Genomic DNA, 56,687 nt, shown 5'->3' with positions numbered 1-56,687 from the left:
TCAGTATCGCACCCCGTTCGACGTCATAAAACCGCAAAAGCAGCTTGACTAGGGTCGACTTACCGGCACCCGAGCGCCCGATCAGGCCGATCTTTTCACCCGGCTGGATGGTCAGGCTGACATGATCCAGCCCACCGGTTTCGCGGCCATAATGGTGCGACAGGTCGCGGATTTCGATCTGGCCTTTCTCCAACCGCAGGGGTTTTGCATCCGCATCATCCAGCAAGCCAACCGGCTGCGCGATGGTCTGCATCCCTTCGGCAACGATCCCCAGTTCACGAAAGAAACTGGTCAGCGCCCACATGATCCAGCCGGTCATCGAGTTCAGCCGCAGCGTCAACGCCGTGGCCGCCGCAACCACGCCAACCGAGGCGCTACCCTGCATCCACAGTGCAATGGCCCAGCCGCATACGCCGACGATCAGGAACCCGTTCAGTGTGACCAGCGCCGCATCCATGATGGTGAAAATCCGCATCTCGATCTGAAAGGTGCGGCGCGTTTCCTCGATCGCCTCACGCGCATAATCCATCTCCTGCGTATCATGCGCGAACATCTTGACCGAGTGGATGTTGGTATAGCTGTCCACCACCCGTCCCGTCACGGTCGAGCGTGCATCGGACGCCGCCTGCGAAGCCGGGCCGACGCGATTGACCGTCCACGCGACCAGCGCGCCATAGAATACGAACCAGATCAGTAAAGGCAGCAGCAGCCGCGCATCCGCTGCAATCAGCAGAATCGCCGCACCGATCATGTAGGCCAGCGCAAAGGAAATGGCGTCGAACACCTGAAACACCACCTCGCCAGCGGCGGGCGGCGTTTGCATGATGCGGTTGGCGATACGCCCTGCGAAATCGTTCTCGAACCAGCCAACCGATTGACGCAGAACGTGTTTATGCGCTCGCCAACGGATCAATGTGCCAAAGTTGGGCAGGATCGCGTTGTTCAGCAACAGCACATCAACCACGTGCAACAGCGGCCTGAGGAACAGGACAAACAGCGCAATCAGCACCAGTTCAGTCCCGTGCGCCTGCCACAGTTCCGCAGGTGAGCCGTTCAGCAGATCGACGATGCGGCCCATATAGTAGATCAGCCCAAGTTCAACCGCCGCAACGATGACCGAGATCAGCGCGGTCCAGGCGAAGACGCGAAAAAATGGCCGTGAATATTCCAGCATGAAGGGCCACAGCCGCGTCGGCGGCGTGTCAACTTCATCATAGGCGACAAAAGGGTCTACAAGATTTTCGAAATAGCGAAACATAGAGGGTGCTCCGATTGAGCAGATAATAGGTCATGCGAAGAAAGATGGCGTCTGAACACCACCCCTACGGGTCAAGTGTTCAGCCTTAGCTGTCCCAGATCCCGTAATACATTCGCAGTCCTCCCTCGTGTTTGAGTCAGGCGCACCCTGCCAAAACTTGCGGGATTTGTCATCCCCTTTTGAGACTTCGTTTTAATCCGCCAGCAAATCTTCGCGGTTCAGCGCGAAATCCGAGGCGATCCAGCGCGCCTCAAGCTCAGCCAGTTTTGCGCCCAGCGCGGGGCCTGAAAAGGCGGGGATCAGATCGGCAGCCTTGATCGGAAAACTGGCCGCGGCCCCTTGTTCCAGGGCGCGGGCAAGGTCGTTTGACCATGGCTGTTCCAGAAACGCACACCGCAACAGGGTTTCGTGTAAACCGCCTTCGGACCCATAGCGATAGCCGAGTTCCGCGACGCTGGTGGTCGCCATTGCCTCGTCTCGCATCCGGGTCAAACGCTGCAGCTGAGCCTTGCTGAGCCGCAGGGTCTTGGCGACCTCCGGCGGGGCGATCGCGGCCAGACGACGAATCGGTTCAGGTGCGGCGTGGGCGTCCTGTTCCAGCTGGATCAGAATGGCCAGCGCCCGGTCATCTGTACCCGGTAGCAGCTGCGCCAGAACCCCGGTGCTGCGCATCGCCGCCACCGAGGGCGCGGGATCAGGGGCCGCCAACAGTTTCAGCATCTCGGACCCGACGCGTTCGCGAGAAAGTGTCTCTAAACCGTCCAGATTTGCCGCAATCGCAGCCAGCGCATCGGGGTCGAACCCGTCCTCGGCATCGCCGTACCACGCGTGAAACCGGAAATAGCGCAGGGACCGCAAGTAGTCCTCGCGAATACGATCCTGAGCCTCGCCGATAAACCGCACCCGACGCGCCTTCAGGTCTGGCAGACCGTCCAGCGGGTCAAGGATCGTGCCATTGGGTCGGGCATAAAGGGCGTTCATGGTGAAATCGCGGCGCGCGGCGTCCTCTTCCACCTTGTCCGAAAACGCGACGACTGCCCGGCGGCCATCGGTTTCGACATCGCGGCGAAAGGTGGTGACCTCATGCGGGATGCCATTGCTGACCACGGTGATCGTCCCATGATCAATCCCCGTGGGGATCGGTTTCAGCCCGGCCTGCTGCGCAAGTCCCATCACCCGTTCGGGCCGCGCATCGGTGGCAATGTCGATATCCGAGACCACAGCCCCCAACAACGCATTGCGCACGCAGCCGCCCACGAACAACGCCTGCGCGCCGCCCTTGGTCAGCGCGGCACAGACCGCTTGCGTTGCCGGTTCAGAGATCCAGTCTTCAGTGATCTTCTTCATTCGCTCATCCGTGCGGCCAACCCACGCAGCATCCGCGCCGTCGCGCCCCAGATGTAATAGGGACCATAGGGCACGGCAAAATAGTAGCGCCGCTGGCCACGCCACCGGCGCGATTCAACTACATAATTCACCGGGTTCAGCAGATGTTCAAGCGGAACCGAGAACACCTCGTCCACTTCGCCCGGCTCGGGTACGGGTTGAAACGAATGTCGCAGGATCGCGACGACAGGCGTGACGTTGAACGATGTAACCGTCTCATGTTCCGGAAGAAAACCAAGCACTTCCGGCAAGTCTTGAGGCAATCCGATCTCTTCCTGTGCCTCACGCAGAGCGGTCGCGGTAACGTCCAAGTCACCCCCGTCCTGCTTGCCTCCGGGAAAGGCGATTTGGCCGGGGTGGTGTTTTAAAGCGGACGACCGTTTGGTCAGAATGACACGAGGAAAGCGACCCGTGACCGAGATCGGAACCAAAACGCCCGCCGAACGTAACTTGCGGCCTTCGGGCAGCACCCTGTCCGGATTCAGGTCAAAATCGCTTGACCCCGCGCCGGGGCGATCGAGCGCCGCCCGCAGCTGTTCGACCGTATCAGTCTTTGTCCGCATCGAAACCCACGGTATTGGGGTCCAGCACGTAATGGGCGCCACAGAACTGGCAGTCTGCGGTGACCTTTCCATCATCCGTGGTCATTTTTTCGATATCCCGCGCGGAATAGATCGACAGGCTCTGGCGCACCCTATCTTCGGAGCAGGTACATCCGAACTGCACAGGCTGGGCATCATAGACCCTTGGTTGTTCTTCGTGGAACAGCCGGATCAGCAGATCGGTCGGCGCGATTGAGGGACCGATCAGTTCCAGATCCTCGACCGTGTCCAACAGGATGTTCACGCGGCCCCAATTTTCACCCTCTTCCCCATCAACCAGATCATTGGCCGTCAGAATCTCGCCAGTGCCCTCGGCTGACGCCGCAAAAGGCGAAGCTTTGGGCATGTGTTGCAACATCACCCCGCCCGCGCGCCAATGCTCGCCGACACCCGGTTCCGTGGATCTTCCGAAGCTCAGCGAAAACCGAGTGGGCAACTGTTCGGATTGCGCAAAATACGCCTCGGCGCACGCACTGAGCGAACCACCCGCAAGAGGGGTTATCCCCTGATAAGGCTGGGTGCCTTCACCCTGATCAATCAGGATCGCAAAATACCCGTCACCCACCTGATCAAACGGCGCGCTATCCGTCAGCTTGTCCCGATCGAAACTGGCATAGGCACGAATGCGCGCCGGTTCGCCTTCGGTCTTTGGCGCGTAGTAGTCGGTGGCAATCATCCGTACGGCACCCTTGGACTGCACCTGAAGCGACAGCTTCCAACGTAACGAGACTGTCTGGCCGATCAACGCTGTCAACAAAGCCATTTCAGCGACCAGAGCTTCGACCTTCTCGGGATAGTCATGCTGCTTCAGGATGCCATCCAGCACACCGTCCAGACGGGCGACACGACCGCGCATATCCGATACATCAAGTTGAAAGGGCAGGACGGTATCGTCCCACGCGATTTTCGTTCCAAGAGACATGGGGTTTCCTTACACGCCACAGGTTGGCATACCGCCACCATATAGGTGGATCATTTTGGGTTGAAAGGGGCCATACATGATCAGGCGGTTCGGCGAAAGCCCACAATCAGGCCGAAAGTACATCCGACGGGTTGGGGTATACGCCCTGCTCCCGCGCGAAGCGCATCTGTTGCTGACGTGCCAGATGGAGCCGGGACCTGATCTGCAATTGCCTGGCGGCGGTATTGATCCCGGCGAATCGCCCATCACCGCCCTACATCGCGAAGTGTTCGAGGAAACCGGTTGGCGCATTGCCGATCCCCGCAAGGTTGGGGCTTTCCGTCGGTTCACCTTTATGCCCGAATATGATCTGTGGGCGGAAAAGATCTGCCTGATCTACCGTGCCCGACCGGTTCGCCGCCTTGGCCCGCCGACCGAGCCTTTTCACGAGGCGCTTTGGATGAGCTGCCCCGACGCTGTGCAAATGCTGGGCAACGGTGGAGATCGGCATTTCGCCAGTCTCCACCTCCAGGAGCTTCAGGCGCCGTGATATTCAAAGAACACAGCCGACAGGTCGTCGTCCATCCCCTGATCAGGCGCCATGGCTTGCGTGAGACGCCAGAACATATCGTCCAGAAACTCGGCCCCATGTCGGGTCGAAACACATTCTGACGCCATGCGGCGAAGGCCGTGTTCGTCCAGCAGACCGCCTCCCTCAATGGGACATTCCGTGAACCCGTCGGAATACAACAGCAGCTTGTCACCGGGGTTCAGGTATATATCGATCTGATGAAATGTGGCATCCGGTAACAAACCCACCGGCAAACCGCCGTCACCCAGAAACTCAGCGCTTCCGTCAGCGCGCAGAAGCAGCGGATGGGGGTGTCCCGCCTGCACCATTTTCAGATGTCCGTTGCGCAAATCGACGATGGCATAGACCATGGTAAAGTATTCTTCGATCCCCGCGTCTGCCATCAGGCGAGAATTCAGGGTCGCGGCCACCTCTTCCGGAGGGAGGAGAGCATAGAACTTGTTAAATCTCCGTTCCATCGCGACATTTTGATCGAAATGCTGACTGGACAGATACCCGCCCAGCCGCGCCGTCATCATGGCCGAGGTGATCCCGTGCCCTGACACATCGATGCTGTAAAACCCAAGCCGGTTCACACCCGGAGAGAACATGCCCACCAGATCCCCCCCGATATGACCACAGGGTTTAAGCAAGAGACTAACCCGAGAGTTTCCAAAGGCGCGGGTCAGTTCGGGAACGAGCGATTCCTGTATCTTACGTGCCTGTATCAAATCCTTGTCGATCGCATCATGGGCCAGTTTCAACTCGTCCAACGCCGCCTCGATCATGCGGTTTTTCTCGGACAGTTCGCGTTGCATGTCCAGAATGCGCGCACCCGCCGATATCCGCGCGCGCAGCTCGTCAGCCTCAAGCGGTTTGATCAGGAAGTCATCGGCACCCGCATCCAGACCCCGGGCCACTTCCTGTTTTTCACTTTTGGACGTTAACAGAATGAAATACGTGTATTCATCCTTCTCCAACTCGCGAAACGCGCGGCAGAATTCAAGCCCACCCATACCCGGCATCACCCAATCGCTAAGCACCAGATCCGGCAGCCCGCTGGCGCAGACGGTCATCGCCTCTTCGCCGCTGCTCGCCTCAAGAACCGTAAAACCCCATTTCCGGAGCGAGGCGACAAGGATGCGCCGCTGCAATCGGCTGTCATCGACAACAAGAACCGTGCGGATCGCACCAAAATCCAGCTCGACCCTGGCGTCTGATAAGCTGGTTTCCGACACGAAGTTCCCTGCGCTTTGTCCTTGTTTCCTTCCGCAAACGCTAGTGCCCAGAGTTTAACATTGCGTGAAAACCAAAGAGCACGCTGCCCTTAACCCAGCATTTACCCCTCAGCCGCTAAACAGAGCGAGGACGGAGGATGCATATGATACACTGGTCCAGGGTCAGACAATTGCACGATGAAGTTGGCGCAGAGGAATTCGGCGAAGTTGTCGAGATTTTCCTGGAAGAGGTGCAAGAGGCACTACAGCGCCTACGCGCAGATACCCAACGGCTTGAGCTGGAGCAAAATCTGCATTTCCTGAAGGGCAGCGGATTGAGCCTTGGATTCGCGCAGTTTTCCGGCCTGTGTCAGGACGGTGAAAGATGCGCTGCCGCCGGCCGCGCCGAAGAGGTGGATGTTCCGGCCATCGTCGCCAGTTTCGATGCATCCCGATCCGCGTTTGAGGTCGGGTTGCGGGAAAACCTGTCATGGCTCAGATCACGAACTGCGCCAGCGTCTCGTCTTCGGTAATATCCGTATAGGTAAAGCCCGCCTCATCCAGATGGGCAAACAGGCGCATAAAATTCTCCGGCTTGCGGGTTTCAATCCCGATCAGGACCGAGCCGAAATTACGGGCGGATTTCTTCATGTATTCGAAGCGGGCGATGTCGTCTTCAGGACCCAGAATACTCAGGAATTCCTTCAACGCCCCGGGGCGCTGCGGCAGGCGCAGGATAAAGTACTTTTTGACGCCGGAATAACGCTGAGCGCGCTCTTTAACTTCGGGCAGACGCTCAAAATCGAAATTTCCACCCGAAGTGACGCAGACGACCGTTTTGTCACGGATGAAACTTTGCACATCGCCAATAGCCTCAATCGCCAGCGCGCCGGCGGGCTCCAGCACAATGCCTTCGACATTCAGCATCTCGATCATGGTGGTGCAGATCCGGTCCTCGGACAGGACCAGAACGTCAGACAGGTGGCGCGATTTCAGCAGCTCGAAAGGCTTCGCCCCAATCCGGCCCACGGCAGCACCATCGACGAAATTATCCACGCGATCCAGCGACACCGGATGCCCCGCCGCCATCGCAGCATGCAAACAGGCGCCGCCTTTAGGCTCAACAAACAGGCAATGCGTACGATCTCCGAACCACGTCGCCACGCCCGAGGACATGCCGCCCCCGCCCACTGGAAGGATGACGTGATTGGGCAATGCCCCCAGTTGCTCTTCGATCTCTACGGCCAGAGATGCCTGCCCCTCGATCACATCCTCATCGTCGAACGGGGACAGAAAATGCCCGCCCTGCTGGGCGCACCATTTCTGCGCGGCGGCCAGCGTGTCGTCGAAGTAATCGCCGGTGAGGTGGATTTCGATGTTGTTGCCGCCAAAAATGCGGGTCTTCTGGATTTTCTGCTGCGGCGTGGTGACGGGCATGAAGATCACACCGCGCACGTTCAGATGTTTGCACATATAGGCCACACCCTGCGCGTGATTGCCCGCGCTGGCGCAGACAAACAGCTGCTGCCCGGTCTGCTTGCGCATCGCATTGAACGCGCCACGAATTTTGTAAGACCGCACGGGGCTGAGGTCTTCGCGTTTGAGCCAGATATCGGCCCCATACCGGTCCGACAGATGGGCGTTCCGCTGCAAAGGCGTTGCGGGAAACACAGAGCGCATCGCCTGTTCGGCGGCGCGGGCGCGGGTCATGAAATCACTCATGGCCGTTTCCCTGCCGTATCAGTGCGAAAAGGGCAAGGAATACATATGTGTGCCGCGCTCAGGTAAGTTCCCGTTTTTCGGCGCAAACGCCATAAAGCGTGGTCAAAATACTCAAAGCCATCATTGTGACAATCCACTGAACAACAGCATTTACCAAGATCTCCAAAGTGGCCGAGAATACGCCAACAAGCCCAGAAACGAATCCAACGGCAAAAGCAAACGCGAGGAAAATGGCAAGGGTCAACAATATCGCACCGGCTATAGGTCCAGTTACGCGCCACGCATCTCCAAGTGTCATCTTGTTGTTCACTGCGCTTGCCGGAAGAACCAAGCTTAGGCGTTGAATGATCCAAATCATGCAAATAAAACCGATCACCATCACGGCTGCGCCCAACGGCCATCCCAAAAGCAAGCCCATGCCAACTGCCAAACCAAATATGACCGCAGCCAGCAATCCAAGCAACAATGCCCACCAAAAATAAGCCAGTATCCTCGAGCCGTCAAACGAGGGCATCGCGCCTTCTGGATATTCTTCAAGCAGACAGTACCGATGCCAGGACACTGCGACCCAAAGGGCCGCAACATAGTTCAGAATCGCCAGAGCAACGACGCCGCCAAAATCGCCTTGCTCGCCGGTAATGAATTCGGCACCAACGACAAAATACAGTAAGATCCGGAATAGAGAAACCACGATAATTGGGGATGAAATTCGTACCGCCGTGCCCGGATCGTGAAAAACCATGCGAAACGCATGCACAAAAATCTTCCAACCCAGCATCTCTAAACCCGCCTCTCAACCAATCCTTGTTCTCTATCCGCCCGTTTCACCCTAATTCCCGCCCAGCGTCAACGCAGATAACTTGCCCCCGGTTTCAAAACCCGCTAGGGGCCAATCGTCTTACGCATAAGGGGAAGTCAGATGTCCGCGCCCAAGAAAGTTGTTCTGGCCTATTCCGGTGGCCTTGATACCTCGATCATTCTGAAATGGCTGCAGACCGAGTATGGTTGTGAGGTCGTGACCTTCACCGCCGATCTGGGTCAGGGTGAGGAACTGGAACCCGCCCGTAAAAAGGCTGAGCTGCTGGGGATCAAGCCCGAGAACATCTATATCGAGGACATCCGCGAGGAATTCGTCCGCGACTTCGTCTTCCCGATGTTCCGTGCCAATGCGCAGTATGAGGGGTTGTATCTGCTGGGCACTTCGATCGCGCGGCCACTGATCTCAAAACGTCTGGTTGAGATTGCCGAAGCGACCGGCGCGGATGCCGTGGCCCATGGCGCGACCGGCAAGGGCAACGATCAGGTGCGGTTCGAACTGGCCGCTTATGCCTTGAACCCAGACATCAAGGTGATTGCCCCCTGGCGCGAATGGGATCTGACCAGCCGCACCAAACTGCTGGAGTTCGCCGAACAAAACCAGATTCCGATTGCCAAGGACAAGCGCGGCGAGGCTCCGTTCTCGGTCGATGCGAACCTGCTGCACACCTCGTCCGAGGGCAAGGTTCTGGAAGACCCCGCCGATATGGCGCCCGACTATGTCTATCAGCGCACCGTCCACCCCGAAGATGCGCCGAACCAGCCCGAATTCATCGAAATCGGCTTTGAAAAAGGCGACGCGGTCAGCATCAATGGCGAAGCGATGAGCCCCGCGACCATCCTGACCAAGCTGAACGAATATGGCGGTAAACATGGCATTGGCCGTCTGGATCTGGTCGAAGGCCGTTTCGTCGGTATGAAATCGCGCGGCATCTACGAAACCCCCGGCGGCACCATCCTGCTGGAGGCGCACCGTGGCATCGAATCCATCACCATGGACCGCGGCGCGATGCACCTGAAAGACCAGCTGATGCCGCAATATGCCGAGCTGATCTATAACGGCTTCTGGTACAGCCCCGAGCGTGAGATGCTGCAGGCCGCCATTGACCGCTCACAGGAGCATGTCACCGGCACCGTCCGCGTGAAACTGTACAAAGGTCTGGCCTCGACCGTTGGCCGCTGGTCGGATCACTCGCTGTATTCCGAGGCGCATGTAACCTTTGAGGAAGACGCTGGCGCCTATGACCAGAAAGACGCGGCGGGCTTTATCCAGCTCAATGCGCTGCGCCTGAAACTTCTGGCGGCGCGCGACAAGCGGTTGAGCAAGTAACAGCGTTCAACCCGAATAGGACCCCGGTGCCCCGAAAGGTGCCGGGGTTTTTCTTTGGCCACTTCCCGTTTGGTCAGGCTTGCCCGTGGCACGCAGATGTCTTTACCCATGGGTCAACTTGGGAAAGGACAGATCATGCAGGACATCGCCGACGGAATTCAGAAAGGCCTGGACGGCAAAAGCTTTGACGGATCGCTGAAATTCGACTGCGGCGCGGACGGGGTGATCGTGCTGGCCGAGAACTCTGCCTCGACCACGGATCGCGAGACCGATTGCACCATTCGGATTTCGAAAGACAACCTGACCAAGCTGCTGACCGGCAAGCTGAACCCGATGACCGGCGTTGCGTTGGGCAAGCTCAAGATCTCGGGCAATATGGGCGTGGCAATGAAGCTGGGGCAGCTGCTGGGATAAACTCGTCTCACCACCGCGTGACAAACCATGTCAGCGGATTGCGCCGGACGCAAAGACAAGGCAGCCTTACTCTCAGAAGGAGACTTGCCATGACCCGGACTGCTTACCTCGACTACATTAAGCCGACGCTTCTGTTCGCATTGATCATGCTCGCCGCCATGTTGCGGGCCTTGCCCGCACCTGCTGCAGGGACCGAGACCCTGACAGTGGCCGGTGGATGCTTCTGGTGCGTCGAATCCGACTTTGAATCCGTACCCGGCGTGATTGAGGCCGTTTCCGGCTTTACCGGCGGTAAGGCGGCCAACCCAAGCTATGACCAGGTATCAAAGGGTGGAACCGGCCATTACGAAGCCGTTCAGATCACATATAACCCGGCACAGGTTTCGCGCGAAACACTGTTGAACATGTTCTTCCGGTCAGTTGATCCCACAGATGCCGGTGGTCAGTTCTGTGACCGGGGCGACAGCTATCGCACGGCGATTTTCGTCTCTAACGCTGGCGAAAAAGCAATTGCGCAGCGGGCGAAGACAAACGCACAAAACGCTCTGGGCCAAACTGTTGTCACCCCAATCCTGCAGGCCGGAGCCTTCTATCCCGCCGAGGAATACCACCAGGATTACTACAAGGGGAACAAGCTGGTCTTTACCCGCTTTGGTCCCAAACGGCAGCACAGCGCATACAAAGCCTATCGCAAAGCCTGTGGACGCGATGACCGCGTAAAACAGCTGTGGGGGAACGAAGCGCCATTCACCGGGTCTTAATCGAACCGCGCCTCGAGAACCTCTTTCAAATCGGGGATGACATCAGCTGTACCGTGCCGCGTGACCATCAGGGCCGCGGCACGGTTTGCTTGAGCAATCGCCTGTGTCATAGGCATCCCGCGATCCATCGCCGATAGAACGTAGCCGGTGAACGTATCACCCGCCCCGGTCGTGTCCACCGCCTGCACTTTGTGTGCCGGGAAATCTGAAGTCGATCCACGGTGATAATAGCGCGCGCCTTCCGCGCCCATCGTGACGATGACATGCTCCACGTTCAGGTTAGTCACAGAAAGCCCCGTCGCCTGATGCAATTGTTCAGCCTCGACTTCATTCAGGATCAGGAAATCGAGATAGGGCAAAACGTCCTGCACCGCATCGGCCTGAAAAGGAGCGGCAGCATAGCAAATCGTCAGACCCAGCTCATGTCCCATTTTTGCGGCCTCAACCTGCAGGTTGGTTTCATTCTGCATCGCCAGCAGATCGCCACGAGTGGCTGACGATAACGCCTGCCCCAACTGATCGGACGAGATCTCTTGATTGGCGCCAGGGAACAGAATGATATTGTTCTCGCCCTTTGCATCCACGGCAATAATGGCGTGGCCAGTCGGTATCTCGCTCTGTGCGATGTGACGGGTGTCCACCCCATATTCCGTCAGGCGTTCGCGCGCCCAGACCCCGTCTTTTCCAATGGCGCCGACATGCGCGACCTGCGACCCGGCACGCGCTGCAGCCACCGACATATTTGCACCTTTACCGCCCAGAAAACGATCCAGACGGTTTGCGGCAAGGGTCTCGCCCGGCCCGGGCAGGTGCGGCACGTCATAGATCATGTCCGCGTTGATCGATCCGAGGTTCCAGATCGTCATGGCTTACCCGAGATATCGCACGAGGCCAGAATGGCCATGTTCAAGATATCGTTTGCTGTCGAGACGGTCGAACAGATCTGAATCGGCTTGTCGACGCCGGACAGGATCGGGCCGATCACTGTGGCCCCACCCATTTCCTGCATCAGCTTGGTCGAGATACTGGCCGAGTGCCGCGCCGGGACGATCAGGATATTGGCCGGGCCGGTCAGGCGTTGGAACGGATAGGCGTCTTGCTGATCCACGTTCAGCGCAACATCGACGGTCATTTCGCCCTCATACTCGAAATCGACACCGCGCTGATCCAGCACTGCGGGCGCGCGGTGCATCTTTTCCGCGCGTTCCGATACCGGATAGCCAAAGGTCGAGAAGCTGACAAAGGCCACGCGCGGTTCCAGCCCCATGTGGCGGGCCACAGCGGCAGCACGTTCGGCGATATTGGCCAGGTCGTTCTCGTCCGGCCATTCATGCACCAGAGTATCGCCAATCAAAACGATTCGCCCTTTGTGCAGCAAGGCGGTCACTCCCGCCGCACCATTCGCCGCATCTGCGTCAAAGACGTGATTGATCCGGTCCAGCGCATGCGCCGATTTCCGGGTGGCCCCTGTCACCAGACCGTCGCCATGCCCATGCGCCAACATCAGGGCAGAAAAAACATGCCGGTCGCGCGCCGCGAGGCGGTGAATATCTTTGCGGTCAAAGCCTTTGCGCTGCAGGCGCTGGTACAGAAAATCCTTATAGGCATCCAGATGCATGGTGTTCGCGGCGTTGACCACTTCCAATTCGCGCACCGCATCGCCAAGGCCCGCCTCTTCCAACTGCTGCTTGACCTCTTCTTGCCGACCAACCACCAGCGCTTTACCAAAGCCTGAGCGTTGGTACATGACAGCCGCGCGCAGCACGCGGGGATCGTCGCCTTCGGCAAAGATCATCCGACTTTGCGCGGCACGGGCCCGGGCGTTCAAGCCGCGCAGGATGCTAGCGGTCGGATCCATGCGGGATTTCAGGCTTAGCTCATAGGCGTCCATGTCGATGATCGGACGCCGCGCGGCCCCGGTATCCATCCCGGCCTTGGCTACGGCAGGCGGGATGCGGTGGATCAGGCGGGGATCAAACGGTGTCGGGATAATGTAATCGCGGCCAAAGGTCAGCGATTTGCCATAGGCCATCGCGACCTCATCCGGCACATCCTCGCGCGCCAGATTGGCCAACGCATGGGCGCAGGCGATCTTCATCTCGTCATTGATGGCACGGGCATGGATATCCAGCGCGCCCCGGAACAGGTAGGGAAAGCCCAGCACATTATTCACCTGATTGGGGTAATCGCTGCGGCCCGTTGCTACGATGGCATCGACGCGCACTTCATGTGCTTCTTCCGGCGTAATCTCAGGGTCGGGGTTTGCCATCGCGAAGATCACCGGATTATCGGCCATGCTGGCAACCATATCCTGGGTCACCGCGCCTTTTACCGACACACCAAGGAACACGTCGGCCCCTTTCATCGCCTCTTCAAGCGTGCGCAATTCCGTCGAAATCGCATGGGCCGATTTCCACTGGTTCATCCCCTCGGTCCGACCCTGATAGATCACACCTTTGGTGTCGCAGACGATACAATTCTCATGGCGCGCGCCCATCGACTTGAGCAGTTCGATACAGGCGATCCCCGCAGCCCCCGCGCCGTTCAAAACGATCTTCACATCCTCAATCTTCTTGCCCGAGATATGCAGCGCATTCAGCAGACCCGCAGCACAGATCACTGCCGTGCCATGCTGATCATCGTGGAAGACAGGGATATCCATCTCTTCCTTCAGGCGCTGTTCGATAATGAAACATTCGGGCGCTTTGATGTCCTCAAGATTGATGCCGCCAAAAGTCGGCCCCATCAGCTTGACCGCGCGGCAAAATTCATCCGGGTCCTCAGTGTCCAGCTCAATATCGATCGAGTTCACATCGGCGAAGCGTTTGAACAGGACGGCCTTGCCCTCCATCACCGGCTTACCGCCCAACGCACCTAGATTGCCAAGACCCAGAACCGCCGTCCCATTCGAGATTACGGCGACCAGATTGCCCTTGTTGGTATAGTCATAGGCGGTCTCAGGCGCTTCGGCGATGGCTTCACATGGAACAGCGACGCCGGGGCTATAGGCCAGCGACAGATCGCGCTGGGTGGTCATGGGAACGGTGGCCTGCACCTCCCACTTGCCGGGGGTGGGTTCCAGATGAAAGGCCAGCGCCTCTTCTTTGGTGATCTTCGTTTTGGGCATGGGAAATGTCGTTTCTTTGCAAGTTAGGGCCATCGCGTCATAGCGCAGGCCGCCCCGCGCCTCAACGGGAATAGATTTCGCCTTTCGCAGCAAGGGTCGGGTTTGTAAGGTCGCCCGGAATTCGCCAGAAGGGAACAGCCTTGTCCACAGTCACGCCGATGATGGCGCAATATCTCGAAATCAAAGAGGCCCATGCCGACGCCCTGCTGTTCTATCGCATGGGTGATTTCTACGAGATGTTTTTCGACGATGCCGTCAACGCAGCCGAGGCGCTGGACATCGCCCTGACCAAGCGCGGCAAGCACAATGGCACGGACATTCCCATGTGCGGCGTACCGGTTCACGCAGCCGAAGGCTATCTGCTGACCCTGATCCGCAAGGGCTTTCGCGTGGCTGTGTGTGAACAGATGGAAAGCCCGGCTGAGGCGAAGAAAAGAGGCTCTAAATCGGTTGTAAAACGCGATGTCGTGCGTCTGGTGACCCCCGGCACACTGACCGAGGATGCGTTGCTTGAGGCTCGCCGCCACAACTTTCTCGCCACCTACTCGGCAGTCCGGGACGAGGCCGCGCTGGCCTGGGCCGATATCTCGACCGGTGCGTTTCACGTCATGCCGCTGACGGGCGCGCGGCTCAGCCCCGAGCTGGCCCGACTGGCCCCGTCCGAGCTGATCGTGGCCGATGGATCCCAGCAGGACCTTCAGGACCCGGCGCGCGATCTGGGGATTTCACTGACCCCCATCGCGCGGGCCAGCTTTGACAGCACCGCGGCAGAAAAGCGCATCTGCGCACTGTTCAACGTCGGTGCGCTGGACGCCTTTGGCGCATTCACCCGCGCCGAAGTGTCCGCCATGGGCGCGCTGATCGACTATCTTGAGATCACGCAAAAGGGCAAACTGCCCCTGCTGCAAACGCCTTTGAAGGAATCCGAAGACCGCGTGGTGCAGATTGACGCTGCCACCCGCCGCAATCTGGAACTGACCCGGTCCCTGTCTGGGGGCCGCGCGGGTTCGCTTCTGTCGGTGGTAGATCGAACCGTGACACCGGGCGGCGCGCGCCTTCTGGAGCAACGCCTGTCCAGCCCATCGCGCAACCTGGATGTGATCCATGCTCGGCTGGACGCGGTCAGCTTCGCGGTTGAGGACAGCCTGATCGCCTCGGACTTACGCGAAGCGCTACGCAAAACCCCCGATCTGGACCGCGCCCTGTCGCGGTTATCTCTGGACCGCGGCGGCCCCCGCGATCTGGCCGCGATCCGCAACGGCCTGACCCAAGCCTCCGCGATTGCCGGGATTTGTGAAGAGCAGGACTTGCCCCGCCTGCTAACCACCGCACTGCAAAACCTTGTCGGCTTCGACGATCTGTTAACCCTGCTGGATGAAGCTTTGGTTGCCGAGCCCCCTTTGCTGGCCCGCGACGGTGGTTTCATTGCACCGGGGTTCGACGCCGAACTGGACGAGGCCCGCACCTTGCGCGACGAAGGCCGATCCGTTATCGCCGGGTTTCAGCAGAAATACGCGGACCATACCGGCATCACCTCGTTGAAGATCAAGCATAACAACGTGCTGGGTTACTTCATCGAAACCACGGCCACCCATGCCGAGAAAATGCTGAACCCGCCGTTCTCTGAAACCTATATCCATCGCCAGACCACCGCCAACCAGGTGCGGTTCACAACGGTCGAACTGTCCGAGATCGAAACCCGCATCCTGAATGCCGGAAATCTGGCACTTGAGATCGAAAAAAGGCTCTATCAAAAGTTATCAAGCGAAATTCTGACCCAAGCCGCGCGCCTCAACCTGGCCGCCCGAGGCCTCGCTGAACTGGATTTGACCACAGCGCTGGCCGATCTGGCACGCGGAGAAAACTGGTGCCGCCCGCAAGTCGATACCTCTCGCGCCTTCGATATTCGCGGGGGCCGCCATCCGGTGGTCGAAAATGCCCTGCGTCAGCAAAGCGGCGACGCGTTCGTCGCGAATGATTGCGACTTGAGCGCGGAAGACAGACCTGCCATCTGGCTGCTAACCGGCCCCAACATGGCCGGTAAATCCACCTTCTTGCGCCAGAACGCGCTGATCGCTTTGTTGGCGCAAATGGGCAGCTATGTCCCCGCCGAACAGGCCCATATCGGCGTCATCAGCCAGCTGTTCAGCCGCGTCGGCGCGTCAGATGATCTGGCACGGGGCCGCTCGACCTTTATGGTCGAAATGGTGGAAACCGCCGCCATCCTCAATCAGGCCGACGACCGCGCGCTTGTGATCCTTGATGAAATCGGACGCGGCACCGCCACCTATGACGGCCTCTCCATCGCATGGGCCACGCTGGAACACCTGCACACCGCCAACCAATGTCGCGCGCTCTTTGCCACGCATTACCACGAACTCACAGCGCTGGCGGGAAAGCTGACAGGCGTCGATAACGCAACCGTCGCCGTCAAGGAATGGGAAGGTGAGGTCATCTTCCTGCACGAAGTCCACAAAGGCGCCGCCGACCGGTCTTACGGCGTACAGGTCGCACAACTGGCGGGCCTCCCAGCCTCGGTGGTTGATCGCGCCCGAACCGTCCTTGAACAGTTAGAAAAAACGGAACGCGAGGGCGGCAAGCAAAAAGCCCTGATCGACGACCTGCCTCTGTTTTCAGCCGCGCCAGCACCACCGCCCGCGCCCAAAGCCTCACCTGTCACCGACATGCTGAACGACATCCTCCCCGACGAACTCAGCCCGCGCGAAGCACTCGACCTGATCTACAAACTGAAAGAGGCGGCCAAACCCTGACCGCCCCTTCATCTTTTCAAAAATACTCTCGCCGAAGGCTTGGCCTCACAGAGGCCAATCAACTCGTAGGTGTCGACGACACCCCAACCTGCGCCGGACGCAACAACCGGTCATGCAACATGAACCCTTCAGCCGACACCTGAATGATATCCCCCGCACGGGTTCCCGGTACCGGCGCCTCGAACATCGCCTCATGCACATTTGGATCAAACCGGTCCCCGACCTGCGGCGTAATCACCTCGATCCCGTGCTTCTGGAACACATCTTTCAGCGCCCGCATGGTCAGCTCAACACCTTCCAACAGACCGGCAGCAACCTCTTTCTGCTCATCGGTTGCGGCCTCAAGCGCGCGTTTCATGTTGTCGTAAACCGGCAGCATGTCGCGTGCCAGTTTCGATCCGCCATACTGCTCTGCATCGCGACGCGCCTTGTCGCCACGTTTGCGCGCATTTTCTGCGTCCGCCAGCGCGCGCATGAACCGGTCCTTAAACTCGTCCCGCTCTGCCCGCAGCGCATCGATCTCCAGCGCCTCGTCGCTGATCTCAGCAAATTCCTCCGCCAGTTCTTCCGCTTCGGCGGACATGATATCGTCCAGAAATTCTTCGTTCTTGGGCTCTGCCATCTCTTACCCTCTAGCTCCGGTCGGATATCAGCTTGCCGACCAGTTGCGCCGTATAATCCACGATCGGCACGATCCGTCCATAATTCAGACGTGTGGGTCCGATGACCCCGACCGCACCGATTATCTTACGATCAGCGTTCATATAAGGAGACACCACCAAAGAGGAACCCGAAAGTGAGAAAAGTTTGTTCTCAGAGCCGATAAAAATGCGCACACCCTCGCCTTCTTCGGTCAATTCGAGGAATTCGGCGATATCACGTTTGCGTTCCAGATCGTCAAACAGGGTGCGAATGCGGTCCAGTTCCTCGGCCTCGCCCGGATCACCCAGCAGATTCGCCCGCCCCCGTACGATCAGACGGGCCGAGTCGCTGCCGTCCCCGTCCCAGGCGGCAATCCCGCTTTCGACCATCTCGCGGGCCAGGACATCAATTTCCTGTTTACGCGCATCGATCTGAGACAGCATCTGCTTGCGCACTTCACTCAGGGTCCGCCCCTCAATCAGCGCATTCAGGAAATTCGCCGCCTCGCGCATGGAACTTGGCGTCTGTCCGGGCGGCGGCGTGAATAGCCTGTTTTCAACATGCCCGTCCGAGAACACCAACACCACCAAAGCCCGGTCATGACCCAACGAGACGAACTCGATATGTTTGATCTCGGCCTCATGCTTGGGCGTCAGCACCAGCGATGCACCTTGTGTCACGTGTGACAAGGCCGATCCCACCCGGTCCAGCATCCCGCCCACATCGCCTGCGTTAGAGCCTAGTGTTTCGTCAATCTTCTGCCGGTCATCGACCCCCAGATCGCCGACCTCAAGCAACCCGTCCACGAACATGCGCAACCCTTGCTGCGTCGGTATCCGCCCCGCGCTGACATGCGGGCTGTCGAGCAGGCCCAGAAACTCAAGATCCTGCATCACATTGCGTACGGTCGCCGCGCTGACCTTTTCCGACAGGGTGCGGGTCAGGGTGCGGCTGCCCACCGGCTCACCGCTGTCCAGATAGCTTTCGACAATCAGCCGGAACACCTCACGCGACCGGTCGTTCATCTCGTTCAGAATCTTGCTTGCTTCGCTCATCCGTATCCCCTGCTGGGTCGTCATTAAATAGCAGGTATTCGAAAGGTCAATCGGGGTTGCATCGTAACGCCACGGGGCGGTATCCCCAAGCCATCAGATAAAGGAATGCCCATGCGACCCTCAGGACGTAATCTAGACGAAATGCGCGCTGTTTCCATTGAGACAGGTTTCACCAAACATGCCGAAGGGTCCTGCCTGATCAAGATGGGCGACACCCATGTGCTTTGCACCGCCACGATCGAGGATCGCGTGCCGCCCTTCATCAAGGGCTCGGGTCTGGGCTGGGTCACTGCAGAATACGGTATGCTGCCGCGCGCAACCAATACTCGGATGCGGCGCGAAGCGGCCTCGGGTAAGCAAGGCGGGCGCACCGTGGAAATTCAGCGCCTGATCGGTCGCGCCCTGCGCGCCGGTGTGGATCGCGTCGCCTTGGGAGAACGTCAGATCACCGTCGACTGCGATGTCATTCAGGCCGATGGCGGCACCCGCTGCGCCTCGATCACCGGGGGCTGGGTGGCGCTGCGTCTGGCGGTGAACAAGCTGATGAAAACCGGTGACGTGATTTCTGACCCCCTGGTTGATCCGGTGGCCGCTGTGTCTTGTGGTATCTATGCCGGTCAGCCGGTGCTGGACTTGGACTATCCCGAAGACAGCGAAGCCGGGGTCGATGGCAATTTCATCATGACCGGTTCCGGCAAGCTGATCGAAGTGCAGATGAGCGCCGAGGGCTCCGTCTTTAGCCGCGCGCAGATGGATCAGCTGATGGATCTGGCGGAAAAAGGCGTACGTGAATTGGCGGCAGCCCAGAAAGCCGCCACCGCATGACCCGCAAGTTTGACGGCGACCGGCTGCTGGTCGCCACCCACAACAAAGGCAAGTTGGAAGAGGTCGCGCATCTGCTCGAACCTTTTGGCGTGACGGTGATGGGCGCGGGCGACATGAACCTGCCCGAGCCCGAAGAAACCGAGGACACCTTTGTCGGCAACGCCCGGATAAAGGCCCACGCTGCCGCGCAAGCGACCGGCCTGCCTGCCCTGTCGGACGATTCCGGTATCACCATCGACGCGCTGGACGGTGCACCCGGTGTTTACACCGCCGATTGGGCCGAAACCGGCAATGGCCGCGATTTCCTGATGGCGATGACCCGCGCGCATAATGAGTTGGAAGCGAAGAATGCGCCCCATCCACGCACCGCGCAATTCCGCAGCACGCTGGTGTTGGCCTGGCCGGACGGGCACGACGAGGTGTTCGAAGGCATCGCCCCCGGACATCTGGTCTGGCCCATCCGCGGCGAAGGCGGCTTTGGCTATGACCCGATGTTTGTCCCCGAGGGCCACGACATTACCTTTGCGGAAATGGATCGCTGGGAAAAGAACAAAATCAGCCATCGCGGCCGCGCGGTGGAGATGTTCGTGAAAGGCTGCTTTGGCGGATGATTGGCGCAACGGGGGCTTTGGCCTGTATGTGCACTGGCCGTTTTGCGAGGCCAAATGCCCGTATTGCGATTTCAACAGCCATGTTTCCAGAAATATCAATCAAAAACAATGGCTTGAAGCCTATCTTAGCGAACTACGCCGCTCTGCCGCCGAAACGCCCGACCGGGTCCTGAACACGATCTTCTTCGGTGGCGGCACGCCATCCCTGATGGACCCCGAAACCGTCGCCGCCGTGATCGACGAAGCCCGCGCGCTCTGGCGCCCGGCCAACGACATGGAAATCACGCTCGAAGCCAATCCCGGTTCGGTCGAGGCCGGGCGCTTCACCGCCTATCGCGACGCGGGTGTGAACCGGATTTCAATGGGCGTGCAGGCACTGAACGATGACGACCTGCGTCGTCTGGGCCGCATCCATACCGTCGCCGAGGCCCGTGCCGCTTTTGACATCGCGCGGGACTGCTTCGACCGGGTCAGCTTTGACCTGATCTATGCCCGCCAACACCAGACGCTGGACGCCTGGCGCATGGAACTGACCGAGGCCCTGTCGATGGCTGTCGATCACTTGTCTCTGTACCAATTGACCATTGAGGACGGCACCGCCTTCGGTGACCGTTATGCCGTCGGGAAACTGCGCGGCCTGCCCGAAGATGACAGCGCCGCCGAGATGTATCTGGTCACACAAGAGATCTGCGACGCCCATGGCCTGCCCGCCTATGAGGTCTCGAACCACGCCCGGCCCGGCGCAGAGTCGCAGCACAATCTGATCTATTGGCGCTATGGTGATTACATCGGGATTGGCCCTGGCGCGCACGGACGCCTGACCCTGAACGGACGCAAATACGCGACCGAGACACAGCTGTCACCGACGCAATGGCTGAGTGCCGCAACATCGGGGTCGGGTGAGAGCAACCGTACCGAGCTGGCACATCAGGATCAGGCCGTTGAATACCTTATGATGTGTCTGCGTTTATCAGAAGGCCTAAATGTAGATCGATTTGAAACTCTCGCAGGCGATCCACTACCACAAAATCAACTGGAAACGCTGACTGATCTGGGGATGGTCGAGTTCCAGAGCAATCGACTCAGAGCTACTAGAAATGGACGTGCGGTGCTGAACGCCGTGATCCGGGAATTGTTGGGATAGATGATGCAATATCTATGGGCCGGATTGGGTTTGCTCTGCGTCGCTCTTGCGATGATCGGTATCGTATTGCCTTTACTGCCGACTGTTCCCTTTCTGCTTTTGGCTGCATTTTTCTTTGCCCGGTCATCGTCAAGACTGCACACTTGGTTGCTGACCCATCGAACCTTCGGGCCGCTGATTGTTGACTGGCAGAACTCGGGCGCTATCCGACCTGCTGCAAAAAAAGCGGCCACCTTGTCGGTCGCCGCTGTCTTTGGAATTTCGATTCTGATTTCCGTACCGCTGTTTGTTCTGATCATTCAGGCGGTGACGCTTGGAGCGGTGATGATCTTTATCTGGACACGTCCTAACGGCTGAGCTTGGCGCAAAGATCATCCAGCTGATCAAGGTTTTCATAGGCCAGAACAACCTGCCCTGATTCCGATCCGGGCTTGTGATTGATCGTGACCTTCATAGCCAGGATGGCCGACAGGTCTTTTTCAAGCGCGCGCGTATCCGCGTCCTTCCCGGCATTCAGATTTCTGGACTTCGGCACGGATCTATCCGGACCGCTTTGTTGTTTCTTGACCAATGCTTCGGTCGCGCGCACCGAAAGGCCGTCCCGAACCACTTGTTTTGCCAGTTCCGACGGATTCTCAGCCGTGATCAAGGCGCGCGCATGCCCAGCCGACAGCTTGCCTTCGATCACCAGCGTCTGCACATCCATCGGCAAGGACAACAGACGCAGCAAATTGGCAATGTGGCTGCGGCTTTTACCCAGCGCTTCGGCCAACTTCTCTTGCGTATGCCCAAAGCGATCCATCAACTGCTTGAAACCAGCCGCCTCTTCCACCGCGTTTAGGTCAGCACGCTGGATGTTTTCGATGATCGCGACTTCCAGCACTTCGGTGTCATCGAATTCGCGCACAATGACTGGGATTTCATGCAGTTGCGCCATTTGAGCGGCGCGCCAACGGCGTTCACCTGCAACGATTTCATATTGTCCGCCCGCAATACTGCGCACGATCAAAGGCTGAATGATCCCCTTTTCCTTGACCGACGCTGCAAGCTCGTCCAGCTGTTCCTGCGCAAATCTGCGGCGCGGCTGATCCGGGTTCGCCTGCAGCTTTTCTATTGGCACCTTTAGATCAGGGCGACGCGGCTCGGATGTGATCCGACCATCGGCCTCAGGTGTCACATCGGCCATCAACGCAGACAATCCTCGACCCAACCCTCGGGATTTGCTTTTCCTGACGTTCATCATGCTCTCCTGACGGTCGCTTAAACGGCGACTTTGTTATTCTTGTGCATCACCTCGCGGGCCAGATGCCGATACGCCATCGCGCCGAGAGACCCGGAGTCATATTGGAGCACAGGCAACGCATAAGAAGGCGCCTCGCTGACCCGCACATTTCTGGGTATCTTTGTTTTAAATACCATCTCACCCAGATTGTCACGTGCGTCTTTTTCGACCTGACGGGACAAGTTGTTGCGGTTGTCATACATAGTCAACACAACACCTTCGATTCTGAGGTCCGGATTCGCCGTCTGACGTACCTCGCGAATGGTGAGCATCAATTGCGACAATCCTTCCAAAGCAAAGAACTCGCTTTGTAGGGGAACCAGCACAGAATGTGCAGCCACCATTGCATTAACAGTCAGAAGGTTGAGTGACGGCGGGCAATCAATCAAAACGAAATCCAAGTCAAATTTGTCGATTGCGGTCTGCCGCAGGGCATCATGAAGCAAGTAGCTGCGCTTTTCGTTCGAGATCAGTTCGATATCTGCCGAACTCAGATCCACGGTCGCGGGAACCACAAACAGCCCGTCAATTTCAGTCTCCTGAACCACAGCCTCCAAAGGGGCGTCGTCCAATATTAGATCGTAGGCCGTCCAATCCCGGTCTTCGACCCCTAGCCCGGTCGAGGCATTTCCTTGCGGGTCCAGATCAACGACAAGTACCTTGCACCCCGATTCAGCCAATCCAGCCGCAAGATTGATCGCTGTTGTCGTTTTCCCAACTCCACCCTTCTGATTTGCAACGGCAATAATCCGCGGCCCGGATGGACGAGACAGGTCAACCACGAGAAACTCCTTTAATCTTAAGGATAACGGCCTTGGGTTCCGTTAGACTTGTAATTGGCTCAGCATCAAATTTCCATTCTTCCCGGGCATCTTCGATCTCTTTTTTCCACTGTGCGCCTTTCGGCAACAGAGCCGTCCCAGCTCCGCTTAAATGCCTGTCACAAAAAGACAAAAGTGCCCGAAGATCGGCCAATGCGCGTGCGGACAAGATATCTGCATTCAGCGGCTCAATCATTTCGATCCGTTTTGAAATCACATGACAATTTACGTCACATTCCCGGGCCGCCGTCCGCAGGAACGCAGACTTGCGTTGATCGCTTTCTACCAGCTTAAAATGCGAATCCGGCGCGTGTTCCGCCGCCAGAATTGCGCACACAAGCCCCGGAAATCCGCCGCCACTGCCGAGGTCGCACCATGTATCAAAGGGTCCCGCGCAATCAAAAACCTGAATGGAATCCTGGATATGCCGAACCCAGATTTCCGAAAGGCTATTTCTTGAAACAAGGTTAATCTTCGGATTCCATCGCCTGACGAGATCGACATAGGTGCTGAGGCGCTCAAATGTTTCACGTGAAACATTCAAAGCCTCGATCAGATTGTCGTTCATACCCTGCGAACCCTCTGGTCACGTCGCAGCTTTGCCAAAAGCAAAGCCAATGCAGCAGGCGTCACACCCTCTACCCGACTTGCCTGAGACATGTTCTCTGGTCGCGCGGATGACAGCTTTTGCTTAACTTCTGATGACAAGCCTTCCAAAGAAATATAGTCAAAATCATGCGGAATTTCGTGATGTTCGTCGCGCTTCATCGCCTCTACATCTCGTTTTTGCCGTTCAATGTAATTTGAATAAAGTGCGTCACGCTCCACCTGTAGGCGAATTTCAGCTTCGACTGTTTCCAACTCAGGAATCAGCGGTATCAAATCACCAAAACCAACATCCGGAAAAGCGAGGATCGCCATGCCATCCCTACGATTGCCGTCCTGATTCACTGCAATGCCAGCCGCGTTTACCTCTTTCGGAGTGTAGGTTTTATCAGTGAGCCTCTGCTTCGCCGCAGTTAACATGTCCATTTTATCGTTAAAACGACAGCTTCTTTCTTCACCGACGCATCCCAAATCAATACCAACCGGTGTCAATCGCTGGTCTGCATTGTCTGCGCGCAGCGACAACCGGAACTCCGCTCGAGATGTGAACATTCGGTACGGCTCAGCAACTCCGCGCGTCGTCAGGTCGTCAATCATGACACCGATATAGGACGAAGAACGTGAAAAATGCACCGGCTCGCGATCAAAACAGAACTGAGCTGCGTTCAAACCCGCAACGAGGCCCTGTGCTGCAGCTTCCTCATACCCCGTAGTTCCATTTATCTGACCTGCAAGGAAGAGGCCTTGAATTTGCGGCAATGCCAAAGAAGACGTCAGGACCCGTGGATCAATATAGTCATATTCAATCGCATACCCCGGCTGCAATATATTAGCTTTTTCAAGGCTTTTAATTGATCTGACGTAGTCAAGTTGCACGTCCTGCGGCAGAGACGTCGATATCCCGTTTGGATATATCGTGTGATCATTGATCCCTTCGGGCTCCAAGAAGATTTGGTGCGAATCTTTCTCGGAAAACCGAACAACTTTGTCCTCGATCGACGGGCAATACCTCGGGCCGACCCCGTCGATGTGCCCACCATACATCGCGGATCGGGACAGGTTTTTCTCGATAATCTCATGTGTTCGGAGATTTGTATGCGTGATTCCACACGATATCTGTGGCGCGACGACAGATTTTGAAAGAAACGAAAACAATGTCGGATCATCATCGCCTTTCTGCATCTCCAGCCCGGACCAGTCAATTGTCCGGCCATCCAGCCGTGGCGGAGTACCTGTTTTTAATCGCCCCAGAGGAAGATCCAAAGCATCCAGCCGCTCCGCCAGTTTAACAGACGGTTGATCCCCCATTCGGCCACCTGGGTGTGATACGTCTCCGATATGAATAACGCCGCGTAGAAAGGTGCCTGATGTCAATATGACAGCTTTCGCGTGCACTTCAGACCCGTCAGCCAGAACGACACCCGCAACATGGATCCCGTTCATTAAAAAATCGACAACTTCACCAACCACAACGTCAAGGTTTGGCCTTTGGGCTGTCTCTCTCTGCATAGCGGCGCGGTACAAGCTTCGATCCGCCTGGGTCCGCGGTCCTTGCACAGCTGGTCCTTTTCGCCTGTTCAAAAGGCGAAACTGGATCCCTGCCTGATCGGCAACGCGCCCCATAACGCCATCCATGGCATCGATTTCGCGAACCAAATGTCCTTTTCCCAAACCGCCGATCGCGGGGTTACAGGACATAACACCAATATCCGTTTCGGACAGTGTCACCAAAGCTGTAGCCGCACCCATTCGGGCCGATGCATGTGCAGCTTCAGCCCCGGCATGACCCGCACCAATGACTACGACATCAAAACTTGAATGTTTCACGTGAAACACTCCTTACTTACCGAGGCAAAAGCTCGAGAAAATCTCATCCAGCAAATCTTCCACACCGATCCGGCCGACCAATGTTTCAAGTGCACGAATGGCAGTGCGGATTTCTTCTGCCGCAATATCATATAGCTCGGGTCCTGATTCCAGTACAGCGACGGCCGCATTCAATGAATCTTTAGCTGAATTCAGCGCCACACGATGGCGTTCTCGAGTCGCGATACCATGGCTTGTAGAGCGTTTTGACAAAACCCGCGATATATTGTGGACGAGACGATCCAAACCTTCGCCAGTTTTTCCGGATACGCCGGTGTTGCATTCATCGCGCAAATCCGATTTCGGTAACACCTGAATATCGCCCGGGCGCGGCGCAACACCCAAAACAGCTGGATCTTCGGATAGGAAAACACGCAAATCAGCCGATTCGGCGCGTTTGCGGGCCAACTCAACTCCCAGCGATTCAATATGGTCCTCAGTTTCCCGCAAGCCGGCGGTATCCAGCAACGTCACAGGCAGACCCGCGAGGTCCATTCGAACTTCAATGACATCTCGTGTTGTTCCAGCGTATTCCGAGGTAATCGCAGCCTCTCGTCCCGCCAGTGCATTCAGCAAAGTTGATTTACCTGCATTAGGCAATCCCACAATGGCAACTTCAAACCCGGTGCGGATACGTTCGGCAATCTGAACCCCGCGCGCTTCACGCTGCAGATCTGCAATAACGCCCGAGATCAGTAGATTTACCTCGGGTGTTACGTCCGTCGGAACCTCCTCATCGGCAAAATCGATAACTGCTTCCAACAAAGATGCAGCGCGGATCAGGTCTCGTCGCCAGCTCTCAGCCAAACCGCCTAACTCTCCGGCCAGAATCGTTTGCGCCTGTTTTCGCTGGGCTTCGGTTTCTGCGTCGATAAGATCGGCAAGTCCTTCGACCTGCGTCAGATCCATCTTTCCGTTTTCCAGGGCCCGACGTGTGAATTCGCCCGGTTCGGCCAAACGCAGTCCTTCAGTGTCAGACAAGCAGTGCATGACTGCACTCACCGATGCCGTGCTTCCGTGTATTTGTAACTCGGCAACATCTTCTCCGGTGAAACTGGCCGGGGCTTGGAAGGTCAGGACCAGCCCTTCATCCAGCCGTGACCCGTCAGGCGCAAAAAGAGTTCGGACTTTCATCCCGCGCGACGGCAGAGCACCCCGGGTCAAGTCCTCTACAGCAGAATGCGCCAACGCACCCGAGAGACGGATCACCGCCACCCCTGCTTTGCCTTGTGCGCTGGCCAAGGCGAATATCGTGTCCATTCGAAGGCCTCGCGTTCGTTAAGACCTGATGGTGTCAGGTATTCATCGAGTCGAAGAAATCCCCGTTCGATTTCGTCTGCTTCAGCTTCGAAAGCAGGAATTCGATCGCGTCCGTCGTGCCCATCGGGTTGAGGATGCGGCGCAGAACAAAGGTCTTGGCCAGATCGCCCTTGTCGACCAGCAGGTCCTCTTTCCGGGTGCCGGACTTGAGGATATCGATCGCAGGGAACACGCGCTTGTCCGCAATCTTACGATCCAGAACGATTTCCGAGTTGCCGGTACCTTTGAACTCTTCAAAGATCACTTCGTCCATCCGGCTGCCGGTATCGATCAGCGCGGTCGCGATGATGGTCAATGATCCACCCTCTTCGATATTCCGCGCCGCACCGAAGAAGCGTTTCGGCCGTTGCAGGGCGTTGGCGTCCACACCACCGGTCAAAACTTTGCCCGAAGATGGGACCACAGTGTTAAACGCCCTACCAAGTCTTGTGATCGAGTCAAGAAGAATAACAACATCTCGTTTATGCTCGACCAAACGCTTGGCTTTTTCGATCACCATCTCGGACACGGCCACGTGGCGGGTCGCGGGTTCGTCAAAGGTTGAGGAGACAACCTCTCCCTTCACCGAGCGCTGCATGTCAGTCACTTCTTCGGGACGTTCATCGATCAGCAGGACAATCAGATAGCATTCCGGGTGGTTTTGTTCGATGGAATGCGCGATGTTCTGCAGGATCACCGTCTTACCCGTGCGCGGCGGGGCAACAATCAGCGAACGCTGGCCTTTGCCAATCGGCGCGACCAGGTCGATCACCCGAGCCGACTTGTCCTTGATCGTCGGATCTTCGATCTCCATCTTCAGCCGCTCTTCGGGGTAAAGCGGCGTCAGGTTGTCGAACAAGATCTTGTGTTTGGCTTTTTCGGGTTTCTCGAAGTTGATCTTCGTGACCTTGGTCAAGGCAAAGTAACGCTCGTTATCGTCGGGCGCTTTGATTTCACCTTCGACCGTATCCCCGGTGCGCAACGAATGTTGGCGGATCATGTCAGGTGAGACATAAATGTCATCGGGACCGGGAAGATAGTTCGCCTCGGGCGAGCGCAGAAAGCCAAAACCATCCTGCAGCACCTCAAGCACGCCATCGCCGCCGACGGTCCAGCCTTCATCCGCACGTTCACGGAGAATCTGGAACATCATCTCGCCCTTCCGCATGGTCGAGGCGTTTTCGATTTCCAGTTCTTCGGCCATGGCCAGAAGGTCTTTGGGGCTTTTGGCCTTCAGGTCGGCCAGATTCAGAGATTCAGTGGACATGATGATACGATCCTTGGCCGCAATGGTCGCGGCACGGAGTGGAATTTCAATACGGAAGATACGCCGCCCGGACGGGCGTGTTGCGAATTACATAAGCGGCCAGCGCTTCGGAGTCAAACAGGCCCTCAGAACTTCAGAATGACCGCCAGGACGATGGCAACCATCAAAACGGTCGGAACCTCGTTCATCATGCGATACTGCCGTCCGGTGAGCTTATTTTGCCCCTCAAGGAAATCTTTACGCCGCGCCATCAGCCAGTGATGGAACCAGGTCATGGCGATCACGGCAGCGCCCTTGACCCAGGGCCAGCTCCAATCCCAGCCAATGATGCCCGGTGTGAAAACCATGACAAGACCACAACCCCAAGACACAATCATCGCAGGACGCATAATCACCCGCAGCAGCTTTTCTTCCATTTCAAAGAAAATCTGTTCTGCCCCATCGACCGCCTGCGCTTTTTCGACGTGGTACACGAACAATCTGGGCAAATAAAACAAGCCAGCCATCCATGAGATTACAGCCATGATATGCAGTGATTTCACCCAGGGGTATAACGTGAAAAGAAGATCAGTCATTTGGGCTCCGGGGATTGCTTACGACACTCCCTAATAAAAAAAATAGAAAAGAAAAAGGATGATGGTTTTGTAGGGTCGCTCAAATCAGTGGATTACTTTGTTACCCATGGTTTTTCCCCAGGTGGACAGGGTTTGTTATGACATCGTAGGGCTCTGTTGATTTTCATTTTATTTATTAAATTTCAACGTCTTATATGATATCAGTTTGATTGACTTTGGGGATAAGTCATGGGGTAAGTCTGGATATCCATGTTATCCCTTTGGCCCAAGTTATCCTTACCCAGATTGGACAATCCCTGAGCGACTCGGCTGAGATTTTCACGAAAATGCCGGGCTTGCGTGTCAACCGGAAAACCATACAAACCATCCCTGACGCTTTCACCAATTGCTCAGCAGGTTTTCCACATGTCTGTCCCCATCATCCTGGCCTCGGGGTCGTCCATCCGGTCGCAGCTTTTGCAGAATGCGGGCGTGCGGTTCACAGCCCAGACCGCCCGCGTGGATGAGGATACCGCCAAGCGCGCGCTTCTGGCCGAAGGGGCCAGTCCGCGTGACATCGCTGATACATTGGCCGATATGAAGGCCCGCAAAGTCAGCGACAAGAATCCGGACGCGATGGTTCTGGGTTGCGATCAGGTGTTGGATTTCGACGGGCAATTGCTGTCGAAGCCTCAAAGCCCCGAGGACGCTCTGACCCAGCTGAAAGCCATGCGCGGCAAGCGTCATATGCTGTTGTCGGCGGCGGTGATCTATCAGAATGCCGAGCCGATCTGGCGTCATGTCGGTCAGGTGCGATTGCGGATGCGGGCAAGTTCGGATGCCTATCTGCGCGCTTATATCGACCGCAACTGGGACAGTATCCGCCACGCTGTCGGGGCGTACAAGCTTGAGGAAGAGGGCGTGCGCCTGTTCGCCACCATTGACGGTGACTATTTTAACGTTTTGGGTATGCCCCTGTTGGAGCTGTTGAATTTTCTGGCGGTCAAAGGGGTGATCGATCAATGAACAAGGCAAAAATTCCTTTGGCCGGGGTCATCGGGCATCCGGTGGCACACTCGAAATCGCCGCAGTTGCACGGCCATTGGTTGAAAACCTACGGACTGGCGGGCCACTATGTCCCGATGGACGTGGCCCCTGACGATCTGGCGAGTGTTCTGAAGATCCTACCAAAGGCCGGATTTGTCGGCACCAATGTTACCGTGCCGCACAAAGTGGCTGCGTTACAGCTTGCGGATCAGGCGACCGACCGGGCTAAACTGATCGGCGCGGCCAATACGCTGGTGTTTCAGCCCGACGGTTCGATCCACGCCGACAACACAGATGGCTACGGATTCATGGAAAACCTTCTCAGCGGCGCGCCGGATTGGCGCCCGGGCGATGGGCCAGCGGTTGTCTTTGGTGCAGGCGGCGCAGCCCGGGCGGTTTTGCAAGCTCTGGTCGAGGCAGGCGTGCCGGAGATCAAGCTGACCAACCGCACTCGCAGCCGTGCCGAGCAGCTGAGTGAGGAATTTGGTCCCACGATCTCGGTGGTCGATTGGGTTCAGGCAGGAAATGTGATCGACGAGGCCGAGCTGGTCGTCAATACAAGTTCGCTCGGGATGCAGGGTCAGCCGGAACTGCGGGTGCCGCTTGACGGTTTGCAGCCCGGCACAGTGGTCACTGATCTGGTCTATGTTCCGCTCAAGACCCATCTGTTGTGCGCCGCGGATGAGGCGGGCTGCACCACCGTAGATGGGCTTGGCATGTTGCTGCATCAGGCGGTGCCCGGGTTTGAACGCTGGTTTGGTGTGCGCCCCGAAGTGACGGACGATCTGCGTGCGGCTGTTTTGGCATGAGCTTTGCACTGGGTCTGACCGGATCGATCGGAATGGGCAAAAGCACCACCGCGCAGATGTTTGCGGATGAAGGTTGCGCCGTTTGGGACGCCGATGCGGCAGTCCATCGGCTTTATTCGACCGGCGGCGCAGCTGTTGAGCCGATGCGTGCAGCCTTCCCTGCCGCTGTCACGGACGGGGCGGTCAGCCGGGAGGCGTTGAAACAGATCATCGCAGAAGATGTCGCCGCGTTGAAACAAATCGAGGCGATTGTGCACCCGTTGGTTGGTGTGGACCGCGCCGCCTTTAGAGATAAGGCATCTGCCGATATTCTGGTCTTTGATATTCCCCTGCTGTTTGAAACCGGTGGAGATGTTGCAATGGATGCGGTTGCTTGTGTTTCGATCCCGCCGGCTGAGCAAAAGCGCCGGGTGATGACGCGTGGAACGATGACCGAGGCGCAGTTCGAACAGATCAGGGCTAAGCAGATGCCGAATGACGACAAATGCGCACGATCGGATTTCATCATTGTGACAGACACTCTGGACCACGCCCGCAGCCAGGTGCAGGATGTGATCAGGCAGATACGGGCGAGGATGGCTGATGCGTGAGATCGTACTGGATACCGAAACCACGGGGTTCGATCCCGAAAGCGGTGACCGGATCGTCGAGATCGGCGCGGTCGAGCTGTGGAACCATGTGGCCACGGGTGAGACTTATCACGTCTATATCAATCCGCAGCGCTCAATGCCCGAAGAGGCGTTTGGCGTGCATGGCATTGGCCCCGATCTGCTGGACTCTCCGCGCCCACCGGAAAAGGGCGAAGTGACGCTGAAGGATAAGCCGGTCTTTGCCAAGGTGGGTCAGGGATTTCGCGACTTTGTGAAAGATTCCCGGCTGGTGATCCACAACGCTTCGTTCGACATGAAGTTTTTGAACGCTGAGCTGGGTTGGATGGGTTTGCCGCTAATCCCGATGGAGCAGGCGCTGGACACGCTGGCAATCGCGCGCAAGCGATTCCCCGGCTCTCCGGCCTCTCTGGATGCGTTGTGCCGGCGATTCAATATCGACAACTCGAACCGCGTGTTGCACGGGGCGTTGCTCGACTCGGAAATTCTGGCCGAAGTTTATCTGGAGTTGATTGGTGGCCGCCAGCCGGATTTCGGTTTGTCGACGGCGGGGACATCCGGCGCCGGTGGCGGAGAGGAATGGCGTCCCGGGGCGCGTCCGACTGCTTTGCCTTCCCGCATCACGGAAGAGGAACGCGCGGCACACAAAAAATTTGTCGAAGGTTTGGGCGAAACCGCCCTGTGGACCCGCGCCTGAGATTGGCTCCGGCGCGGGTCAAAATGTTTAGGCTTCGGCTTTTTGCGCTTCTGCCTGACGGCGCATCAGCTCGTTTCGATACAGGCCGACAAAGTCGATATTGTCCAGATTCACAGGCGGATAGCCACCATCGCGCGTCACATCGCTGACAATGCGACGCAGGAACGGGAACAGCATCCGCGGGCATTCGATCATCAGGAACGGGTGCAGCTGATCATCGGCGACCCCTTCCACGTGGAACAGACCGCAATAGTCGATCTCGCACAGGAACAGAACATCCTCCATGCCCTTGGCTTTGGACTTGAGGTTCAGTTTGATCGATACTTCGAACTGATGATCAGCCGGGCGCTTTTTCGCATCCAGATTGACCTGTACGTTGATCTCGGGCTGCACATCGCCCGACACACCCTTCTGGGCCATCACGTTCTCAAAAGACAGATCGCGGATGAACTGTCCCAGAACGCGCATCTGGATTTGCGGGGCGGCCTGGGCCGCGGTGTTTTCTTTGGCGTCTTCTTCGGCCATGGAACTACTCCGAAACTAAAATCCGCCATTGCTTAGCAAGTTGGGCGGGGCACCTCAATGCCGGTGCGGGCCTTCTACCCATTTCGATGGCTTTGACGGGTCCTGGCGGGGCCGGACCTCGGTAAATTCACCGTCGATCACATCATCTTCCGAGAACGGCTGTGGGCCTGTGCGGAACTGTGCGCCGGTGCCCATCTGGAAATGCGTGATCGTTGCCTTGGACTTGAGGTACCGGAACACAGCGACCCGAATGCCGGGAATTAGCAATGCGAAACCAACGGCATCCGTGAAAAATCCCGGTGTCAGCAGCAGGACGCCCGATAACAGGATCATGGCGCCATGGGCCAGCGGCTCGGTCGGGTCATCCAGCTCAGCGAACGAGCGTTGCAGGTTGGCAAGTGCCATGCGACCTTGTGTCCGGACCAATACGGTGCCCAAAACGGCCGTCAGAACCACGATCGCAAGGGTCGGCCACAGTCCGATCAGGCCGCCAACCTGGATGAACAGGGCGATTTCGATGATCGGAACCAATAAAAAAGCCAAGAACAGATACATTTGCGTTAACCTTTAGCATGTGTCGGGCTGTGGACTTGGCCCGAACTGTCACCTACATAGTGGCAGAGGGCTGCGTATACAAAGCCCGGGTTCTGAAATGAGGACGAAATGAACTCACCCCTGATCCAGCTTCTGGTGCTGGCCGGAATTGCCATCTTCCTGATCCTGCGCCTGAAAAGCGTGCTGGGTACGCGTGAAGGTTTTGAAAAACCACCGCTGCAGCAACAGCCGGAGGCACACAAGTCGCGCCGTGATTTCGAAGTGATCGAAGGTGGGCCGGATCACGATATCACTGATCATGTCCAAGAAGACAGCGAACAGGCGCAAACCCTGGCCGCGATGAAGCGGATTGAGCCCGCGTTTTCCGTCAGCGAATTTGTGCAGGGCGCGCGCGGAGCTTATGAACTGATCGTGATGGGGTTCGAAAAAGGAAATCTGGATGAAATCCAGCCTTTCCTGTCGGAAGAGGTGTTTGACACATTCGTGTCGGTTGTCGCCGCTCGAGAAGACCAGGGCCTGACGATCGAGGCGGAATTCGTTGGGGTGCGCGAAACGACGCTTTCGGATGTCAGGTTCGACAAGGACAGCAATGAAGCCGAGATTACCATGAAGTTCATCGGCGAGCTGACCTCGGTCGTGCGGGATCGCGGCGGCGATATCATCGAAGGCAATCCCAACACGGTCAAACGCCAAAAGGACAGCTGGACTTTTGCCCGTGTCATGGGCTCGGACGATCCGAACTGGCTGCTTGTTGCTACGGACGCATGATTGCAGCGCTTCGGTCGCTTTGTCTGGTGGCCGTCATGACCACCGCCGCCAGTGCCGAGGCAACGCGATCCATCCTGTCTTTTGATGACCTTGATGGCTGGGCCGCCGATGACCACGGGGCGGCCCTTTCGGTTTTTCTGAACACGTGTGGCGATCTGGATGATCCGGATTGGCGCGCGTTATGCGGCGTCGCGCGCACCTATGAAGCCGATGCTGCGCGTGCGTTTTTTGAGTTGTTCTTTCGCCCTGTTCTGGTCGAAGACGGCAAAGATGCTCTTTTCACTGGTTATTTCGAACCTGAGTTGGATGGGTCACGCACACGATCCGCCCGCTTCAGATATCCCATCTACAAGATGCCGCCTGAAGCCCGAGGTGTGGACCAATGGCTGAGCCGCCGTGACATTCTGACCAGCGGTGCCATGTCCGATCGCGGGTTGGAGATCGCTTGGGTCGATGACCCGGTTGAGTTGTTCTTTCTGCAAATTCAAGGCTCGGGCCGCGTGCGTCTGCCGGACGGAGGTGCGCTGAGAGTTGGATATGGCGGGGCAAACGGGCATCCGTACCGCTCGATCGGGGCCGAGCTAATCCGGCGCGGCGCGCTGGGCGCGCATCAGGTTAGCGCGCAGATGATACAGGCGTGGGTGCGAAAAAATCCCGACGCTGGGGCCGAGTTGCTGCTCCACAACCCTTCTTACGTATTCTTTCGCGAAGTCACCCGCGTTGCGCCTGAGCTTGGGCCGTTGGGCGCGATGAACCGGTCTGTCACCACGATGCGCAGTATTGCGGCAGATCCGGTCTATACACCTTTGGGCGCCCCGGTTTGGGTTGAGAAAGACGGAAAAAACCCGCTGCGGCGATTGATGATCGCGCAGGATACCGGCTCGGCCATCAAGGGCGCGCAACGCGCGGATATCTTTTTCGGAACCGGAGACCAAGCGGGCCAGGCAGCTGGTCGCCTGAAGGATCCGGGTCGGATGGTGGTTTTGCTTCCCATTCAGCGGGCCTATGCCCTGTTGCCGGATGAATTCTGATGACTCGCCGCAAGCTGACTTCTGACGAGATCGAGCTGTGGCGCAAGGTCGCCAAACAAGCTGAACGCCTGCATCCCGAACTTCCCCCGATAGTGCATCCCACCACGTTGCCCAAGCCGAAACCGATCAAAACGCCCAAAGTTAGACTCGAAGATTTCGAAATTGGCCAAATAGCGCCCGCTAAACCCGCACGCAATGCGTTGAAACCGTCGATTACGGAAAGTCTGCATGCGAAACCTGTTCAGATGGATCGCAAGGCGTTTGGCCGCCTGAAACGCGGCAAGCTGAAGCCCGAAGGCAAGCTGGATCTGCATGGGATGCGCGTGGATACCGCGCATCCTGCATTGGTGCGTTTCATTCTGACGGCACAAGCCTCTGGCAAGAGACTGGTTCTTGTGGTGACAGGCAAAGGTAAGGATCGGGACGAGCCCGGCCCCATCCCGACCCCGCGCGGCGTATTGCGCAACCAGGTGCCGCATTGGCTGTCCATACCGCCATTGGCGCAGGCGGTGCTGCAGGTGACCCCTGCGCATATCAGCCATGGCGGTGACGGGGCTTACTACGTTTATCTGCGTCGCAGCCGTTAAAGCGTGCGCGCGGCGCGGGTAACACCGGTTTTTGCCAGAATGCACACCAGTACAAAATAGACCCCGATCCACCGGAATTGTTGGTCCAGCGGAACCCCATGATCGACCAGAACCCCTGTCATACCGGGCCCGATGGCAGAGCCAAACACCATAACCGCTGTGGCCATGGCTTTGATCGCGCCGATGTGCCGGGTGCCGTAGAATTCGGCCCAGAATGCGCTGGGCAAGGTGCTGTTTGCTCCGACTGTAATCGCCAAAAAGATCAATGCTATGGTGGCACCGATGATCGATCCTGCGGCAGAGAGGATCACAAATCCCAACGCCATGGGTAATTGATAGTACGGGATCAGGCGCACGGTCCCCCATTTGTCCAGCGCCCATCCCGTCGCGAACATCGCAAGCAGGGAAACGCCGGTGTAAACCGGAAAAAGGGCCACCAACTCTATGTGTTGCCAGCCTTTGACCTCGGTCAGATGAACCTGATGAAAGAAAAACGCTGTAATAAAAGCCGATGGTCCCAGCAGCGTGGGGGCCATGAACCAGAACAGTGGATGGCACAGCGCCTCGGTGCGGGTCCAATGGCGACCCTGCATTCCTTCGGCTGCGTATTCGCTGGACAGGCTTTGGGGCGTGCGTTCGTTCCGTAGAAGGCTATGCAGTAAGGGAATGCCAAGTATGGTGACACCGGCTGAGATTACCCAAAGCCAGCGCCAGTCCAGATAGACCATTGCGGCGACAAACAGAACCGGCAGCAACGCCTCGCCAACCGAAAACCCTGCTGATGCGATTGACAACGCTTTGCCCCGCGTGGCGGTAAACCAGCGCGCCATTGCAACCAGCGCCAGATGGGTGCTCATGCCCTGCCCGAACAGGCGCAGAAAAAAGACCACGAGGGGCAGAAGAACCAGCCAGTTGTTCAGCGCCATGGCAAGGGCGGCAAATGCCAGCCCGGTTAGCACTACAGGCCCCAGAACCCGCACGCGAAAAATATCGGTCAGGCTGCCAGCCCAGATCATGACAATGGCCGAGACGGTGGTGCCCAGCGAATACAACCCACCCCAGCCACCATGGCTCAACCCGAAAGCAGTGCGAATCTCGCCCGAGAAGATCGAGATGAAAAACGTCTGTCCGAAGCTGGACAAAAAGGTCAAAAGCACACCTGCACCAAGCCACCGTGCGTTGTCCCACAGGTAGCGAACAGGCCCGCGTTGGATCACGGAGTGATCACTTTGGTCTCACCAGTTTCGCTCAGCACAATTTCGGTCGCGCCGTCAACGTTGCGCTGACTCCTGGGAACCAGAATATCGATCCCGGGCGGTCCGTCCGGTCCGAATGTAGACGACACCCGGCGAACCGAATTCAGAATGGTCAGCAACGCAGGAGAGGTGGCGGCGACGAAGTGAGACGATTGTGCATCGCTGTTGAAGGCGGTTGTGTCGATCACGTTGATCGGAAATTCGGATAGCGACTCGATCGAGCTGATGTTGCCCAGACGTTCGCCCTCAGCCGTGCCGCGCAGGCGGGCCGAAATGTTCAGGATTTTATCCTTCTGCGACACCATCACGACGAAGGGATCAGGAGGATTGTCGATCCGTTCCATCTGCGACCGGAACAGATCCACATCCAGATCGGGAGAGATCAGTATAACTCCCTCGATGTTTCGGTTCGGCCAGTTAGGCTCTTGCAATTCGGCCTGCCGCATCATCTCCATTGACAGGGCGCTTCCCATACTGTGCGCGACCAAGATCACGCGTTTTACGCCCATGGATTTCAGGTCGCGTATGGTCTCTTCCAGCCCGTCGCGGGCAAACAGCATGCTGTCCAGATCATAGGCATAGCCGAAGCCCGTGGCGCGGCTTGGCCAGGAATAGACCAGAATGCTGCCCGGAAGACCAATGTCGTGGGACAGTTGCGCCGCGCGAAAAATGGTCTCGGTCTGGGTCGAATTATACCCATGCACGAATATCGTCACCTCGTCCTGTCCGCGCAGGTGTTTCTGCAAATCCCGCGAACTGTCCAGTTCTGTTGTGTCGACCAGCACGAATTCCTTGTTGGGATCCGGGTTTGCATATGAAAACTTGAGCGTACCGGGCGTATGGCTTGGAGGGATCGAGACTGTTGTATCCAGAAATTTCAGGCTATCGGCGCGGCGAAAGCCGTAGGAGCCGTCTGCCTCTCGGGCGCGCGTCGTGCTGGCAAAGACCTTGACTGGCGTGCCAACCTCCAGCGCCGAGGGCACGGTTTCGGTAATTGTCCTGTCCGTACATGAGGTCAAAGACAGGAATGCAATCAAAACGATAAATTGGCGCAGCACGGGCGGACCTCGGATAGCTATTGCGTCAAGCTAACGAATTCTGGCCTCGCGTCCAGCGACACAAGGCGACTTTGGTGCAATTCCTGTCAAATGGCGTTACAGAACGTAACGGCTGAGGTCGGTGGATTTCGTCAGCTCGCCCAGATTGTCCTCGACAAACTGTGCGTTCACGGTGATCTCGGCCCCGGCCTGATCGGGCGCAGTGAACGAGAGTTCCTCGAACACCCGCTCCATCACCGTATAAAGCCGCCGTGCGCCGATGTTTTCGACGCTCTGGTTCACATCCGCCGCGATCTTGGCCAGCGCGGCGATGCCGTCATCGGTAAAGCTGACGGTGACCTCTTCGGTGCCCATCAGGGCAGTGTATTGGCGGGTCAGAGCGTTATCGGTCTCGGTCAGGATACGCACGAAATCTTCTTCGGTCAGCGCCCGCAACTCGACACGGATCGGCAGACGCCCCTGCAATTCCGGCAACAGGTCCGAGGGTTTGGCGATGTGGAACGCTCCGCTGGCGATGAACAGGATATGGTCGGTTTTCACCGGGCCGTGCTTGGTGGACACCGTGGTGCCTTCGATCAGAGGCAGCAGGTCGCGCTGCACCCCTTCCCGGCTGACATCGCCACCGCGTGCTTCGGCGCGCGCGCAGACCTTGTCGATCTCGTCCAGAAACACGATGCCGTTCTGTTCGACCGACTCCAAGGCGACACGATTGACGGTTTCATCATCCAGCAGCTTGTCGGCTTCTTCCCCGATCAGCGCGTCATAGCTGTCGGCGACGGTCATACGTTTCTTGACGGTGCGCCCGCCAAAGGCTTTACCGAAGATATCGCCCAGATTCATCATCCCCATCTGGCCGCCGGGTTGTCCGGGGATGTCGAACATCGGCATCGGGTTTGACGTGTCCGAAAGTTCCAGCTCGATCTCGGTATCGTCCAGTTCCCCGGCTTTCAGTTTCTTGCGGAACATCTCGCGCGTGGCTTCGCGGGCGTCTGTTCCGGCGATGGCTTCGATCACACGATCTTCCGCAGCTTGATGGGCGCGGGCCTTCACATCTTCGCGCATGTATTCGCGGGTCTGGATGATCGCTGCATCCGCCAGATCGCGCACAATCTGTTCCACGTCGCGGCCGACATAGCCGACCTCGGTAAACTTGGTGGCCTCGACCTTGATGAAAGGCGCGCGGGCCAGTTTCGCGAGACGGCGGCTGATCTCGGTCTTGCCAACGCCGGTGGGTCCGATCATCAGGATGTTCTTCGGGTAAACCTCATCGCGGATGTCATCCGCCAACTGCTTGCGCCGCCAGCGGTTGCGCAGCGCGACGGCCACTGCGCGTTTGGCATCCTTCTGCCCGATGATAAAACGATCCAGTTCCGAGACAATCTCGCGCGGGGTCAGGTCGGTCACGGGGGCAGTCCTTTCGATCAGCGGTTTGGCTTACGTAGTCACCGCAAGGGCGAAAACAACATCGGCGGCGTTGCTTAGCAATGCCCTTTCCGCTTTGCAAATGCTTTCCTTAGGTGATCGGCGCGCCCTCTGATACAGTGATTTCAAGGTGTTGAGGGTCCGGAGTGCGGAAATGACGAAAATTGCCAAGATCACCCTTCTGTTTGTGGTGTTTGTGGACCTGATCGGACAGGGGCTTGTCTTTCCCATCATCAACTCGCTGATTATGGAGACGAAATCGGGCTTCCTGCCGGAAAGCACGGCCATGGGCACACGGCACTTTTATTATGGTCTGGTGATCGGTTGTTTTTTTCTGTCGTGGTTTCTGGGCGTTGTCTACGTGTCCAAAGTCTCGGACTCGATCGGACGGAAAAACGCATTGCTGGTCTGTTTGGGTGGGGCGCTGATTGGGTACGCGCTGACGATTGCCGCCCTCTATATCAACAGCCTGCTGCTGCTGATCGTGGGCCGGTCGATCACCGGGTTTACCGCAGGCAACCAACCTATCGCGCAAGCCGCGATGATCGATGGCAGCACCGATGCTGCGGATCGTGACCGAAACATGGGCTATATCGTGACCGGCGTCAGCTTTGGCCTTGTCGGAGGGCCCATCATCGGAGCCGTCCTGTCCGACGCGGCCTTGCTGGGCAGCGTTGCGACCCTGAAAACACCGTTTTACGGGGCCTTTGTTCTGGTCCTGATCGCCATCTTCCTTGTCCTGACCTTCTTCAAGGACACGCGGACCGAGCGCGCCGCTTTTGTGTTCCGCGCCCGCGATGTCACGGATAGCCTGATCGCTGTACGCGAACACCCGACGGTTCTGAAAATCCTGCCGGTCTATTCGTTTTTCATGATCGCCAACGTCACCTTCTATGTGTTCGTCGACAATTTCTTGACCAGCAAATTCGGATATGGCGTGATCGGCGGCAGCGTGGCCATGGTTGTGATCGGTTTTGCCCTGGCGTTTTCCAGTACATTCCTGGTTAAGCCCGCGCAGGAAAGATTCAGCAAACATCAGATCATCTACACCTCTCTGATCGTGATGGTGATCTGCGGCTTGGCATTCGCCTTTATCCCCAGCGGAATCCTAATCTATGTCCCGGTCTTTTTCTTCTATTTCCTGTTCGGGGTTGCCTACCCCACAATGCTGGGTTTGTTTTCGTCAAGTGTCAGCGAGGCCGATCAAGGCTGGGTTATGGGCGTGACCACAGCTGTATTCTGTCTGGCCGGGGGCATCATGTCCCTGATCGGCGGCGGATTGATGAGCATCGACATCCGCGTGCCCTACTATATCGTGATCGTTGCGGCGATCTTTGGCCTGATCGGTATGCACCGGCGCTGGAAAGGAAAAGAGATCAAGGCGCTATTGGCCTGAGATCTCCTCAACCGTCAGATTACCGTTGGTATAGACACAGATATCAGCGGCAATTGCCATCGCCTCGCGCGCCACCTGCTCGGCGGCTTTGTCGCTATCCATCATCGCGCGCGCTGCTGCCAGGGCAAAGTTCCCGCCCGAACCGATGGCGGCCACGTTGTGTTCGGGCTCCAGCACGTCCCCTGCCCCGGTGATGACCAGCAGGTCCTTACCGTCAGTCACGATCAGCATCGCTTCTAGCTTTTGCAGGTACTTGTCGGTGCGCCAGTCCTTCGCCAGCTCGACCGAGGCGCGGGCCAGTTGACCCGGCGTGGCTTCCAGCTTGGCTTCTAAACGTTCCAGCAGCGTGAAGGCATCCGCCGTCGATCCGGCGAACCCGGCAACCACTTCAAACCCACCGGGCGACAAACGGCGCACCTTGCGGGCGGTGCCCTTGATCACGGTCTGACCCAGACTGACCTGCCCGTCGCCCGCAATCACCACGTGGCCGTCTTTCTTGACGCCAATAATCGTTGTGCCATGCCAACCGGGAAAATCGCTGTCTGCCATGAAAGCCTCCGTACTATCCGGCGTCCTATATGGGTCGGACCAGCAGCCAGCGCAACCGTTCTCAAACTGCCTAAAAGATATGCAATGCGTGCAATCCGGGGTTACCAATCCGGCAATTGTGAGTCTCTGAGGCGCAGGTTACATCAGCCCCACAACCGACACGAGGTCGGCTGTTTCAGATATAAGGAACGCGCAAATGGCTGCTATTGCCAAAACCCATGCGCCGCTCGGAGCAGTCACCATCCTGCATGTAGTGGACGCATTTCTCGGCACTTTCGAAAACGCTGTCGAATGGAACAACAACCGCAAAACCCGCAAGGAACTGTCGGCCCTGAGCGATGAGCAACTGGACGATATCGGCCTGACACGGGCCGAAATCGAAAAGATCTGATCCATCGATCTAAAATCCATGCTGATGAGACAAGCCGCCGGTTCATCCAGGCGGCTTTTTCATGTCTTGTTGATTTCGGGATGATCGAGCGACCTAGAAACGGCAGTTCTTGAAACGCGGCTGATCCCATGACACACAAGGCTGTGCCAACCGGTGTTTTCACAGCAGAAATTGCATGTCTCAGCTTACCGATACGGAAATGACCACCCAGCAACGTCGCGCGTTTCTTGCCGACGTCATTCGACCTTATGATCTTGGCTATCATCTGATCCGTATCGGCGCGTTCGGGGATGGTGGCTATTTGCTGCCCAATGATCTCGAGGACATCGCCGCATGTTTTTCGCCGGGTGTGTCACTGCAATCCAGTTTCGAGCTCGATCTGGCGAAACATGGCATTCGATCCTTCATGGCGGACGGGTCGGTTGAGTCCCCTGTTCTGACCGTGCCCCATGCAGAGTTCATTCAAAAACACCTGGCCGAGGAAACCGGTGATCAGGTGATCTCGCTAAAGGACTGGATGGCGCAATCCGCCCCGGCAGCTGGTGATCTGATCTTGCAGATGGATATCGAGGGCGCAGAGTACAAAGTGCTTGCTCCACTGTCGCGGTCTGAGCTGAACAGATTTCGGATCATCGTAATTGAGCTTCACGGCATTCCGTCGATTCTGACAAAGGCGCGGCGCTTCCAGCAAGCATATCCTGCTTTGTCTGCCCTGAAGGAAAGCTTTATCTGTGCTCATTTGCATCCCAACAACGCATCAGGCGTTGTCGAGTTCGAAGGCGTGGCATTCCCGCGTGTGATCGAGGCGACTTTTGTGCGGCGGGATCGGGTTAAGAAAATCACGCCAGTTGACGCCTTGCCGCATCGGTTGGATGTGCCGCACCGCGCGCATATCCCGGCACTGACCCTGCCTGTGGAATGGACCGAGTATCCAGCGACTTGAAGTCAAATAAAAAAGGAACGCCCACGAGAGGCGCTCCTTTCAACGTACTTGATCAAAGATCAGATGGATTCGTCAATCCAGCTTTGCAGTGCTGCCTTTGGGGCGGCGCCGGCACGGTTCGACACAACCTGACCGTCCTTGAAGATGAACAGCGCGGGGATACCGCGCACGCCCATGGCCGCTGCAGCGTTCGGGTTGCTGTCCACATCAACCTTGGCAATTTTCACCTTGCCACCATACTCGGTCGCCAGCTCTTCCAGAGCGGGGCCGATCTGCTTGCATGGGCCACACCATTCGGCCCAGAAATCGACAACCACAGGGATGTCAGAGTTCTTGACCTCGGCGTCAAAGGTGTCGTCAGTTACGGCTACGGTCGACATATTCTGTCTCCTGAATGGGGAATGCTTGGTCACAGAACCTAGGTGCGGGGTATTCGGACGTCAAGATATCTGGGCGCGACGCAATGCGTCCGTCACAATATCGTGTGGCAGCCACATCAACTGTGCGGTGCGGGTCCAAAGGATCGCGGTTCTGATGTCCCGGCCCGGATATATTTGCGCAAGCGCCTCCGCATAGGCTCCCATCTGCCGCAACAGGCCTTCTGGGCAAGCGGTTGGGTTGTCGGGGACCATCATATTCGATTTGAAATCAATGACCTGAATATCCGTTTCCGACACAATGAGGCGATCAATAACGCCATGCACACGCCGACCCATCAGATCGGCCGATATGGGAATTTCGGCAAGGGTATCTGGCGCGAAAACAGGCTTTAAATGTTCGGCCGTCAGCACAAGTGCTGCTTCGCTCAGCAAGGCTTGCCGCTCCGCGTCTTGCATATCAGGCAGAACCCGCGCGCAAAGCTGCGTCCAGTTGTCCGGTGCTACCGACGGAAGATGCTCCAGCAGCAGGTGCAGGCGCGTGCCGCGCAGTTTGGCGGCCTCTTCATCCAGACCTGTGTCGCCGGGCAGCGCCTTGGCGCCGCCCAGATCGGACGGGCTCAGCGTATCGGGTACGGGTGCCGGTGACGGTATGGGTGAGGCAAATACCTTTGGCAGATCTTCGGGTATATCTTTGTTTTCCTCGGGCGTAATCTTCTGCAGCCCGTCCCAATCGCCATGGGACAGCCGCAGCGTATCCGAGCCGGGTATCTGTGTCGCCCCGGCACGCGTCATTGCGGTTTGAACCATTTGATACCAACTTGATCCATCCTTCCCGATATCACCCGCGGCTGCAACAATTAACCTTTTTTCTGCTCGTGTTAGAGCCACATATAGCAACCGAAGCCGTTCATTTTCTTCCCTCTCGCGCGCCTCGACCCGCGCCTCGGCAATCAGGCGCGGCGACGCATCAGCAGGGACTTTCCACAAGGCTGTGCCCTCGGCCACCATGATCTCGGCATCACGCGGCGCCCGTCGTTTGCCGGTATCGGGCAGAATGACGATCGGGGCCTCCAGCCCTTTTGAGCCATGCACGGTCATCACGCGGATCATGTTTCCGACGCCGCTCATCTGTCGTTTGATCTCAAGATCGTCGGTTTGCATCCAGGTAAGGAATCCGGTCAGGCTGGGAATATCGGTCCGTTCATAAGCCAGCGCCTGCGACAGAAGCGCGTTAATCCCGTCTTCGGCTTCGGCCCCCAACCGGCCCAACAGGTTGCGGCGACCATTGTGGCGGGTCAGGATACGCTCGATCAGATCATAAGGGCGCAGAAAATCGATTTGGGCCCGAAGATCGTTCAGAATGCCAAGTGTTTCGGGATACTCCTCGGCCCTTTGGCGCAGGGCTGCCCACAGAAATTTGTCCTGCCGCCGATGGGCCAGATCGAACAATTGCTGTTCCGACCACCCTAACAACGGAGATTTCAGGACTGTCGCCAAAGACAGGCTGTCTTCGGGTGTCGCGAGAAAGCTCAGCAGAGCCGCCAAATCCTTGACCGCAAGTTCCGCGCCCACTTTCAGCCTGTCAGCCCCGGCGATGGGCAAATGCCTGGCCTTGCACGCGCGGATGATCTCGGCAAACAGATCCGAGCGACGCTGTACGAGGATCAAAAAGTCGCCCGGCTGCACTTTGCGGCGCACGAACGCACCAGGTGCGTCACCATCTTCTGGGATAGTTTCGCCGCGGTCGATCATCGCCTTGATGGATGCCGCAACCTGTTCGGCCAATATCACTGTATGATGACGCGCACCGGGTCGGTCCACCGGGTCGGTCCAGTCGATCTCGTCATCGTCCTCGACCTTTTCGACCACAGGCCACAGGTCCACACGCCCGGGCAGGTCTGCCTTGAAGGCGCGGTGCTGACTGTCCTTGTGGAATCCGGCCTGTGCCTGATTTTCAAAGAGGATATCGACCAGTGAAAGGATCGCGCTGGAGGATCGGAACGAATATTCCAGCGTCGAATCCCACAATTTAGAGCCAGATTCAGTCAGTTTTCGCCCGAATTCCTGCTGCATGCGATCAAAGGCTTGTGGGTCGGCGCCCTGAAACGAATAGATCGATTGTTTTTTGTCGCCGACAACGAAAATGGTGCGCTCTACGCCCGAGCGTGCGCCCTCTCCGCTGGTGAATTCCTGTGCCAGTTTCTCGACGACATCCCACTGATCCGGGCTGGTGTCTTGCGCTTCGTCCACCAGGATGTGATCGATTCCGCCATCCAGCCGGTACAAAACCCATTCAGCTACCGCCGGATCGTTCAACACCTGCCGCGCGCGCAGGATCAGGTCGTCGAAATCCAGCCAGCCGCGTTGCTGTTTGCGTCGCTCGTATTCCGGCAGGAAAGCGGATGCAAATCGATGCAGGACATGTGTTTTGCGCGCCGCCACAAGCGCCAGCCGCTGCTCGCGCGCTGCTTCAACGCGCAGCATCAGTGCTTCGAGTTGCGGCATCTTCCCGGCCAGCGCACCTTCGCGAAGTGCTTTGGTCGGGAAACTGTTGATTTTGGCGGTGAATGGTTCCTTCGCCGCTTTTCCGGTCAGAAACACAGCTTCCAGAACTGGCAGGCTGTTGATACGAGGATCGGTGAACGTTGCCAGTTTGGCGGCCGCCTTGGCGTTGTTGCCGCCGCTTTCCGTCAGCACGGGCAGGATTGAGCGGATCAGATCGACCTCTCCGCCCAAAAAGATGCGCGACAGCAAGGTGTCTTCGTTGAACCCATCGGGTAAACCGAAGCGCGCCAGTATGGCATCCCATCCCAACGGATGCGCAAACTGGCTGCGCCTGTGTGTCACGGCGGCAGTCAGGGTGTCAAAGCCGGTATCAGTGACAAACCGAGCCACTTCGTCGATCAAAGTGGCATGCGGGCTTTCGGCAAAATCCTCGAGTATCTCTTGGCGCAGCAATGCGGCGGCCCGATCCTCCATCTCGGAAAACTGCGGACTGACGCCCGCTTCCAGCGGAAACCGGCGCAAAAGCGATGCGCAGAATGAGTGGATCGTCTGAATTTTCAATCCGCCGGGTGTTTCGATCGCCCGGGCAAACAAGGTTCGGGCCTGTGCCAACCGTTCGGGATCGATCAGGCCGGGCACGCCCAGATCGGACAGCTGAGCCAGAAGCCGATCATCGTCCAGCATCGCCCATTCACCCAGCCGTTTGAACAGCCGGTTCTGCATCTCGCTGGCGGCGGCTTTGGTATAGGTCAGGCACAGAATGTGTTGCGGCTGCACCCCGTCCAGCAGCAATCGCGCGACACGGTCGGTCAGGACCCGTGTCTTGCCTGATCCCGCATTGGCGGCCAGCCAGGTCGAGGCATCAGGCCGCGCCGCCTGAACCTGCCGCTCGGTCGCGTCGTTGCGAGCGCTCACGTCAGATCCTCCGGTTGCGTTTCATCCGTTCGGTCCCACTCACCAAAACGCGCCAGATGGTCGTAATCGCCGATATCGGTGTCCTTATGCAGCATCCGACGGGATGAAAAGCCTTGATTAGGTTCTAAATAGGCGGAAACCAGTTCTTTTAGCTCTGACACAATCTTGTCTACAGGTTCCTTCGACAATGGGGCCGGCACTTCCTTGTAGCTGGCGCCGACGCCGATAAAGACCGCCTCGGCCACAGTCAGCGGGTCAAAGCCCTCAAGTCCACCCTGTTCGGCAATAGCCGCTTCGATCAGCAGTTGTTTGTCAAACCTGGCTTGCTGGCTTTCGGTCGGCGGGGCACCAGTTTTGTAATCGACCAGCCGCAAAGCGCCGCGGCTGTTTCGATCAATCCGGTCTGCACGACCCGCGATGGTAAAGTCCAGCGGGTGCAGCTGCAGGCTCATCGCAGCTTCAAAGGCGACGGGTCCGCCGTCCTTGCGCCGTCCGATTTCCGCAGTCAACAAGTCATCGGCGATCCGGTCCAGGCGCGCCAACCACAATTTGCGTGCGGTGGGCCAGGCGACATGTTGTTGTAGCAGAGATTCCGCGCGTTTCAGGAAGTTCTCTCGGGTCAAAAGCGCGGTATCCAATACGCTGTCCCGGATGAAGTGCTCCAGAATCTCGTGAACAACAATACCGCGCAACAAGGCGTCCGGGGTTTGTATCAGCGGGTCCAGAGGCTTTAGCCGCAGCACATGTTTGGCATAAATCGCATAGGGATCACGGATCAACCGCTTGATCTCGGTGACCGTCAACCGACGCGGTCTGGCTGCCACAGGAGGCCGCGGTGAGGGGCGTGGGGCGGCTGCGACTCTGGGCGCGTGTTCTAACTGCCCGGCCCAGTGCAGCCATTTTTGTCCACGCGCGCGCATGTTCGCCAGCGCTTCGGGCCCGCCTTGTCCGGGCAGGCCGCTCAGCAAATTGGTCAGTCGGTTCAACCAGCGGGACGGAACCGTTTCCGCATCATCGGACCGGATTGCGCGGGTCAGCCAAACCTCGGGCGCGCCGACGGCCTGCTGGAAATCATGCGCCGACAGACCGATGCGTCGCTCGGGCAGCAACAGCCCGACCTTGTCACGCATCTGACGATTCAACCAGGGATCGGGTGCGGCAGCTTCGGGCCAACTGCCTTCGTTCAAACCGCCAAGGATCAGAAGATCAGCGCCCTGCACCCGTGCCTCAAGCGTACCCCAGATCATGATATGAGGATGTGGTGCGTCGCGGTCGCGTACCTCTTCGTTTGCCAACAAGGCGCCCAGCAAATCGGCAAAGTCATGCGCCGTCATCGGGCCGCCATGTTGCGCTTCTGTCTCGAGCGCGGTTATCACAGACTGCGCTTTTTGCCCGGCGTTTTTATCCCAAAGGGTGCCTGTTTCACCTGCGCTGCCCGCAGAAATGGCCTGCGCCAAAGCACGCAAGTCTGCCACCCAGTCTGATAGCTGGCGTTCACCTGAAATCTGTTGGTTGCAGAATTGAGCGGTTACCCATTGCACCCAGGGATCAGGCAATTTCGCGCGCAGAGCCAAAGCGGCAAGGTTCTCCGGATCGGGGAACGGAATCCCGTGCCGGCGCAAGTCCAGCTCAAGCTCGCGGGTATTCAGCAGATGTTCGCCGCGCGCGCCGCCATCGTGACACAGCGGATGCTTGAGCAGGGTCAGCAATGTCTCGCCATCCAGCCGCCGCGCAAACAGGTTTGCCACATGCCGCAGAAACCGACCAGGAGGCGAAAGCTGCAGCGGCAGGCCTGCGCTGTCATCGGGCAGGATGTTCCACTGATCCAACGCCGCGCCGACCTGACGGGTCAGCATGCGGTCAGGCGTAATCAGGGCGGCGGTTTGGCCTACTTCGGCGGCCTGACGCAGGCGCAGGGCAATGGACAATGCCTCGGTCCGGGGGGATTGCGCCTCGACCAGTGTCAGATCCGCGGTTGCCTGATCAAGACCCGTCAATCGAGGGCCTTCGGACATCCAGGCATCCGTAATCGGAGCGGGGCGCAAAGCAAGTGAGATCAATGCGTTGCGTGCGGGCGAGGGCGGTTCAACCGGGGTCCAGCGTTTGATCTGATCAGGGTTCAGCCCCAGCCGGGCCATCAGCTTATAGAACCGGAATTGCGGATGATCCTCCGAACTCAACCCGTCCGTCAGACTCGCCCAAACGTGGTCAGGCTGGTCAAAATCAAACCCCGGTAGGATCAGCGCCCCTTGTGGCAACCGGGCCACCGCCTCCATCAGCATCAGCGTTGTTCCGCGTGAACCGGTCGAGCCTGCAAGAATGACCGGGTGTTGCGGCGGCGCGGTTTCCCATCGGGTGATCAGGTTTTCAACCACGCGCCGTTGCCGAGCCTGCACATCCAGCGCATTGTCGTCGGCCTCAATGAACCGGTCAGCGATCCCGATGAATGCCTGCGCGCGCGCCCAGTGACCGGACATATCGCTGACATCCAGCTGTCGGATCGCGTCAGCTGAAACACCTTCGCCCTGCATCTCATCAATCAGGGTGGCCAAACTGTCGGACAGGTCAAACACCGAAGACCGTGCCGCCAGATCAGGTTGCTGGTCCAACAATTTGCTGATCAAGCGGGTCAGTTCCAGACGCCGACGCAAAGGCGGAATTGCCGGGGGAACCTGCGCCAGATCGACGGTTTCCCCTAAATCCGTGACCAGAGACAGACGTGGCAACAGACAGGCAGGGCCCTGGTCAAACAGTTCACGGACCCAGCGCGCCATGCGGCGTGTGTTTAGCACCAGCTCGACCCGCGCCAAATCTTCGGGCGGGTGATCGGCGCTGCGGCTGCGCAGCCCGTCAACCAGCGATTTGGGAAAATCGGCACCAGGTGGCACCGCAAACACCCGGGGCAGGGCGCTTGTGTCAAACATTGGCCAGCAGCCCTTCGGCCATTGCGATTCCTTCTGGTCGACCGACATCGCACCAACGGCCCGGATAGGATACCGCGAACAGCCGACCCTGCGTCTGCATTCGATCCCATAACACGTTCAATGAGAAAGCTGTGTCAGCGATATCAGCCAGCCCTTCGGTTTTCAGTATCTGCGCTCCGCCATAGATCAAGCCCGGACCACGCGTAATCCTGCCATCTGGGTCCGAACGGAAATCACCCTGACCGGAATGGCCGATGGCCTGCCCGGTCGGGACACACATCAGCAAAGCGTCCATACAATCCGGATTCCATGCATCACGAAGTAATTTCAGCGGGTTGGGTCCTGTCCAAATGGCATCGGAGTTCATCGTGAAAACAGGCCCTGCGCCCAGTAGGGGCAGCGCGGCCCGCAATCCACCGCCGGTTTCCAGTATGGTCGGGGTCTCGTGTGAGATGGTTACGTTTCTGGGCTTTAGATGCGCCTCTATCTGGTCGGCCCGGTAATGGGTGTTTGCGACGACCTTCCGGGGCGCGATTTCATCTACAAGATCCAGCGCGTGATCGATCAGCGGGCGACCGGCCACATCGATCAAGGGCTTGGGGCGGTTCTTGGTCAGCGCGCCCATGCGGGTTCCAAAACCCGCAGCGAATAACATGACGGCCTGCGGCGTGGTGGTCATCGGGCCCTCAGCCTTTCCAGATTTTCAGGTGTTGGTCGGGGCAGCGCGTCGCGCAAGAGCCCGGCCACCTGTGCCAACGCCGGATGTTCCAGGTTGCGCATCAAATGGGTCCAGGCCGACGGTATCAGATCGATATAGTTGGGCTTTCCGTATTCTGTCGCCAGTCGGGCAAACCCGCCCAGAATGCGCAGATTGCGCTGAGCGCCCAGTACCGCGTAAGCGGTATGAAACCTATGCGCATCCGTGCCGGTGGCCGAGATGTAGCGATCGATCATGCGCATCTCGATCCCGGCGGGCACCCTGCGCCGAACATCCTGCAACAGAGACATCAGATCATACGCGGGATGCCCAAGCATTGCGCTCTGGAAATCCAGCAACCCGACACGCGCCAGCCCGCCACGCTCGGGCAGCCAGATCAGGTTTTCGGCGTGATAGTCCCGTTGTACCACAACGCGCTGTCCGCCGGTTTCTGTATGAAGGATATCCGCAAACCGCGATTCAAACTGCGTTCGGGCCGGAGCATCGAAACTTCCCTGAATTCCCTTGGCGTATTTGGTAAAGGACAGGGCAGCCAAATCGGTCATCATCGCCGGATCATAGCTGTCCAGTGCCAATGTGGACCCTTGGTGGAGATGTACGAGTACATCTGTCGCCGCGTCATAGAGGGTCCGTTCAAGCTGCGGCTCGGCCTGCAACACGCGGGCGAACAGAGCATCGCCCAGATCCTCAAGCAAAAGAAAGCCATACTGAGCGTCTTCGGCATATATCTCGGGCGCGCTGAGGCCGAGCGAGCGCAGATACTGGGCCACGCGCACAAAGGCTTCGACATCTTCGCCTTTTTCGGGTGGTGCATCCATCAACACGGCGGTTCTGCCGCTGGCCGTGTCGGTCACGCGTTCGTATTTCCGGTTCGATGCGTCCCCGGCAAGCGGAGCGCGGCTTGCCCCGGCCCAGGTGGTTCGGGCAATCAGGGCTTCGGCGAGAACAGCCCGGTTTGTCATTTTATCGCCTCCAGCTTTCGCATCCAAACCGGATCGGACCACGAGATTTCCAGATGCCGTCTGCCCAAAACCTCGGGATCGGTCCGAAACCGGAGGCTCAGGGCGGATGCGGGCGTCAGAGCGCCCAGTTTTTCGGGCCATTCGATCAGGCAAATCGCAGAGTCAAATGCCTCTGCCAACCCCAATTCATCGATCTCGAATTCCGAGGACAGACGATAGAGATCGGCGTGCCAGATCTCTCCGATCTGTGTGTCATAGACTTGCACAAGGGTGAATGTAGGCGACGGGACATCTTCGATCCGGTCCATCGACGACTGGATCAGGGCGCGGGCAAAATGGGTTTTTCCGCTGCCAATTTCTCCGCCCAGAAGGATGACGTCAGCGGGCCGCAGACACCGGGCCAAACGCGCCGCAAGATCCGAGGTTTCCTCGGGCGAATTCAACAGGATCGAGACAGGCGCAGTCATGGCGCCACAATGGACCCGCCCCGAAGCGGCTGCAACCCGGTTCAGGCGCTGATTTTCCGTATTCCCGCCATTGGTTCCATCGTGTTGACATGTGTAAAACGAACGATGGTAGCGCCGTTCTGCATTGGACTGACGGTGCAGGTCATGTCGCGACCGTCTCGCATCCGAATCTCAGCGCTCCATTCCGCGCGGTTCTCGCGTGACTTTACGAAATCCCGGATTTCTCCAAGAACCGGAGACGCCATGCAGTGGTCTTGCCACGCACGGGTGACATCAAGGATGGTGACGGGGTCAAAGCCGGTCTCGTCGCTGTCGCCCCAAAGGGTTTGATAGGCATAATTCGTAAGAGCCAGCGACCCGTCATCGGAAAAGACGGCAATGGCGTCGGCCAGCTTGTCCAGAATGGATTGCATCAGGTCCATTTCCGACCGGAACCGCCGGGTCAACGTGATTTCGGCCGTAATGTCCTCGAACAGGAAGGCAACAGCTCCATCCGGATGGGGTCGCCCGCTGACCGAATAAACCGACCCGGACGGGAGCGACCAGGTCTCCTGATAACTTCCATCCTGTGCCGCCTCTAGAAGATCGTCCATCTGGCGCCGCCAACTGCGGTAATTTTTGGGCTCGGGCATCATGTGCTGATCCCGCATCCGGTCAAAAAAGCTGGACAGGCTGGGGCGACAGCTGAGGAAATCCGGAGGCAATCCGGTCAGATCAATCAGCGCGGGATTGAACAGAGCAAGTTGCCGGTTGCGGTCGAAGATCGCCAGACCGATGGACAATTGCGCGAAGGTTTTTGTCATGGTCTGCACGAATTTGCGCTGCGTGGTTTCGGCCTCGACAATCGCGTTGACGTCGACCGCATAACACAGCAAACCCTGCTCGCGCCGCATACAGGTCAGATCGAACCAAAGCTTGGCGTCCGCACCATCTGCAGAAATTGACACGCGGATCTTGCGATCCAGTTGTGTGTCATCCTGAATGGTCGGGATCAACGGCTCGGTCAGGTCAGCATCCGTACCGCGGATTTTGCGAACCAGCGTGACATACGCGGCGTTGCACCAGCCAACCCGCGCCTCATGATCAATCAACCAAACCGGATACGGGGCCTTGTCCATCGCCAGTCTGACAGGATCGTTGGGATCGCGTCGGGCAGGGGTGGGGGCCAGGGTCAGCTCTCGCATCTGGACCCGCACGATGCCGTCGATCCATTCGCAAAGAACCTCGCGCTCGACGGTGCAGTCGATGGCCGAGACCACAAGACTGCCTTCATTGCGGACGATATCCGGCGAGTCCGGAAAAGATGGGAAGTCGCGGTTCAGCAATCTGTGGAGGTCTTTCCAGTCCCGAACAGCCTCATACCCGGCCAGCGCAATATCTGAATGGCTGATCAGCCTGTCCCCATCAAACAGAAACACCACATCGAACAGGCAATCCCGCGCAGACAGGCCAAAACTGTCATTCCTCAGCATGTGCCGTGGCATAAGCCACACAATTGCGAAACAGGCCGAAACCAGGCTGACGACCGCAAGTATGAGCCAGTCGGTCATGGGTCAAAAACTCTCCGTTAACCATCAGGGGCTGTTTATCGCGACCAAGTGTTAACGGGGCCTTAACTCAGATCTCAAAAGGTTGATTTACACCCGAGGGAACCGGAGTGTCGCCTGTCTGCGCATCAATGATTTTCCGGGGCCAGGCCACTTTGACAATGGCCCCGGTCCGGTCGGACAAGTTCGTCAGGGTCTGATAGGGGTCAGAGCCGTTGGCAAACTGCAACTCGGCGCCGCTGCGTTCCAGCAGAGTTTTCGCAATGAAGAGACCCAGACCCATGCCTTCGTATTCCGGGCGGGCGCTGCGCTCGGCGCGCCTGCGCCGCATGAATGGATCCCCGATCCGACCGATCATATGTACAGGGTAACCACGGCCATCATCCATGATGCAGATGGTGATTTTCTCGGATGTCCATTCGGCCTCGACCCAGACATCCGTGCGCGCAAAATCGACGGCATTCTGGATCAGGTTGCGCAGGCCGTGAATAATCTCGGGTTTGCGCAGGATCGAAGGTTGCTGAACATCCCCGTCATCGGCAGGCCCTTCGGTAAAGTGAACGGTCTTTCCGCGGTTGATATGCGGTTCCGCTGCCTCATGCACAACTGTGGACAGCGGAGCCTGTCGCAGATGCAGGTCGTCTTTGCCCGCCCGCCCCATGTCGCGCAGAATGTCCCGACAGCGGTCCGCCTGTTCTCGGATCAGGGCGGCGTCCTCTTGCAACTCTGGACGCTCGTCCAGTTCTTCGATCAGTTCCGAGCTGGCCAGTTTGATTGTGGCCAGCGGCGTGCCCAGTTCATGCGCGGCTGCTGCGACAACGCCGCCCAGATCGGTCAGCTTCTGTTCGCGGGCCAGAGCCATATGAGTGGCCGAAAGCGCTTCGGACATGGATCGCACTTCCGAGCTGATGCGGTGAGAATATGCGCCGATAAAGACAATCGCGATGACGATCGCGGCCCAGTTTCCGAACAGCAGAATATCCGGGATATCCAGCACAAGGCCCAGCTCGGTGCGCAACGGGACATGAAATTGAACCAGAAGTGTGGTCAGAACTACGGCGACCGTGCCGATGATCAGGGTCGACCGGGTGCTCATGACAGAGGCCGAGATCGTGACAGGGCCGACCAGAAGCAAAGCGAACGGGTTGTTCAGCCCGCCGGTCAGATACAGCAATATCGCCAATTGCAGCAGATCGAACAAAACCATCAGGAAGTTCTCGAACTCGGTCAGACGCTTGTTCTGCGGAAACACGAAGATCGCCGTCAGGTTGCCCAGGACCGAGATGCCGATGGCCAGATAGCACAGCCCGAGATCAAGTTGAACGTGATAGGTCTGTTGTGCCACGGTTATGGCGGTGATCTGGCCGATGATCGCGACCCAGCGCAACAGGATCAGGGTGCGCAGGCGGATCCAGCTGCTGCGTTCCTGCCCACGCCAGAGGCTGATATTGGAATCCTTCATAGGTCGATTATGTCCTGTTGCATCGGCTGTGCAACTTGATAGGTGTCCGCGCCGATACGATCAACACGCCGCTGTCACAGGATCATCGCCATGACCCGCCTTTACGCCATTCTCGCAACCCTTGTTCTGGCCATTGGCCTTGGGGCCATGTGGCTTTTGACCCGCGGAACCGGGTCCGACGACCAGTTTGCGCAATGCCGTTCCAGCCAGATCGCAGGCGGTACGGCGGCCATCGGCGGCCCGTTCGAGCTGTTGAATGGTCAGGGTGAGACCGTCACTGACGCAGATGTGATCACCGAACCGACACTGGTTTATTTCGGATACACGTTCTGCCCTGACGTCTGCCCTTTCGACATGTCCCGCAACGCCGAAGCCGTGGACATCCTGGCCGAGCGCGGGCACTCGACGACGCCGCTGTTTATCTCGATCGACCCGGACCGCGACACGCCCGAGGTCATGGCAGATTATGCCTTCAATCTGGGGGGCAAAACCATCGCGCTGACCGGATCACCCGAGCAGGTCAAAGCCGCAAGCCAGGCTTACAAGACATATTACAAGGCGCATGACAAAAGTGACGAGTATTATCTGGTCGACCATTCCACCTTTACCTATCTCGTCACGCCCGAGCATGGATTTCTGGAGTTTTTCAAACGCGATGACACGGCCCAGCAGATGGCGGACAAGGTTGGCTGCTTCATCGAAAACATGTAGCTTAAACCTGTTGTTTGACCTTTGTCATGGCGCTGCTATTACTCATGTCTAAGCCAAAGTCGTGAAATAGCGGAAAGAATAGAATATGGCGGACACTTCTCAGCTGGATATCGGCCCGGATCACACCCTGCTTTTGGTTGACGATGACGAGCCGTTTCTGAGGCGTCTGGCCAAAGCTATGGAAAAGCGTGGCTTTGCGGTAGAAACGGCAGGTTCAGTCGCTGCAGGCCGCGCCATCTGTACGGCCCGCCCACCAGCTTACGCGGTTGTGGATCTGAGGCTGGAGGACGGAAACGGCCTGGACGTGGTCGAAGTGCTGCGCGAAAAGCGCCCAGACAGCCGGGTTGTGGTATTGACTGGTTACGGCGCCATCGCCACGGCTGTGGCCGCCGTCAAGATCGGAGCGACCGACTATCTGTCCAAACCCGCCGATGCCACCGACATCACCAACGCGCTGCTGGCCAAGGGTGACGAACTGCCCCCGCCACCCGAAAACCCCATGAGCGCGGACCGGGTGCGCTGGGAACATATCCAGCGGGTTTATGAGCTGTGCGACCGGAATGTTTCCGAGACGGCGCGGCGGCTAAACATGCACCGACGGACTTTGCAGCGGATCTTGGCAAAGCGCAGTCCGCGATAGAGAACCGCCTATAGACGGTGCCTAATTTTCTAGCTCCTGTCAGGAAGACGCGATCAAGGTCTGCTTAGCGGAGATAGTGTTGAAGAAGTCGATGCAGGATCTGCCGATGGGTTGCGCTCGAAGCAGCTTTGCCGTTCCTCTCAGCCTATTGGTTGTTGTTGCGGAACTAGCTTGGCGAGTTTCCTGAGGTTTTGTGCCGTTGCTGCGAGCTGGAACTGTTCGTATGCGCCTTTTGGTCTTCGAAGTCGCATCATCGGCACGCCGATGTATCGCTTGAGATGCGCAAACAGCATCTCGACTTTGCGCCTCTGAATGAATGAGGTCATGTAGGCATCGGTTTTGCGGATATCGCGGGCGACGTCGCGTGCTGCTTCATGAACAGAACGAAGCACGTTTCGGGCTGGCTGTCTCGGACAGCAATTTACTTTCAATGGGCATGCGTCGCAATCGTGCTTTGACGCTCGATCTTTGATGAACCAGTCTTTGCCGCCGTTGGGCTTTCGCGGCTTGGAGAAGTTCCGGCGATATGTCCGCAGTTCTTTGTTACCCGGGCACGTGTAGCTGTCGGTCGCCGGGTCGTAGACGAAGTCTTCACGTGAGAACGTGCCGTCCGTCCGTTTGGATTTATCCCAGACCGGAATGCGCGGGTCGATGCCGCGCTCTTCGACCAACCAGCCCAACATCTCTGCTGATCCGTAACCCGTATCGCCCACTAGCTTATCTGGTGTCATGTCGAAGCGGTCGGTGATTCAGTCAATCATCCGCCGCGCGGCGAAAGCCTCAGCGGTCCGGATCGGCACTGAGGCTCGACGTCCACGATCACCGCATTGTCCAAATCTACCATATAGTTGGTGGAATAGGCGAAGAAGGCTGCCCCTCCATCGGCGCCTGTCCAGCGCGCCGCAGGGTCCACCGGCGAGATGTATTTGGGAACGACTTTGGTGGACGCGCCGAATGCGGCATCAT

Annotated in this window: 55 protein-coding genes and 1 pseudogene (1 of these 56 running past the window's edge); 22 read left to right on the top strand and 34 right to left on the bottom strand. The window is 57.8% G+C overall.

Features of this window, described 5'->3' with window-relative positions; genetic code table 11:
* The 4 genes from ACR0K4_RS15245 to hslO form a co-directional block, all read right to left on the bottom strand.
* Positions 1 to 1,258 carry the 5' portion of an ABC transporter ATP-binding protein gene (locus tag ACR0K4_RS15245; protein ID WP_480854657.1) on the bottom strand. It extends 581 nt beyond the left edge of the window, so the window shows 1,258 of its 1,839 coding nt (coding positions 1-1,258); the start codon lies at positions 1,256 to 1,258; its stop codon lies beyond the left edge, outside the window.
* A 192-nt stretch (positions 1,259 to 1,450) separates the two neighbouring features.
* A complete protein-coding gene (locus ACR0K4_RS15240; protein WP_480854656.1) occupies positions 1,451 to 2,605 on the bottom strand; it encodes a CCA tRNA nucleotidyltransferase in 1,155 nt (384 codons plus the stop codon).
* Positions 2,602 to 3,207: a CoA pyrophosphatase gene (locus ACR0K4_RS15235; protein WP_480854655.1), complete on the bottom strand. Its 606-nt coding sequence runs from the start codon at positions 3,205 to 3,207 to the stop codon at positions 2,602 to 2,604. The genes ACR0K4_RS15240 and ACR0K4_RS15235 overlap by 4 nt, the downstream gene beginning before the upstream one ends.
* Positions 3,191 to 4,168, bottom strand: a complete 978-nt coding sequence (hslO, locus tag ACR0K4_RS15230; protein ID WP_480519783.1) for an Hsp33 family molecular chaperone HslO — start codon at positions 4,166 to 4,168, stop codon at positions 3,191 to 3,193. The genes ACR0K4_RS15235 and hslO overlap by 17 nt, the downstream gene beginning before the upstream one ends.
* A 76-nt stretch (positions 4,169 to 4,244) precedes the next feature.
* Here hslO and ACR0K4_RS15225 point away from each other — a divergent pair, with 76 nt between their 5' ends.
* Positions 4,245 to 4,697, top strand: coding sequence for an NUDIX hydrolase (locus ACR0K4_RS15225; RefSeq protein ID WP_480519781.1), 453 nt, complete (start codon positions 4,245 to 4,247; stop codon positions 4,695 to 4,697).
* Here the strand turns inward: ACR0K4_RS15225 and ACR0K4_RS15220 are convergent.
* Complete coding sequence (locus tag ACR0K4_RS15220) at positions 4,685 to 5,956, bottom strand: PP2C family protein-serine/threonine phosphatase (protein ID WP_480854654.1); 1,272 nt, start codon at positions 5,954 to 5,956, stop codon at positions 4,685 to 4,687. The two genes, ACR0K4_RS15225 and ACR0K4_RS15220, sit on opposite strands and share 13 nt — an antisense overlap.
* Before the next feature lie 143 nt (positions 5,957 to 6,099).
* Here ACR0K4_RS15220 and ACR0K4_RS15215 point away from each other — a divergent pair, with 143 nt between their 5' ends.
* Complete coding sequence (locus tag ACR0K4_RS15215; protein ID WP_480854652.1) at positions 6,100 to 6,468, top strand: Hpt domain-containing protein; 369 nt, start codon at positions 6,100 to 6,102, stop codon at positions 6,466 to 6,468.
* Here ACR0K4_RS15215 and ilvA read toward each other — a convergent pair.
* Both ilvA and ACR0K4_RS15205 read right to left on the bottom strand, forming a co-directional pair.
* Positions 6,431 to 7,657 (bottom strand): threonine ammonia-lyase IlvA, encoded by a 1,227-nt coding sequence (gene ilvA, locus ACR0K4_RS15210; RefSeq protein WP_480854651.1) that lies wholly within the window; start codon positions 7,655 to 7,657, stop codon positions 6,431 to 6,433. The two genes, ACR0K4_RS15215 and ilvA, sit on opposite strands and share 38 nt — an antisense overlap.
* A gap of 58 nt (positions 7,658 to 7,715) precedes the next feature.
* Entirely contained in the window at positions 7,716 to 8,435 is a 720-nt protein-coding gene (locus ACR0K4_RS15205; RefSeq protein WP_480854650.1) for a hypothetical protein, read from the bottom strand.
* A 141-nt stretch (positions 8,436 to 8,576) separates the two neighbouring features.
* Between ACR0K4_RS15205 and ACR0K4_RS15200 the strand changes: the two genes are divergently transcribed.
* The 3 genes from ACR0K4_RS15200 to msrA all read left to right on the top strand — a co-directional run bounded on the left by ACR0K4_RS15200 (position 8,577) and on the right by msrA (position 10,978).
* The gene (locus ACR0K4_RS15200; protein WP_480854649.1) at positions 8,577 to 9,803 is read left to right on the top strand and encodes an argininosuccinate synthase; all 1,227 of its coding nucleotides are present in this window, start codon (positions 8,577 to 8,579) and stop codon (positions 9,801 to 9,803) included.
* 135 nt (positions 9,804 to 9,938) lie between these two features.
* Positions 9,939 to 10,217, top strand: coding sequence for an SCP2 sterol-binding domain-containing protein (locus ACR0K4_RS15195; protein ID WP_480854648.1), 279 nt, complete (start codon positions 9,939 to 9,941; stop codon positions 10,215 to 10,217).
* Between the two features lie 89 nt (positions 10,218 to 10,306).
* Positions 10,307 to 10,978, top strand: a complete 672-nt coding sequence (gene msrA / locus ACR0K4_RS15190; protein WP_480519767.1) for a peptide-methionine (S)-S-oxide reductase MsrA — start codon at positions 10,307 to 10,309, stop codon at positions 10,976 to 10,978.
* Here msrA and ACR0K4_RS15185 read toward each other — a convergent pair.
* Positions 10,975 to 11,844: a ribokinase gene (locus ACR0K4_RS15185; protein ID WP_480854647.1), complete on the bottom strand. Its 870-nt coding sequence runs from the start codon at positions 11,842 to 11,844 to the stop codon at positions 10,975 to 10,977. The two genes, msrA and ACR0K4_RS15185, sit on opposite strands and share 4 nt — an antisense overlap.
* A complete protein-coding gene (locus tag ACR0K4_RS15180; protein ID WP_480854646.1) occupies positions 11,841 to 14,105 on the bottom strand; it encodes an NADP-dependent malic enzyme in 2,265 nt (754 codons plus the stop codon). Before ACR0K4_RS15180 ends, ACR0K4_RS15185 begins: the two co-directional genes overlap by 4 nt.
* Before the next feature lie 158 nt (positions 14,106 to 14,263).
* Between ACR0K4_RS15180 and mutS the strand changes: the two genes are divergently transcribed.
* Entirely contained in the window at positions 14,264 to 16,876 is a 2,613-nt protein-coding gene (gene mutS / locus ACR0K4_RS15175) for a DNA mismatch repair protein MutS (protein ID WP_480854787.1), read from the top strand.
* A gap of 58 nt (positions 16,877 to 16,934) precedes the next feature.
* On the opposite strand, the gene ACR0K4_RS15170 is transcribed toward mutS, so the two are convergent.
* Together ACR0K4_RS15170 and hrcA are read right to left on the bottom strand one after the other, a co-directional pair.
* Positions 16,935 to 17,498: a nucleotide exchange factor GrpE gene (locus ACR0K4_RS15170; protein WP_480854645.1), complete on the bottom strand. Its 564-nt coding sequence runs from the start codon at positions 17,496 to 17,498 to the stop codon at positions 16,935 to 16,937.
* Between the two features lie 10 nt (positions 17,499 to 17,508).
* Entirely contained in the window at positions 17,509 to 18,573 is a 1,065-nt protein-coding gene (hrcA, locus tag ACR0K4_RS15165; RefSeq protein WP_480854644.1) for a heat-inducible transcriptional repressor HrcA, read from the bottom strand.
* Between the two features lie 111 nt (positions 18,574 to 18,684).
* Here hrcA and rph point away from each other — a divergent pair, with 111 nt between their 5' ends.
* The 4 genes from rph to ACR0K4_RS15145 are packed head-to-tail and all read left to right on the top strand — an operon-like array spanning position 18,685 to position 21,510.
* Positions 18,685 to 19,398: a ribonuclease PH gene (gene rph, locus ACR0K4_RS15160; protein ID WP_480854643.1), complete on the top strand. Its 714-nt coding sequence runs from the start codon at positions 18,685 to 18,687 to the stop codon at positions 19,396 to 19,398.
* On the top strand, positions 19,395 to 20,009 hold the full coding sequence (gene rdgB / locus ACR0K4_RS15155; RefSeq protein WP_480854642.1) for an RdgB/HAM1 family non-canonical purine NTP pyrophosphatase: 615 nt from the start codon (positions 19,395 to 19,397) through the stop codon (positions 20,007 to 20,009). The genes rph and rdgB overlap by 4 nt, the downstream gene beginning before the upstream one ends.
* Positions 19,999 to 21,153, top strand: coding sequence for a radical SAM family heme chaperone HemW (hemW, locus tag ACR0K4_RS15150; RefSeq protein WP_480854641.1), 1,155 nt, complete (start codon positions 19,999 to 20,001; stop codon positions 21,151 to 21,153). The genes rdgB and hemW overlap by 11 nt, the downstream gene beginning before the upstream one ends.
* 3 nt (positions 21,154 to 21,156) lie before the next feature.
* Positions 21,157 to 21,510 carry a YbaN family protein gene (locus tag ACR0K4_RS15145; RefSeq protein WP_480519753.1) on the top strand — a complete coding sequence of 118 codons (354 nt, stop codon included), beginning with the start codon at positions 21,157 to 21,159 and terminating at the stop codon, positions 21,508 to 21,510.
* Here the strand turns inward: ACR0K4_RS15145 and ACR0K4_RS15140 are convergent.
* From ACR0K4_RS15140 to ACR0K4_RS15110, 7 genes are all read right to left on the bottom strand, one after another.
* Positions 21,500 to 22,393 (bottom strand): ParB/RepB/Spo0J family partition protein, encoded by an 894-nt coding sequence (locus ACR0K4_RS15140; protein ID WP_480854640.1) that lies wholly within the window; start codon positions 22,391 to 22,393, stop codon positions 21,500 to 21,502. The two genes, ACR0K4_RS15145 and ACR0K4_RS15140, sit on opposite strands and share 11 nt — an antisense overlap.
* A gap of 20 nt (positions 22,394 to 22,413) precedes the next feature.
* Complete coding sequence (locus tag ACR0K4_RS15135; protein WP_480519749.1) at positions 22,414 to 23,217, bottom strand: ParA family protein; 804 nt, start codon at positions 23,215 to 23,217, stop codon at positions 22,414 to 22,416.
* Entirely contained in the window at positions 23,210 to 23,824 is a 615-nt protein-coding gene (gene rsmG / locus ACR0K4_RS15130) for a 16S rRNA (guanine(527)-N(7))-methyltransferase RsmG (protein ID WP_480854639.1), read from the bottom strand. The genes ACR0K4_RS15135 and rsmG overlap by 8 nt, the downstream gene beginning before the upstream one ends.
* The gene (gene mnmG, locus ACR0K4_RS15125; protein ID WP_480854638.1) at positions 23,821 to 25,689 is read right to left on the bottom strand and encodes a tRNA uridine-5-carboxymethylaminomethyl(34) synthesis enzyme MnmG; all 1,869 of its coding nucleotides are present in this window, start codon (positions 25,687 to 25,689) and stop codon (positions 23,821 to 23,823) included. The genes rsmG and mnmG overlap by 4 nt, the downstream gene beginning before the upstream one ends.
* Before the next feature lie 12 nt (positions 25,690 to 25,701).
* A complete protein-coding gene (gene mnmE, locus ACR0K4_RS15120) occupies positions 25,702 to 26,988 on the bottom strand; it encodes a tRNA uridine-5-carboxymethylaminomethyl(34) synthesis GTPase MnmE (RefSeq protein WP_480854637.1) in 1,287 nt (428 codons plus the stop codon).
* 34 nt (positions 26,989 to 27,022) lie between these two features.
* Positions 27,023 to 28,294, bottom strand: a complete 1,272-nt coding sequence (gene rho / locus ACR0K4_RS15115) for a transcription termination factor Rho (RefSeq protein ID WP_480854636.1) — start codon at positions 28,292 to 28,294, stop codon at positions 27,023 to 27,025.
* Between the two features lie 125 nt (positions 28,295 to 28,419).
* Complete coding sequence (locus ACR0K4_RS15110; protein WP_480519742.1) at positions 28,420 to 28,869, bottom strand: CopD family protein; 450 nt, start codon at positions 28,867 to 28,869, stop codon at positions 28,420 to 28,422.
* A 405-nt stretch (positions 28,870 to 29,274) separates the two neighbouring features.
* Between ACR0K4_RS15110 and ACR0K4_RS15105 the strand changes: the two genes are divergently transcribed.
* From ACR0K4_RS15105 to dnaQ, 4 genes are read left to right on the top strand one after another with little or no spacing between them, the layout of a single operon-like run.
* A complete protein-coding gene (locus ACR0K4_RS15105) occupies positions 29,275 to 29,874 on the top strand; it encodes a Maf family protein (protein WP_480854634.1) in 600 nt (199 codons plus the stop codon).
* Entirely contained in the window at positions 29,871 to 30,704 is an 834-nt protein-coding gene (locus ACR0K4_RS15100; RefSeq protein ID WP_480854633.1) for a shikimate dehydrogenase, read from the top strand. Before ACR0K4_RS15105 ends, ACR0K4_RS15100 begins: the two co-directional genes overlap by 4 nt.
* Positions 30,701 to 31,294 (top strand): dephospho-CoA kinase, encoded by a 594-nt coding sequence (gene coaE, locus ACR0K4_RS15095; RefSeq protein ID WP_480854632.1) that lies wholly within the window; start codon positions 30,701 to 30,703, stop codon positions 31,292 to 31,294. The genes ACR0K4_RS15100 and coaE overlap by 4 nt, the downstream gene beginning before the upstream one ends.
* A complete protein-coding gene (dnaQ, locus tag ACR0K4_RS15090) occupies positions 31,287 to 32,009 on the top strand; it encodes a DNA polymerase III subunit epsilon (protein WP_480519734.1) in 723 nt (240 codons plus the stop codon). Before coaE ends, dnaQ begins: the two co-directional genes overlap by 8 nt.
* 27 nt (positions 32,010 to 32,036) lie before the next feature.
* On the opposite strand, the gene secB is transcribed toward dnaQ, so the two are convergent.
* Both secB and ACR0K4_RS15080 read right to left on the bottom strand, forming a co-directional pair.
* A complete protein-coding gene (gene secB, locus ACR0K4_RS15085; protein ID WP_480519732.1) occupies positions 32,037 to 32,534 on the bottom strand; it encodes a protein-export chaperone SecB in 498 nt (165 codons plus the stop codon).
* 54 nt (positions 32,535 to 32,588) lie between these two features.
* Positions 32,589 to 33,089 (bottom strand): FxsA family protein, encoded by a 501-nt coding sequence (locus ACR0K4_RS15080; RefSeq protein ID WP_480519730.1) that lies wholly within the window; start codon positions 33,087 to 33,089, stop codon positions 32,589 to 32,591.
* A 108-nt stretch (positions 33,090 to 33,197) separates the two neighbouring features.
* Here ACR0K4_RS15080 and ACR0K4_RS15075 point away from each other — a divergent pair, with 108 nt between their 5' ends.
* Genes ACR0K4_RS15075 through ACR0K4_RS15065 form a run of 3 tightly spaced genes read left to right on the top strand, consistent with a single transcriptional unit; the run spans position 33,198 to position 35,475 of the window.
* Positions 33,198 to 33,857 (top strand): Tim44/TimA family putative adaptor protein, encoded by a 660-nt coding sequence (locus ACR0K4_RS15075; RefSeq protein ID WP_480519728.1) that lies wholly within the window; start codon positions 33,198 to 33,200, stop codon positions 33,855 to 33,857.
* Positions 33,854 to 34,888 (top strand): murein transglycosylase A, encoded by a 1,035-nt coding sequence (gene mltA, locus ACR0K4_RS15070; RefSeq protein WP_480854631.1) that lies wholly within the window; start codon positions 33,854 to 33,856, stop codon positions 34,886 to 34,888. The genes ACR0K4_RS15075 and mltA overlap by 4 nt, the downstream gene beginning before the upstream one ends.
* Positions 34,888 to 35,475, top strand: a complete 588-nt coding sequence (locus tag ACR0K4_RS15065) for a Smr/MutS family protein (RefSeq protein ID WP_480854629.1) — start codon at positions 34,888 to 34,890, stop codon at positions 35,473 to 35,475. The genes mltA and ACR0K4_RS15065 overlap by 1 nt, the downstream gene beginning before the upstream one ends.
* Here the strand turns inward: ACR0K4_RS15065 and ACR0K4_RS15060 are convergent.
* From ACR0K4_RS15060 to hslU, 3 genes are all read right to left on the bottom strand, one after another.
* A complete protein-coding gene (locus ACR0K4_RS15060) occupies positions 35,472 to 36,692 on the bottom strand; it encodes an MFS transporter (RefSeq protein WP_480854628.1) in 1,221 nt (406 codons plus the stop codon). The genes ACR0K4_RS15065 and ACR0K4_RS15060 overlap by 4 nt on opposite strands.
* A complete protein-coding gene (locus ACR0K4_RS15055; protein WP_480519720.1) occupies positions 36,689 to 37,789 on the bottom strand; it encodes an alpha/beta hydrolase in 1,101 nt (366 codons plus the stop codon). Before ACR0K4_RS15055 ends, ACR0K4_RS15060 begins: the two co-directional genes overlap by 4 nt.
* Positions 37,790 to 37,885: 96 nt before the next feature.
* Complete coding sequence (gene hslU / locus ACR0K4_RS15050) at positions 37,886 to 39,193, bottom strand: ATP-dependent protease ATPase subunit HslU (protein ID WP_480519718.1); 1,308 nt, start codon at positions 39,191 to 39,193, stop codon at positions 37,886 to 37,888.
* A gap of 172 nt (positions 39,194 to 39,365) precedes the next feature.
* On the opposite strand from hslU, the gene ACR0K4_RS15045 reads away from it, so the two are divergent.
* Positions 39,366 to 40,607, top strand: a complete 1,242-nt coding sequence (locus ACR0K4_RS15045; RefSeq protein WP_480854626.1) for an MFS transporter — start codon at positions 39,366 to 39,368, stop codon at positions 40,605 to 40,607.
* Here ACR0K4_RS15045 and hslV read toward each other — a convergent pair.
* A complete protein-coding gene (gene hslV, locus ACR0K4_RS15040; protein WP_480519714.1) occupies positions 40,596 to 41,156 on the bottom strand; it encodes an ATP-dependent protease subunit HslV in 561 nt (186 codons plus the stop codon). The genes ACR0K4_RS15045 and hslV overlap by 12 nt on opposite strands.
* A 196-nt stretch (positions 41,157 to 41,352) precedes the next feature.
* Between hslV and ACR0K4_RS15035 the strand changes: the two genes are divergently transcribed.
* Both ACR0K4_RS15035 and ACR0K4_RS15030 read left to right on the top strand, forming a co-directional pair.
* Positions 41,353 to 41,547, top strand: a complete 195-nt coding sequence (locus ACR0K4_RS15035; protein ID WP_480519712.1) for a DUF1127 domain-containing protein — start codon at positions 41,353 to 41,355, stop codon at positions 41,545 to 41,547.
* 175 nt (positions 41,548 to 41,722) lie between these two features.
* Entirely contained in the window at positions 41,723 to 42,490 is a 768-nt protein-coding gene (locus tag ACR0K4_RS15030) for an FkbM family methyltransferase (protein WP_480519710.1), read from the top strand.
* Positions 42,491 to 42,549: 59 nt separating this feature from the next.
* Here ACR0K4_RS15030 and trxA read toward each other — a convergent pair whose 3' ends face one another.
* The 8 genes from trxA to regB all read right to left on the bottom strand — a co-directional run bounded on the left by trxA (position 42,550) and on the right by regB (position 54,370).
* A complete protein-coding gene (gene trxA, locus ACR0K4_RS15025; RefSeq protein ID WP_039542610.1) occupies positions 42,550 to 42,870 on the bottom strand; it encodes a thioredoxin in 321 nt (106 codons plus the stop codon).
* 60 nt (positions 42,871 to 42,930) lie between these two features.
* Positions 42,931 to 46,290: a double-strand break repair helicase AddA gene (gene addA / locus ACR0K4_RS15020; RefSeq protein WP_480854625.1), complete on the bottom strand. Its 3,360-nt coding sequence runs from the start codon at positions 46,288 to 46,290 to the stop codon at positions 42,931 to 42,933.
* Positions 46,287 to 49,214: a double-strand break repair protein AddB gene (gene addB / locus ACR0K4_RS15015; RefSeq protein ID WP_480854624.1), complete on the bottom strand. Its 2,928-nt coding sequence runs from the start codon at positions 49,212 to 49,214 to the stop codon at positions 46,287 to 46,289. Before addB ends, addA begins: the two co-directional genes overlap by 4 nt.
* On the bottom strand, positions 49,207 to 49,893 hold the full coding sequence (locus tag ACR0K4_RS15010; protein WP_480519704.1) for a nucleotidyltransferase family protein: 687 nt from the start codon (positions 49,891 to 49,893) through the stop codon (positions 49,207 to 49,209). Before ACR0K4_RS15010 ends, addB begins: the two co-directional genes overlap by 8 nt.
* Positions 49,890 to 50,894: an aminoglycoside phosphotransferase family protein gene (locus ACR0K4_RS15005; RefSeq protein ID WP_480854623.1), complete on the bottom strand. Its 1,005-nt coding sequence runs from the start codon at positions 50,892 to 50,894 to the stop codon at positions 49,890 to 49,892. Before ACR0K4_RS15005 ends, ACR0K4_RS15010 begins: the two co-directional genes overlap by 4 nt.
* Positions 50,891 to 51,361 (bottom strand): tRNA (adenosine(37)-N6)-threonylcarbamoyltransferase complex ATPase subunit type 1 TsaE, encoded by a 471-nt coding sequence (tsaE, locus tag ACR0K4_RS15000; protein WP_480519700.1) that lies wholly within the window; start codon positions 51,359 to 51,361, stop codon positions 50,891 to 50,893. Before tsaE ends, ACR0K4_RS15005 begins: the two co-directional genes overlap by 4 nt.
* Before the next feature lie 41 nt (positions 51,362 to 51,402).
* Positions 51,403 to 52,911, bottom strand: a complete 1,509-nt coding sequence (locus ACR0K4_RS14995; RefSeq protein WP_480854622.1) for a PAS-domain containing protein — start codon at positions 52,909 to 52,911, stop codon at positions 51,403 to 51,405.
* 67 nt (positions 52,912 to 52,978) lie between these two features.
* The gene (gene regB / locus ACR0K4_RS14990) at positions 52,979 to 54,370 is read right to left on the bottom strand and encodes a sensor histidine kinase RegB (RefSeq protein WP_480854621.1); all 1,392 of its coding nucleotides are present in this window, start codon (positions 54,368 to 54,370) and stop codon (positions 52,979 to 52,981) included.
* 90 nt (positions 54,371 to 54,460) lie between these two features.
* Here regB and ACR0K4_RS14985 point away from each other — a divergent pair, with 90 nt between their 5' ends.
* Entirely contained in the window at positions 54,461 to 55,081 is a 621-nt protein-coding gene (locus tag ACR0K4_RS14985; RefSeq protein WP_480854619.1) for an SCO family protein, read from the top strand.
* A gap of 85 nt (positions 55,082 to 55,166) precedes the next feature.
* Positions 55,167 to 55,721, top strand: coding sequence for an ActR/PrrA/RegA family redox response regulator transcription factor (locus ACR0K4_RS14980; RefSeq protein ID WP_480854618.1), 555 nt, complete (start codon positions 55,167 to 55,169; stop codon positions 55,719 to 55,721).
* 140 nt (positions 55,722 to 55,861) lie between these two features.
* Here the strand turns inward: ACR0K4_RS14980 and ACR0K4_RS14975 are convergent, their stop codons facing one another.
* The gene (locus tag ACR0K4_RS14975) at positions 55,862 to 56,452 is read right to left on the bottom strand and encodes a transposase (RefSeq protein ID WP_480854616.1); all 591 of its coding nucleotides are present in this window, start codon (positions 56,450 to 56,452) and stop codon (positions 55,862 to 55,864) included.
* A gap of 26 nt (positions 56,453 to 56,478) precedes the next feature.
* Positions 56,479 to 56,687 (bottom strand): annotated as a pseudogene (locus ACR0K4_RS14970) (hypothetical protein); the annotation flags it as partial.

The sequence above is a fragment of the Ruegeria sp. K11 genome, from assembly GCF_056531905.1.
The sequence above is the reverse complement of the archived record's forward strand: the minus strand, read 5'-3'. Positions and strand labels throughout refer to the sequence as shown.

Coding starts and splice junctions, on each gene's coding strand:
- ACR0K4_RS15240 (WP_480854656.1), bottom strand. CDS start 2,605: ATGAAGAAGATCACTGAAGACTGGATCTCTGAACCGGCAACGCAAGCG.
- ACR0K4_RS15235 (WP_480854655.1), bottom strand. CDS start 3,207: ATGCGGACAAAGACTGATACGGTCGAACAGCTGCGGGCGGCGCTCGAT.
- hslO (WP_480519783.1), bottom strand. CDS start 4,168: ATGTCTCTTGGAACGAAAATCGCGTGGGACGATACCGTCCTGCCCTTT.
- ACR0K4_RS15225 (WP_480519781.1), top strand. CDS start 4,245: ATGATCAGGCGGTTCGGCGAAAGCCCACAATCAGGCCGAAAGTACATC.
- ACR0K4_RS15215 (WP_480854652.1), top strand. CDS start 6,100: ATGATACACTGGTCCAGGGTCAGACAATTGCACGATGAAGTTGGCGCA.
- ilvA (WP_480854651.1), bottom strand. CDS start 7,657: ATGAGTGATTTCATGACCCGCGCCCGCGCCGCCGAACAGGCGATGCGC.
- ACR0K4_RS15205 (WP_480854650.1), bottom strand. CDS start 8,435: ATGCTGGGTTGGAAGATTTTTGTGCATGCGTTTCGCATGGTTTTTCAC.
- ACR0K4_RS15200 (WP_480854649.1), top strand. CDS start 8,577: ATGTCCGCGCCCAAGAAAGTTGTTCTGGCCTATTCCGGTGGCCTTGAT.
- ACR0K4_RS15195 (WP_480854648.1), top strand. CDS start 9,939: ATGCAGGACATCGCCGACGGAATTCAGAAAGGCCTGGACGGCAAAAGC.
- msrA (WP_480519767.1), top strand. CDS start 10,307: ATGACCCGGACTGCTTACCTCGACTACATTAAGCCGACGCTTCTGTTC.
- ACR0K4_RS15185 (WP_480854647.1), bottom strand. CDS start 11,844: ATGACGATCTGGAACCTCGGATCGATCAACGCGGACATGATCTATGAC.
- ACR0K4_RS15180 (WP_480854646.1), bottom strand. CDS start 14,105: ATGCCCAAAACGAAGATCACCAAAGAAGAGGCGCTGGCCTTTCATCTG.
- mutS (WP_480854787.1), top strand. CDS start 14,264: ATGATGGCGCAATATCTCGAAATCAAAGAGGCCCATGCCGACGCCCTG.
- ACR0K4_RS15170 (WP_480854645.1), bottom strand. CDS start 17,498: ATGGCAGAGCCCAAGAACGAAGAATTTCTGGACGATATCATGTCCGCC.
- hrcA (WP_480854644.1), bottom strand. CDS start 18,573: ATGAGCGAAGCAAGCAAGATTCTGAACGAGATGAACGACCGGTCGCGT.
- rph (WP_480854643.1), top strand. CDS start 18,685: ATGCGACCCTCAGGACGTAATCTAGACGAAATGCGCGCTGTTTCCATT.
- rdgB (WP_480854642.1), top strand. CDS start 19,395: ATGACCCGCAAGTTTGACGGCGACCGGCTGCTGGTCGCCACCCACAAC.
- ACR0K4_RS15145 (WP_480519753.1), top strand. CDS start 21,157: ATGCAATATCTATGGGCCGGATTGGGTTTGCTCTGCGTCGCTCTTGCG.
- ACR0K4_RS15140 (WP_480854640.1), bottom strand. CDS start 22,393: ATGAACGTCAGGAAAAGCAAATCCCGAGGGTTGGGTCGAGGATTGTCT.
- rsmG (WP_480854639.1), bottom strand. CDS start 23,824: ATGAACGACAATCTGATCGAGGCTTTGAATGTTTCACGTGAAACATTT.
- mnmE (WP_480854637.1), bottom strand. CDS start 26,988: ATGGACACGATATTCGCCTTGGCCAGCGCACAAGGCAAAGCAGGGGTG.
- rho (WP_480854636.1), bottom strand. CDS start 28,294: ATGTCCACTGAATCTCTGAATCTGGCCGACCTGAAGGCCAAAAGCCCC.
- ACR0K4_RS15110 (WP_480519742.1), bottom strand. CDS start 28,869: ATGACTGATCTTCTTTTCACGTTATACCCCTGGGTGAAATCACTGCAT.
- ACR0K4_RS15105 (WP_480854634.1), top strand. CDS start 29,275: ATGTCTGTCCCCATCATCCTGGCCTCGGGGTCGTCCATCCGGTCGCAG.
- ACR0K4_RS15100 (WP_480854633.1), top strand. CDS start 29,871: ATGAACAAGGCAAAAATTCCTTTGGCCGGGGTCATCGGGCATCCGGTG.
- coaE (WP_480854632.1), top strand. CDS start 30,701: ATGAGCTTTGCACTGGGTCTGACCGGATCGATCGGAATGGGCAAAAGC.
- dnaQ (WP_480519734.1), top strand. CDS start 31,287: ATGCGTGAGATCGTACTGGATACCGAAACCACGGGGTTCGATCCCGAA.
- secB (WP_480519732.1), bottom strand. CDS start 32,534: ATGGCCGAAGAAGACGCCAAAGAAAACACCGCGGCCCAGGCCGCCCCG.
- ACR0K4_RS15080 (WP_480519730.1), bottom strand. CDS start 33,089: ATGTATCTGTTCTTGGCTTTTTTATTGGTTCCGATCATCGAAATCGCC.
- ACR0K4_RS15075 (WP_480519728.1), top strand. CDS start 33,198: ATGAACTCACCCCTGATCCAGCTTCTGGTGCTGGCCGGAATTGCCATC.
- mltA (WP_480854631.1), top strand. CDS start 33,854: ATGATTGCAGCGCTTCGGTCGCTTTGTCTGGTGGCCGTCATGACCACC.
- ACR0K4_RS15065 (WP_480854629.1), top strand. CDS start 34,888: ATGACTCGCCGCAAGCTGACTTCTGACGAGATCGAGCTGTGGCGCAAG.
- ACR0K4_RS15045 (WP_480854626.1), top strand. CDS start 39,366: ATGACGAAAATTGCCAAGATCACCCTTCTGTTTGTGGTGTTTGTGGAC.
- hslV (WP_480519714.1), bottom strand. CDS start 41,156: ATGGCAGACAGCGATTTTCCCGGTTGGCATGGCACAACGATTATTGGC.
- ACR0K4_RS15035 (WP_480519712.1), top strand. CDS start 41,353: ATGGCTGCTATTGCCAAAACCCATGCGCCGCTCGGAGCAGTCACCATC.
- ACR0K4_RS15030 (WP_480519710.1), top strand. CDS start 41,723: ATGTCTCAGCTTACCGATACGGAAATGACCACCCAGCAACGTCGCGCG.
- trxA (WP_039542610.1), bottom strand. CDS start 42,870: ATGTCGACCGTAGCCGTAACTGACGACACCTTTGACGCCGAGGTCAAG.
- addB (WP_480854624.1), bottom strand. CDS start 49,214: ATGTTTGACACAAGCGCCCTGCCCCGGGTGTTTGCGGTGCCACCTGGT.
- ACR0K4_RS15010 (WP_480519704.1), bottom strand. CDS start 49,893: ATGACCACCACGCCGCAGGCCGTCATGTTATTCGCTGCGGGTTTTGGA.
- ACR0K4_RS15005 (WP_480854623.1), bottom strand. CDS start 50,894: ATGACAAACCGGGCTGTTCTCGCCGAAGCCCTGATTGCCCGAACCACC.
- tsaE (WP_480519700.1), bottom strand. CDS start 51,361: ATGACTGCGCCTGTCTCGATCCTGTTGAATTCGCCCGAGGAAACCTCG.
- ACR0K4_RS14995 (WP_480854622.1), bottom strand. CDS start 52,911: ATGACCGACTGGCTCATACTTGCGGTCGTCAGCCTGGTTTCGGCCTGT.
- regB (WP_480854621.1), bottom strand. CDS start 54,370: ATGAAGGATTCCAATATCAGCCTCTGGCGTGGGCAGGAACGCAGCAGC.
- ACR0K4_RS14985 (WP_480854619.1), top strand. CDS start 54,461: ATGACCCGCCTTTACGCCATTCTCGCAACCCTTGTTCTGGCCATTGGC.
- ACR0K4_RS14980 (WP_480854618.1), top strand. CDS start 55,167: ATGGCGGACACTTCTCAGCTGGATATCGGCCCGGATCACACCCTGCTT.
- ACR0K4_RS14975 (WP_480854616.1), bottom strand. CDS start 56,452: ATGACACCAGATAAGCTAGTGGGCGATACGGGTTACGGATCAGCAGAG.